This is a genomic window from Microcystis sp. M20BS1 (assembly GCF_020245305.1).
GTDB lineage: Bacteria > Cyanobacteriota > Cyanobacteriia > Cyanobacteriales > Microcystaceae > Microcystis > Microcystis ichthyoblabe_A.
The window spans coordinates 57,129-106,247 of sequence record NZ_JADBUZ010000061.1; the positions used below are offsets into that span (position 1 = coordinate 57,129).

The window sequence follows — 49,119 nt, forward strand, 5'->3', positions numbered from 1 at the left end:
CTGGGTTCTTTTGGGTAAGGCTTGCAAGTTCCTACTTAAATTGTATAATAATTTTAAGGAAGCTGATTTAAAGGGATGACTAGGAGACAAGGACTCTAATTCATCAATCGCTCTGCTTCTGGTTCCTCCTCTACCTAATAATCTTAACCAAAGGGTTTCAGGGGTTTCAGGTAATTGATGCAGGACAATAATGGCTGTGGTTAATGCTGGAGGTAAAAAATAAATTCCTTCTCCCCAATCTGGATGATTGAGAGCGGAAAAAGCAGTTATAATCCTCTGACTGGCCGTAGGAGTTATTATCCATAGTCTAGGGATATTTTCTGCTAATAAGGGTTGTTGATTGCGGTGAGCTTCTCTTTGTAATTGTTCCCGCACCGTCAACAGTTTAGATAAACAAGCGAGAATTCCCTCAATCGTGACCGGATTGCGATAGGGTTCCAATAGACAAGGGGTTTGAGCTAATCGGCCTAATAAACCTAATTCGGGCGGTATTTTGGGGGAAGTCGGTCGAAAATACACATCGATTTCTTGAGTTTCTGCCGTCACATCAAGGCTAGTTTTCACGTCACCGCAAGAAGCGAGAAAAGTTTCGAGGTAATCTTTACTAAATTTATCCCAAAGAAAGCGAGTCAAGGCTGAAGTGATTCAATCAATGATGATGGTTATTTTATCATCTTCAAAGCCTGATTAGGAAAATTGGCAGCATTGCAGCTTTAGTTACAGATTTTTCCTAGTTTTTGCGCTAGAAATGAAAAGTTAATCAGCAAAAAACGCGCTCGACGAATGAAACCGCAAATCATCGTCTGTGGATTAGGTCGCACGGGTTATAAAATCTTTTGTTTACTCAAACAACAATCTGCGGCAGTAGTAGCGATTAGCGATCGCCAAATGGTCTGCGAATACCAGTCTGATATTATTATCGGCGATCCCTGCTCTCCTAAAACTCTCCTGCAAGCTGGTCTCCCGGATGCAGAAACCCTAGTTTTGGCCATCGATAACGACGCACTCAATCTGGAAATTCTCACCCGCGCAAGGATAATTAACCCGAAAATTCGGATAGTTAACCGACTATTTAACGAAACTTTAGGAGAAAGACTCGATCAAACCCTCCCTGCTCACGTTAGCATGAGCGTTGCTTCCCTAGCAGCCCCGATCTTTTCCTTTGCTGCCCTTGGTAATAAAGCTATCGGTCAATTACAGCTATTCGATCGCCTTTGGCCAATTCAAGAGATAATTATCGAGGAAAATCATCCTTGGTGGGGATTACCCCTCTACGAACTTTGGGACGATCCGGCCCGGATGTTAATCTATTATCTCCCCGCTCACGACGAAATCGATCTGGTTTCAGCAGTTCTTTTAGGCAAAAAACTCGCAACTGGCGATCATCTCATTATCGGCAATAAACCGACAATTAAGGCAAAACAGCGTTTTAAACTGCAAAAGTGGCTGAGAAATCTACTCAATCTCCGTCCCTATCAGCACTATGTCCAACCGGTAATTCTTGTCACCCTTTCTCTCCTGGGGATGATTTCCCTTGCTACCATTACCTATCTCAGCGTTAATCAAAAAATTTCCCTCGTCGATTCCCTCTATTTTTCCGTCGGGATGATTACCGGTGCCGGAGGTAACGAAAAAGTGGCCGAATCTACCCCCGATAGTATCAAAATTTTTACCGTGGTCATGATGATTGTCGGTGCGGGGGTTATTGGTATCTGTTATGCTCTCCTCAACGATTTTATTCTCGGTAGTCGCTTTAAGCAGTTTTGGGATGCTACCCGCATTCCCGTCCGCAATCATCACATTATCTGTGGTTTAGGAGGTATCGGCACCCGCATTGTGCGACAATTGCACGACCAAGGCTGTGAAGTGGTGGTGATCGAATCGGACCCCAATAATCGATTTTTGCATTCCGTGCGCTCCTGGGGAATCCCCGTTATCATCGAGGATGCGCGTCTAGTGGCTACCCTAGAAACCGCTAATATTAACAACGCCGAATCTTTGATCGTGGTTACTTACGAGGATATGATTAATGTGGAGATTGCCCTCACTGCTAAAGCGATCGCTCCTAAAATTAATCTAGTTTTACGATGCTCTCAGGAACAATTCGGGCGATCGATTCAAGAGGTTTTTGATTTTGATACGGTATTATGTCCCCGGGATCTAGCTACCTATTCCTTCGCTGCGGCCGCTTTGGGCGGTAGAATTCTCGGTAATGGCATGACCGATGATCTCCTCTGGGTTGCTTTGGCTACATTAATCACACCTAATCATCCTTTTATGGGGCAAATTATCAAGGAAGCGGCGATGAATGCCGATTTTGTGCCACTTTACTTAGAAAAACAAGGTCAAACTATCCACGGTTGGCAATTACTAGAAATCACTCTCGATCAAGGTGATATTCTTTATCTAACTATGCCGGCTATGCGTTTACAACAGGTTTGGCAAAATACTTCCCTAACTATTCCCCAATCTTTCCCCGATTTAAAATGATTTCTGGTCTTAATTATCTGAGCAAAGCTAGTTATCGCTGTATCTTGAGTTTAGGCAGTGCCGGCAGTATTTTAAGTCTCGCTAGTGCCAGCAGCATTTTAAGTCTGGTTAGTATCGGCAGTATGCTCAGTATTGGCAGTGTCGGCAGTATTCTTAGTATTGGCAGTGTTGGCAGTATTCTCAGTGTCGGCAGTGTCGGCAGTATATTTGGCATTTTTCAATATCATTCTCTGCCTAACTATCCTGAGTAGTTTTAATGAACTAATTCTCACCGCTTCTTTGTCGATGGCGGTTTTTTGAGTTTAAACTGTGGGGCGATCGCTTTTTATCAAAATAGAATTAGAACGGCGATCGCAGTTTTTCTGAGGTGAGAAAAACTTTTTAAGAGCAAACTATCGTTAATTTGATTGTATGTACTATAATTGAGTCGTTAAATTTAAACAAAATACTATACTGTCCTCATCGAGGTTATTGTTGATGAAATCAGAGTATGATCTCGCTAATATGAAAAGTCGTCCTAATCCTTTTGCTCAACAACTCAAGCGGCAGGTCACTTTACCTTTAAGGATTGATGTCATTGATTTCTTTGAAAAAAAAGCAAAAGAAAAAGGAATTTCTTATCAGGAACTAATTGATTTATATCTTCAGGATTGTGTGACAAACGACCGAGAACTCACTTTTTAGCGATCGCTTTTTATGAAAACAAAATAGAAAAAGCGATCGCCTTGTGATCATCAGTTAATAAAACAATAAAGTTCGGGGTCAGGTATTCAGGTTTGCTAATTGTTCCTGAATATTAGCTTCAGTAGAGAGTTTTTCGGATTTTTCCCATAGATCCTTGAAGATACTTTTATCTGTCTCGACAACTCTTGTTTGATAGGAAATATAACCTGTTTCTGTTTGACCATTCATAATTCTTCTCGCTGTAAAAGAATTTCTTGGAACAGATAAGTTTTCGCTAATCAATAGGTTGGTATCATCCCAACAATAGCCTTCTTCAACATCTTTGGCTTTTTCCTGACAAATCCAAGCAACTTCTATGCCAGAGTTAAGTTGTTCCTGAATCACCTGTAAATGCTTTGGATTCCGAGCTTCAGGAAGAATAAAGACTCGTTGAATAGAAATCCCTCTTTTTATTAGTTCTTGGTTCACTTCCCAGAATTTTTGACCAAGGGGATTATCCCACCAGATGCAATCTGTCATGGAGTGAACAGCCAAGATTCGAGATTGACTTTTAGGATCAATGTGTTTGAGTAGTTGAGCAACCTTTTCTAAACGGGATTCGCCGCTAATTTCAATGTTAATTTCAGGCATAATTGTGTTAGTCAAAATTGTGCCATCAAGGAGGGTTAGATTATTTTCATCTAATTTAACATCGGTCAAGTTAGCTCCCGTTAGATTAGCTTTGCTCAAATTGGCATGACTCAAATCGGCTCCTGTTAAATCAGCATTAGTTAAATTACCCCCCGAAAGATTAGCCTGACTGAAGTTACATCCCATCAATTTTGCATCGGAAAGATTGGCCTCACCATCCATTAAATTGACTTGGCTGAAATTCAGTCCATGAAAATCTCGTCGGCCAATTTTGTACAAATATGTCAATTCTTTCGTGCTATGAATATCGGGGTGATATTCATCGGGTGCATAAACGGCAATCATCGCTTTGACGTAGGCGAAAAAATAAGCCTTGAGAATATTTTCATGGGTGTGGATGGTAATAACTTCTTTACCATCATACTCGACCGCCACCTTGACAGTTACGTCTCCTTGTTGACCTTTTTTTAAGTTGGCCAAATAGACAGATTTAAGGTCATGTTTAATTTCAACTAAATGAGCTATAGCCTCATTAAAAGCAGTAAAAAGTGCATCTACTGAACCTTTTTTAAAGGCTGATTCAGTGTAACGCTCTTGGGTTTTTGTATTACATAGAATAACTGTCGCAGCAGTTAAATTGTTATTAGCACAAAGAATTTCAAAGTTCTCAATTTTCCAGCCTTGAAAAAGCAAAAGATTATCTTCAAAGAATAAGTTTTGTTGAGGCTCGTTTTCTAAAAGCTGGTTGAGTTTTACTTTTTCATTTTCCATTGCCGCTTTACCGAGATTTTTGAGAGTTCTTTCGATAGAAGCTGGCGAGGTATCTTCCCCTAAAGACTGTAAGAATAGGGAAGGGGAACCCACAAAAGGATACCCACTGGCAATGAATTCTCGATCTCTGATGGTGATAATACCTGCTACGCTATACTTTCTGGCAATCTCAACTTGAATTGCCGTTTTTAAGTTAACGTTAGGATATTTTTCTAGGTCAATTTCTTTCAAGTCAACTTGACCGACGTTAATCTTACTCAGAAGTTCAATGATCGAACGATTGGCATATTCTTGAGATTTAAGATTTTTGATATTATGCCAAATTTTGATTAATCCTATTTCGCCAATGTAAGGATTAATTTTCCCCTCTAAAACAAGTCCCATAACCCTAGTAGCTTCCCTGTTAAGAGTCGTCTTATTTCGTAATAAAAACTCTTCAATCAGATCAGCATCAATTAAGACTTTCGGAGCTTGAGAATTGTTATCTTTTGATTGGAATACCTCTAAGTTATCCAGAAAAAAATCAATATTTATACTAGGATGATCAGTCACTTTACGCAAACTAAGCTTAATTTCGTACTGCACAAAATCATCAGATTCTTTTTCTAGATTATTTCTCAAATCCCAAAGTTTTTTAATCACTTGAGGCTCAGGATATTCTCCTAATTTTCTTATGATTTCAGCACGGATATCGCTATCCTGTTCCTTTTCTAGTTGAGCTAACAAACCATTAGTGACCGATGTTGGTATCTCGCACAATAACTCTGTGTTTTCCATTTTTAAATCAATCTCCTTGATTGGTGGTCTTCTCATCCGCACTAATTTTGTCTGACAGTAAAAGACTGCTCTGTTTGAGAATTTTCAGCGTAGCGTGTTGGCAAAACTCTCACTAATTCATCGTCATTAATGTCAAGAAGATAGCCCTTTTTAAAGAGAATCCTTCTTAGGGAAGTAATTCCCAGACGATCACTTTCATCTAAATCAAGATAAAGTTTAAGATGGGATCCTAGATTTTTGTTGAAATCTGCGTTTAGATTTTTGCCGCTGCTATGATTGAACATTTCAGCCAAATCATCGGCGGAATAAAGTCCTGTAGCCGCCAGATAGAAAAGAATTTCGTATTTTTCAGATAGGGGTTCGATTTCTGCCAATAAAGCTTCTAGTTTGGGTATATCCAAACCACAGTTTCTTGCCTGCTTTTGGGCATCACACAGTGATGGGGGCATTGACGAGAGCGTCTTCATGGCTGTATTACAGTTTCTTGCCTGCCTTTCGGCATCGGATAGGTTTTGGGGCATTTCGGATAGGTTTTGGGGCATTGACGAGAGCGTCTTCATGGCTGTATTTTCGAGCTAGTTAGCATATTTTGAAATGGAGTACCAACAATTATTGTTTAATGATAGCAACAATTATTGGTTTAAATGGGCAATATTTGTTGGTTTAAATGGGCAATATTTATTGGTTGATATCCTTACAGTAAGTGATTACTATTGTGGATACCATTGAAGAAAATAGAGCGATAGTAAAAAACAGTACAAAAAAGCTGGTCGAGTGTTGCCGCACTGCCCAGCCTGAATTAAATAAACGTTCTACCTATCGCTTCCCGTCTTTATTATCTCCACCCTGACGTTTTGCTAGTTCGTTGATGGTGTAGATAAAAACGTAGTCATAGGGATGAATCTTCCCGACAGCTACGCCGTAAGCAAGGGAGCTTAGGAGCATGACAGTGAGTAAGTTCTTCATATTGATTGACCTCCTGGCTTCTTGAGTCCACTTACTAAGGTTTTTAAGTCTCCTGGTGGGCTAATTGAGAGGGTTAATCCCGATGATGCGAAGCTAGGAGAGGGACAGTATCCTCGCGGGTGCTGGCCCTTTACTCATCATTATCATCCCCGCATAGTAGCCCATGAGGGTAGATTGAGTCAAACTAATAATGTTAGGGATTCCTGACACGAGGAGCAAAACACTACTAGGCAAAAACAAAGATCCTGATCAAATCAACTCCCACCTTAGCCATGAAAACACTTAGCCACAAAACAGAAGATTTGAGTATAGCCGATGTCTCATCCGATTACCCCGATCAATGGGTGGTCGTAGAGATCACTGGGTGCGACAAATATGGCTGGCCAGAGAAAGGTAAGGTTATTGGGTATTCAGACGACAAAAGTAAGCTGATACAAGAGACTAAACATTTGAAGGGAGACTTGTATTTGTTTTATACAGGTCTTGTTGACGGTGGTAGGGTTGCTTAAAAATGTTAGAATCCATACAAAAAACACAATCTCCTTTAGCTTTGGCCCCTGCGTTGGCAGCTGCCATTAAACGAGGCGAAGAAGCGAAGAAGCGGTTCCTATCTAAGCAAGGCGGAACCTTAACCAGCGCTGAGGTTTGTCGTGTTTTAGCCTGTAGTTCTTTGGAATTAGAAACTATGAGGCTCAATCATCGGGTCTTAGGTTTATCTGTCAACGAGGAATTAGTTTATCCCGCTTGGCAATTTGTTGATGGCAAAGTTTTGTCAGGTTTAGACCAAGTGTTAGCCGTTTTAAAAGAAGACGGTGCTTGGACACAAATGCTCTTTCTGCTCACGGGTGATATTCGTTTAGAGGGAGCAACCCCGCTAGAAAAACTCCAAAAGGGAGAAATCGATCCAGTGGTTTTGGCCGCTAAGTGCTACGGGAGTCATAGCGCAGCGTAATGGGTTTGCCTCCTTTTCCCCTCCCACCAGACGATTTTAGTCAGCGTCAATTGCCCGTCATTGAAACCCCAGGCCCCTGGCTAAGATTAAATAAAACCGGACACCTTTCTAGTCTTCATTTTGACCGCAGTGGTAGCGGTCGTTTCGATGGGCCAAATCAGGGCTATGGGCTTCTCTATGTGGGTGATGAGTACAGTACCTTTATTGAATGTTTTGGCCGAACATTTGACGGAGCCGTAACCGTTACAGCCCTAAGAAATAGAAATCTTTTTAGAATTAGAAGTGATCGCACTTTACTGTTGGCCGACTTAACGGGGCCGGCCCTTGTTCGCATAGGAATAGATGCCCGCATTTCTTCTGGTGATTATGAATATTGTCGGACTTGGGGGCAGGCAATTTGGGAACATCCCCAAGGAGTAGATGGGATTAGATACCGTTCTCGTCATGATGATAGTGTCTATTCCGTTGGGCTTTTTGATCGGGTTAGAAACCATTTGCAAGAAGACAACTTAGGTAATTTATACGATGATAATTCATCCTGTTTAAGTGAAATTTTGGAGCATTATGATTATGCTCTTCTTCAAGAATAAGTATATTTTTGCAATAGGTGCATCTCATTTTTGTCAATCTACCAATTGGGATTTTTACGGGGAAACTCTCTTTTAAAATCGGGCATTACTTCCGATTTTATCACTCAATCCAAGCCTTTGGGGGGTTCTACCCCCCAAACCCCCCGTTGGGGGCGTGGCGCCGCCCCCAAACCCCCCGCGCATTAGCTTTTCGGTGGGATGCTTACACGCGATTGTTCATATTTTTGTACCAATTTAAGAGTCACTGATAAGTGCTGATTGTCGGTATTTCTGCAAATGTGAGATGCACCCTTTGCAATCAGACGCAATCTCCCCTATTCAGAACGGCCAAGTGTTAGGGAATTTTCTGTTAAGTTAATAGCAGCCCACTCGTCGCAAAACTTCAGTGATCAGTAATCAGTGATCAGTAATCACTGATTACTGATCACTGATCCTCTTGCCCTATTTTGGTAAAATCAACTATAATGGGGAGAAGTTAATCTTTGCCAAGCTTGAGCAGAGTTAAACTAATCCCTCAGTGAGCAAGCAATTGAACCCTATGCTTAAAATTGCCCTTTTTGGAACCAGTGCCGATCCTCCTACTGCCGGTCATCAAGCCATACTAAAATGGTTATCGGAACAGTACGATATTGTTGCGGTTTGGGCTGCCGATAATCCCTTTAAAAATCATCAAACCAGTCTCGAACATCGTCTGAGGATGTTAAATTTGCTCATCCGGGATATTCAACCCCCAAGAGATAATATACAACTGCGACGAGAATTAAGCGATCGACGTAGCTTAATTAGTGTGGAAAAAGCGCAAGCAATTTGGGGAGAACAGGAGGAATATACCCTAGTCATCGGTTCCGATTTAGCTGGACAAATTAGGCACTGGTATCGTAGCCAAGAATTACTAGAAAAAGTCAAAATTCTTGTGATTCCCCGTCCAGGTTATCCTATTAACCAAGATGATATTGAACAACTGCAAACATTAGGGGGTGATTGTCTGATTGCCGATGTCTTTGCTCCGGCTGTATCCTCAACAGATTATCGAGAAAAAGGCGATAAACAGGCTGTTCCTGCACCGATTAAAGATTATATCGAAGGTCAAAAACTTTACGCATGAAACCGTCAAACACCCTAGCTAATAAATCTCTAGCTGATTTTAAAGTGGGAGTTGATAACGTGATCTTTTCCGTTGATACCCAATTAAATCGGCTGCTGGTGCTTCTGATTAAACGACGGGAAGAACCTTTTAGTAATTACTGGAGTTTACCCGGGACTTTAGTGAGAAATGGGGAATCACTGGAAACGGCAGCCTATCGAATTTTAGCCGAGAAAATTAGCGTCAATAATCTCTATCTGGAACAGTTATATACTTTTGGCAGTCCAGAGGGAGATTCCCCGGCAGCGGCCGAGAGTTTTGGGAAACGTTATCTATCGGTGAGTTACTTCGCTTTAGTGCGGTTTGAAGAAGCAAAGTTAATCACTGAACGGGATTATAATATCACTTGGTATATGATTGATAAAGTGCCAGATTTAGCCTTTAATCACGGTCAAATTTTGGAATATGGCTGGCAAAGATTACGCAATAAAGTAGAATATAGTCCCGTCGCTTTTGAGGTTTTACCAGAATTATTTACTTTAAATGATCTTTATCAATTTTATGAGACAATTTTAGGTAAAAATTTTAGTGATTATTCTAACTTTAGAAATCGGCTATTGAAATTAGGATTTCTCAAGGATATGGGTTTAAAAGTCTCTCGTGGTGCCGGTCGTCCTGCTAGTTTATATCGCTTTGATGAAAAAGCTTTTGCTCCCTTTAAAGAGCAACCGTTAGTTTTTGTTTAAATAGGAAAAAATATGAGAATTGCTATCGCTCAATTAAATCCCATTGTTGGAGATATCGAAGGAAATGCCCAAAGAATTTTAGAGGCCGCTCAAACGGCATTTAATCAGGGAGCAGAATTACTTTTAACCCCGGAATTATCCCTCTGTGGTTATCCTCCCAGAGACTTATTATTAAATCTGGGTTTTGTGGAGAAAATGTCTCGACAATTGCAATTATTGTCCCAACAATTACCAGAAAAGTTAGCCGTCTTAGTCGGTTTTGTCGAAAAAAATCCCTCGGCAACGGTCAGAGGAGAAAAGCCGTTATTTAATAGCATAGCTTTGCTAAAAAGTCAAGAAATTAAACAAATTTTTACTAAACGTTTATTGCCTACCTACGATGTTTTTGATGAGGATCGTTACTTTGCTTCTGGGAAAGAAAGTCAATATTTTCAACTAACAGAAAATAATGTAAAAATTGGGGTAACTATCTGTGAAGATGTTTGGAATGATGAACAATTTTGGGGTCAACGTCAATACGCGGTTAATCCCATCGCCGATTTAGCTAATTTGGGAGTGGATTTAATCGTTAATCTTTCCGCTTCTCCCTACAGTGTCGGTAAGCAAAAATTGCGAGAATCTTTATTATCCCATAGTGCCACTAGATATAATTTACCTATAGTTTATGTCAATCAAGTGGGAGGTAATGATGATTTAATTTTTGATGGTGACAGCGTGGCTTTTAACCGACAAGGAGAAGTGATTTATCGCGCCCAAGCATTTACTTCTAGCCTAGAGTTGATCGAGTTTAATCAGGATTTGTTACCCGCAGTTATTCATCCTTTACCTGTCGATGAAGATGAGGAAATTTATCGAGCTTTAGTCTTAGGAGTGCGAGATTATGTGCAGAAATGCGGTTTTAAACGGGTAATTTTCGGCTTGAGTGGTGGCATTGATTCCAGTTTGGTTGCCGCTATTGCCAGCGACGCATTAGGTAAAGAAAATGTTCTCGCTGTGATGATGCCTTCTCCCTATAGTTCCGACCATTCCATTAGCGATGCAGTGGCTTTAGTTAATAATTTAGGTATCAAAAGTGAGAAGTTAGCAATTAAAGAAATTATGACTGCTTATGATCAACTTTTAGAGCGGCTTTTCGCTGGGACTGATTTCGGTATTGCTGAAGAAAATCTTCAGTCACGCATTCGCGGTAATTTATTAATGGCCCTCTCTAATAAATTCGGTCATTTACTATTATCCACTGGCAATAAATCAGAAATGGCGGTGGGATATTGCACCCTTTACGGTGATATGAATGGTGGTTTAGCAGTGATTGCTGATGTGCCGAAAACCCGTGTTTATTCCCTCTGTCGCTGGTTAAATCGGCACGGGGAAATTCTTCCCCTCAATGTGATTAATAAAGCTCCTAGTGCTGAATTAAAACCCAATCAGAAGGATCAAGATTCTTTACCTCCCTACGAGATTTTAGATGCTATTTTAGCACTATTAATCGATCGCCATCAATCCGCCGAACAAATTATCGCCGCCGGCTTTGAGGCTGAAATTGTGCAGAAAGTGATTAAATTAGTTAAAAATGCCGAATTTAAGCGCAAACAAGCCCCTCCTGGTCTAAAAATTAGCGATCGCGCTTTTGGCACTGGTTGGCGAATGCCTATCGCTAGTCGTTGGGGTTAGGGGGGTTATCAGTTATCAGTTATCAGTTATCAGTTATCAGTTATCAGTTATCAGTTATTAGTTATTAGTTATTAGTTATTAGTTATTAGTTATTAGTTATTAGTTATTAGTTATTAGTTATTAGTTAAGTATCTAAGCAAAATTAATTAAACATTTCGATAAAGCTTTTGCCTTTTGCCTCCTGCCTTTTGCCTATCCTAACCAATAAATTAATTTTGCACAACTACTTATAAGATGTGAGTTATCAGTTATCATTGATTAGTGATTGGTCACTGATTACTGATTACTGATTACTGATCACTGTTTACTGATTACTGTTCACTGAAAGGGGTATTCGTGAGAGAGGAAGGGTAAGGGGATTAATTCTCCTGTTGCCTCGCCGATTTGTACTTTTAAACCCTCTCCTCCCGCTTTTGTTTTCACATAACCCAAGCCAAAATCCTCCAGCACACTGGTGAGTAAACCGACTTTTTGCGCTTCTAAAATAATCGGGGTATTGCTGGGGACGGGTTGGCTGAGTTTTATGCCCCAAAGTCTTTGTTTTACGCCTTTATAGGTGTTGAGACGGGCGATAGTTTCTTGACCAATATAACAGCCCTTATCAAAGACAATCGCTCGCCATAAACCGGCCTCTAAAGGGTTATAGTCTTCGGTTAATTCTCGATCGACTGCCGGTCGGCCCTGATGGATTCTCAGGTATTCCCACACCTGCTCATCTGCGGGAGTAACGCCATTTTTTATTAAATTTTCCCAGAGGAGACCGGCTTCGGCGGCGGCAACGATTAAAGTATATCCGGGCAGATCTAAGCCGGTACCGACGGCCACTCTCAGGGGGGGGTCAGAAAGGAGATAATGACTATGCTGCACCCCCGTTAAAATCTGCTCTGGAATGGCGATTTTTTGCAGGTATTGCCCGCTTTTAGCACCGATTAGGGTGACAATGGCAAAATTATCGGTTAAGTCGCTAATTTCCACTTTATCGAAGGGGAAAATATAGCGATCGATCAATTCCAGTAAAAATTGACGACGTTGGGGAGAAACGAGGATGAGGAGGGAGTCATCGCCAGAGTAAACTGTGACAAAATCGAGAGTACGACCGGTAGAGTTAAGGAAAATTGTCTCACAACCCTGACCCGGTTTCAGGCGATCGATAGCGTTACTGGTTTGATTGTGGAGAAAACGCAGTCGGTCCTGGCCTTTTAATTCTAATAAACCCCAATCGGAGCGATCGATTAAAATTGTTTGGGATGCTAAATTTTGGGGATCATTGTGGTAATCTTTCAGAAAATTAGCGGCATACTCTGCCTTGATCGTTTCTAAATCTGCTTTCATTGGGGTAAATTAGCGAATAATTGCTTAATAATGCGCTCGGTTTTTGTTTCCAAACTCTGCCAATCTAGTTCACCGGTGGGGTCGAGGAGACTGGTATCGATGGTGACGCTCTCTCCCTCATCGGTGGGATAATCGAGAAAACAGACTTGAAAACAAAGTTCCCAAATATTTACAGTAACGGAGCGATCGAGATAAGTCAAACAGAGCAGATAACTGGGATAGGGATCTTGAATTTCTGTATAAGTTCCTTTCCAGAGGGAATTTTCTAACTGTTTACGCAGATTATCCAGCACCCGAATAAATGCCGGCTGCATTAATAATTGTGCCTGTTCCCAAGCGGTAATATCTTTAAATTTTGGATTCATCTTATCAGTTATCAGTTATCAGTTATCAGTTTACTGTTTACTGATAACTGATAACTGATTTAGGCTGTTACTAGGGTTGCTTCCTTAGCTGCCATCATTTTCATCAGGTCTAACATCCGGCAGGAGTAACCCCATTCGTTATCGTACCAAGAGACGACCTTAAAGAAATTGGCATTAAGTTGAATGCCAGCTTTAGCATCAAAGATACTGGAATGGGGGTCGGTGATAAAGTCACTCGATACCACTTCCTCATCGGTATAACCGAGGATACCTTTCATCGGTCCTTCGCTGGCGGCTTTCATAGCGGCGCAGATTTCCTCGTAACTGGTGGCTTTTTCGGTTTTAAAGGTTAAATCCACCGCCGAAACGTTGGGAGTTGGCACACGGAAGGCCATACCGGTTAATTTGCCTTTTAGGGAAGGAATAACTAGGGTTACTGCTTTGGCTGCTCCCGTGGAGGAGGGGATAATATTTTGACCAGCGCCGCGACCACCGCGCCAATCTTTTTTCGATGGACCATCCACGGTGGGTTGAGTGGCGGTCATCGAGTGTACCGTGGTCATTAATCCTTCCGCTAGTCCGAAGTTATCGTTAATAACTTTGGTGATCGGGGCTAAACAATTGGTGGTACAACTAGCGTTAGAGACGATCAGATCCTTAGCGGGATCGTACTCATTATCGTTAACTCCTAGTACAATAGTACGAATCTTGTCGGGGTCTTTGGTGGGTGCGGAGATAACCACCCGTTTGGCCCCAGCTTCCAGGTGTTTTCCGGCCCCTTCGGCGGTGGTAAATAAACCGGTGGACTCGACCACATAATCGGCCCCGGTTGCACCCCAAGGCAGTTGAGCGGGGTCTTTAATCGAGTAACAGGGGATAAACTTACCATCGACGACGATGCCATCTTCTTTTGCTTCCACCGTACCCTGAAAACGTCCGTGGGTGGAGTCGTATTTGAGCAGATAGGCAATATTATCGGGGGGGACGAGATCATTGATACCAACAAACTCGAAATCAGGATTTTGGATACCCGCCCTAAAAACGAGGCGACCGATACGACCGAATCCGTTGATGGCGACTCTTACTTTTGTCATGAAAAAAACTCCTTTGCAGCTGCGATAAGCTTAGGCACGATCAAGAAACAATAATTTGAGAATTGATTGGCCTCTAGAGAATCACTATATATGCTAATCAGCTTTTGTTGCTCGCTAGATGAAGTATAGAAAGATTTTAAGTTTCAGTGCTTCAAAAGCTATCCTAGTAGTCCTCACCACTGGCATCGAGAAGGCCTAATTAGGCTCTTCCCGACAAACTAGGGTGTAACCCTATAGTATTTTGGGAAAAGCTGACATTAAAAAATAATTAAAATTTTTCTGAGAATTATTGATACCTAAGTTAAGAAGATATTAATATGCCTTTAAAAGCCATTTAAAAACCCCGCCCGACTGACATAAATTCCCCTAGCCGGATTGGCAAAATATAGCTTATTTTAATAGTTTTTTACGCTCCGAAAGGTTAGACTCTTGATTACAGTTTGAAAACTGACCGAGGGTTAACCCTCTCGATAATCTGGAGAAATTGTCTATCAACTCTCTTAATCTCATCCTTCATAGATATCGGAGAAATATTCATGGTATCCGCACCAGAAAGACCCTTAACAGAGCAAAATCCCCTTTCTCAAGACGAACTCTATAAAACCCATGCCTATTGGCGCGCTTGTAACTATTTAGCTGTAGGTATGATTTATCTGCGCGATAATCCCCTGCTCAAAGAACATCTTAAACCCGAACACGTTAAGTATCGCTTACTTGGTCACTGGGGAGCGAGTCCGGCCTTAAGTTTTACCTACGTTCACCTCAACCGTTTAATCAAAAAATACGACCTCGATATGATTTTTATGGCAGGTCCCGGCCATGGGGCGCCGGGGGTACTCGGTCCGGTTTATCTAGAAGGAACCTATTCGGAAATTTACCCCGATAAAAGTGAAGACGAGGAAGGATTACAAAAATTCTTTAAACAATTTTCTTTTCCCGGTCACATCGGTAGTCACGTCACCCCCGAAACCCCCGGTTCTATCCATGAGGGCGGTGAACTGGGTTATAGTGTTTCCCATGCCTACGGTTCTGTTTTTGACAATCCCGACCTAATTACGGCCGTGGTGGTGGGTGATGGGGAAGCAGAAACCGGCCCCCTTGCCACCGCATGGCACTCGAATAAATTCCTTAACCCGATTCGCGATGGTGCGGTACTGCCAATTTTAAACTTAAACGGTTATAAAATCGCTAATCCCACCATTCTCTCCCGTATTTCGACCCACGAGTTAGAAAGTCTCTTTGTTGGTTACGGTTACACTCCCTACATCGTCGAATGTAAGGAGGATGAAGACCTCATGCACTGCCATCAAAAAATGGCCGCTACCCTAGAACACTGTATCAATCAGATTCGCTCCTATCAACAGGAAGCTCGCAGCACGGGAGTGGCTAAACGTTACCCCTGGCCGATGATTATCCTGCGGTCCCCCAAGGGTTGGACGGGTCCGAAAAACGTTGATGGTCATAAAGTAGAAGGATTCTGGCGCGCTCACCAAGTCCCCATGGGTGCCATGCACGAAAACCCCGACCACTTGAGAAAATTAGAGGAGTGGATGAAAAGCTATAACCCGGAGGAATTATTTGACTATGCCACGGGTCAATTTAAGCCGGAATTTAAAGAACTCGCTCCTATTGGTCATCGTCGCATGAGTGCTAATCCGCACGCTAATGGCGGATTGCTGCGTAAAGACCTAAAAATGCCCGATTTTCGTCAATATGCCGTAGATGTCACCCACCCGGGCCAAGTGGAAGCGGAAAACACGGGAGTGATGGGGGTATTTTTGCGGGATGTAATGCGAAATAATATGACTAATTTTCGCGTTTTTGGTCCCGATGAAACTGCTTCTAATCGTTTAGCGGCTCTCTATGAAGTGACTAAAAAAGCTTGGTTAGCTGATACCTATCCGGAGGATTTAGATGGTAGCCAATTATCTGCCGATGGTCGGGTGATGGAGATGCTGAGTGAACATACTTTAGTCGGTTGGTTAGAGGGTTATTTATTATCCGGTCGTCACGGTTTATTTCACTCCTACGAGGCTTTTGCCCACGTTATCGATTCCATGTTCAACCAACACGCTAAATGGCTCGATATCTGCAAAAATCATGTACCTTGGCGTGCTTCTGTTTCCTCTTGGAATCTGTTATTATCCTCGGTGGTTTGGCGGCAGGATCACAATGGTTTTAGTCACCAAGACCCCGGTTTTATCGATTTAGTAACCAATAAAAGTGCCGACGTGGTGCGGGTTTATCTTCCCCCCGATGGTAACTGTTTATTAAGTGTGGCTAATCACTGTCTCAAGAGCAAGGATTACACTAATATTATCGTTGCTGATAAACAGAAACACCTGCAATACTTGACCATTGAAGAAGCAATTAAACACTGCACCAAAGGTATCGGTATTTGGGATTGGGCAAGTAACGATGATGATGGAGTAAATCCCGATGAACCGGATGTAATTATGGCTTGCTGTGGGGATATTATTACTAAAGAATCCCTAGCGGCAACGGCAATTCTGCGGGAGGAATTCCCTTACTTAAAAGTTCGCTTTATCAACGTGGTTGATCTGTTTAAATTACAGTCGGAAAGTGAACACCCTCACGGTTTATCAGAACGGGATTTTGATAGTTTATTTACCACTGATAAGCCAATTATCTTTAATTTCCACGGTTATCCTTGGCTGATTCATAAACTTACCTACCGTCGCAGTAATCAAGAACGTATTCATGTGCGCGGTTACAAAGAAGAAGGGAATATTAATACTCCCCTAGAATTAGCGATTCGTAACCAAGTTGATCGTTTTCATCTAGTAATTGATGTGATTGATCGCGTGCCAAAATTAGGTTCTGCTGCCGGTCATGTGAAAGAACGAATGAAAAATGCCATTATCGATAATCTCGATTATGCTTTTACCAATGGCATCGATAAGGACGAGATTACTAACTGGAAATGGCCCTATTAATTAGGCTAGAAAGTGGTTTAGGTGATGATAATTTATTAGTTTATCGATAAATTTCATCTTCCTATTCCACCTAAATAAAATATTATTTGAGTTTAATTATGGTGCAATTAATAGAGTTTGTATATAGCGGTTTTCACAGAAGTGAGTCCCGATTGAAACACTGAAATGCCTATCTATCAAGGGATTTACCATAGCAATTCAGTTTGAGATGTCAATACGGAGAATGAGTAAGTCTAACTCATACCAATTCTCCAAAATCTGACTAAAAAAATTTTCATCCCCCCAGCATCTCCATCCCTGTTAAAAAAAGGGAAAAAGGGGGACTTAAATTCGATGATTTGATCTGTAATTTCTCTGGGCAAAAATTGCTATTAACTACCCGGAGGGGGAATTACAGGAATTTCGATACCGTCCGGCGCTAAGGGGGGAGGTGTGGGGGTTAGTTCTGGCTGATAAACAGGTTCAGGCGTACTAACTAAGGGGAGATTGTCCACCACGGGAAGACGGGGAGTAATGGGTTGCGAAAACATTGCTTGAATTGCCGCTTTTCTGGTTTCTGGAGGTTCCAAAGCTTGCTGCCAGAGACTTTCATAAAAGAAGAAAATCACCCCTAAACCCCGTTGACGAGCAGCCAATACCTTTTCTTCAATCAAGGGTAGGGCAATCGGTCGATTGCGTAAACCGGTTAAAACCCCCACACCGGTGGGGATAGTTTGCTGGGTTTCTTGAATTTCGGGACGCTCTAATTGTTTGAGAAAACTGGGCAGATCGGGACGATAAACCTGTACGATTAACTCATCGACTAATCCTTGCCGCACCCAACCGAGCCAATCCTGTAAATGACCATTATAGGCGAATTCGTAGGGATTAGGGGCGATCGAAAGCAGTATATTCGGTTTAATTGCCTGAATTGATTCTTTGAGATTAGCCAGAAAAGCGGTGATTTTATCGGCCCGCCATTTTGTCCATTCGGGATCCCGGGGGTTAGCCGGAGGTGTTTTTTCGGTTTCCTGTTGATAAAGAGCGATAGTATAGGGATCATAGCCGAATTCATTCGGTAAACTCAGATGATCGTCGAATTGGATGCCGTTAATATCGTATTGTCCCACCACTTCCAAGACTAACTCCCGCAGAAAATTCTGCACCTCGGGACGGAAAGGATTCAACCACACCACCTCACCGGCTGCCCCCACCCAAGTGGTCCCCCCGTCGCGTTTTTGGGTTAACCAGTTCTGATGTTTTAAGGCTAATTCTGAGGTGGGAGGGGCCATAAATCCGAATTCAAACCAAGGAATGACCAATAATCCCCTGCCACGGGTTTGTTCCACCAATTCTGCCAAGATATCTTGTCCCTGCGCTCCCGTAGGCACAAAAGGCTGTATTCCTTCCCGTTTCGCGATCGCGCTAGGATAGAGAGCATAACCGGAATTCCAGACCACGGGATAGATAGCATTAAAATTAAGATTAACTAATTGCTCGATCGCCTGTTGTCGTTTATCCCTGTCCATCAGCATCGCAGTATCGTTGGTGGTAATCCAAACACCGCGAATATCAGGATCTCGACTTTGAGAGAAAGCGGTAGAAAAATAGCCTAAGAATACGACTATCAGAAAAGATGCTAAGAATAGTAGTATAGGGAACTTTTTAAGAATTTGCCGCCAAACGCTAGTCGGAATTAGAAAAGTCATTTCTTTAGGGTGAGAATTAACGGTTTTAACTGGTTATAATAACAGCTTTGCTCAACTCTTTGAGGCTAGATTGACCCGAAATATATATTTACCTATTTCTTCACTCGCGACAATTGGCCTTGAGGATAGAAATAATCAAGACGAATATCGAATTGATCTATGGCCACTAATAACCGATTGGAAGGACGAAAAAGAAATAAGTTGGCCTGGGGAATTTCTAGAACTTCTTTTAACTTATCGGTATCGGGGTTAGTGGTAGTCAGGAAGTATTGTACATCAGCATTAAGACGATAATTAAGGGAAAGCAAATCACCTAAGTTAGTCCAGTCATTACCTTCGTCGCTGATAATAATGGCATTGGGTACAGCATTAATTTTTCTGGCAACTTCGCCATTCCAATAACTAGGAACTTTTGCCCAACTGGTTTCGGAAAGAGCATTATTAAAGTTCGATACTATACTAGCAGTTAACAAAAAAGTCAAGATAATTTTACCTGAAAATTTACCTTGATTAAGCAATTGTGACAAGAAAAAAGCTACAGTTATATAGATAGTGGGAAAGGAGGCAATTAGATAACGGGTGACAGTTGATCTAGTGGTGGTCAAAATTAGATCGGGAATGACTAAAGCTAGGAAAGGTACTAGGGTTGAGGTAATCAGAAAAGTAAAAACTATCGGGTTATTGTAGCGATAAACTCGCTCAAAAGCATAGATAATTAAGATTAAAAAAATCATTCTATATATATAGGTGAAGATGTTATTAAAACCAAAATCGCTATCGCTAAATAGAGAAGTAAAAGTTAAGAGCCATAATTTACCGAACAATCCCCAATCGAGATAGTTAACGGCAGCCCAACTGGTGGAGTTAAATGCCCTTTGAGAGTTAGTTAAAAAAACCTGTAACCAGGGTATATATAAAATCATCATCGTTAACCCAGATAACAGGAAAAATATCAAGTTATTTTTTCGCTCTGGTTTCATAACAAGATACCAAATTATCAAGGCTGCTTGAGCAAATAAGTTGAGAATAAAAAAGAGATGGGTGTAGAGTCCGAGAGTATTAGATAAGGTGTATAAAGACCAATTAACAAGAGTTCTTTTTTTGAGGCATTTTAACAGCATTAATTGACTGATTATCGTTAACAAAACTAAAAGACTATACTGGCGAGACATTTGAGCAAATATTATATCAACTGGAGAGAGTGCCAAGAAAATTACTGCTAAAATTGCCGTTAACTTTGATGTAAATAATTCTAGGGATAGATAGTAAATAAATGGCAGAGAGAGAAGACTAAAAACAATCGCTAAACTGCGGGAAGAAACGGGAGAAAAACCGAATATTTTTTCCCAATAGCGAGAGATCATAAAGTATAAAGGTGGGTGTTGAGGGTCTTCTTTAGCGAGAGATTGAATCGTATCAAAAACATTGCTTTCGGGTTTCAGTTGTTGAAATTTTCCTAATTCTGTGGTAGATAAAAGACGGTTTTGAAAGATAGTATCAGCGATTTCCTTTGCTTGATAACCAGTGGTTCTAATGGTGGTGTAGGATTCATCATGCCAATAGATTTTTTTATCGATATTTGCCCAACGAAAAACGACACCGAGAGTTAGGATAATTACCAAAAGTATTAAGAGCCAATTGGTCTTTGTATAATTAATATTTGCTTTCATTTTAATAATTAGAGCGACTTTGTTTAAGATTGAGAAACTTGGTAAATTCTGGTTGAAAAAGTAGCTTAATTGTGCCAGTGGGACCGTTACGGTGTTTAGTAATAATTACTTCGGCCACACCTCGATCGGGACTATCGGGGTTATAATATTCATCTCGGTATAACATCATAATTAAATCCGCATCCTGTTCGATCGATCCCGACTCGCGTAAATCGGACATCATCGGTCTTTTATTATTGCGAGATTCCACAGCACGACTTAACTGAGAAAGAGCAATTACTGGAGCATGAATTTCTCTGGCTAAACCCTTAAGACTGCGGGTAATTTTAGAAATTTCCTGAACGCGATTATCACCTCCCCCTTCCATTAATTGCAGATAATCGATTAAAACTAATCCCATTTGTCCTTTTTTTTCTGCCTGTAAACGCCGCACTTGGGAACGCATTTGAATCACACTTAAATTGGCACTGTCATCGATATATATGGGCAAATTTAATAACTTTTCTAGTCCCCCAAGAACCTTCTCTAAATCATTTTGTCCCAAACGGCCCGATCGAATCCGATTACTTTCGATTTTAGCCTCATTCGATAACAAACGTTGGGCTAATTGTTCCTTAGACATCTCCAAACTAAAGACAGCCACAGGTAAATTCTGTTGAGCGATATTATAAGCAATATTAAGAGCAAAAGAAGTTTTTCCCATGGAAGGCCTCCCCGCGATAATAATTAAATCCGAGGGTTGTAAACCACTGGTCATCGCATCGAGATCATAAAATTGAGTTTCGATACCGGGTAGAGTGGTGGTCTCCTGCATCTTCTCAATTTCGTTAAAAGTTTCAATTAAAGTATCCCCCAGAAAAATTAAACCCTCCTGGGGTCGTTTTTGGGTGAGACGAAAAATCTTTTGTTCCGATTCATCGAAAACATTTTCTAATTCTAGCGTCGTATCCCTGGCTAACTCAATAATTTCTCCCCCCGTGGAAATTAACTGACGACGCATATATTTATCCATCACTAATTCAGCATAGCGATCGATGTTGGCAGCCGAGACAGTGCGCTCAATTAATTGTAACAATCGCGGCATTCCCCCGATTTCTTCCAGCAGATGATTATCCTGTAACCAACTGCTAACCGTCATTAAATCCGTCGGTTTTCCCTTCCCTTGTAAAGCAAGCGCCGCACGATAAATATCTTGATGGGTTTTTACATAGAAAGCTTCTGGAATTAAAAAATCACTGATTCTACCTAACGCTTTTGGATCTAGTAAAATACCACCTAAGATAGATTCTTCCGCTTCAATATTTTGGGGGGGGAGGGATTGATCGCTAATCATTGTCAATGCTGACTGTGCTTTATCATTAATTATAGTCATTCACCCTAATTAAATACAAATGTTCAGGTTAATGATAGGATTCAGTATTCAGGAGTTAGGAGATTGTTTTTATTTATTCTCCCCACATCCCCACATCCCCACACCCCACACCCCACACCCCACACCCCTTTTAAACAGGATTTAGTATGACTTTAATTGACTCCTCGGCGCTCTCCCCGGCCGTCTATTTTATTGGTGCGGGCCCCGGAGATCCGGAATTATTGACGGTAAAAGCCTATAAAATTCTCCAAAAAGCCGATGTTATCGTCTTTGCTGATTCCCTCGTCCCCAAACAGATTCTTGAGGACACTCCTAAAGATGCCGAGTTAATTCCCACCAGTAGCATCACCCTAGAAGAAATTATCCCTTTAATGATCGATCGCGTGCGTCGGGGTTTAGCGGTGGTGCGACTGCAATCGGGGGATTTAAGTCTCTATAGTGCCATCCAAGAACAAATTGAGCTTTTGACAGCAGCAGATATACCCTTTCAGCTAATCCCCGGAATTAGTGCCTTTCAAGGATTAGCGGCTAAATTGGCCCTAGAATTAACGATTCCGGAATTAGTCCAGACAATTATTCTAACCCGGGTGGAAGGAAAAGCCTCTCCCATGCCAGAAAGTGAAGAATTAGCCTCTTTAGCCGCTCATAAAGCCAGTTTATGCCTATATTTAGCCGCCCGTCATGTTGACAAAGCCCAGGAAAAACTCCTAAGATACTATCCGGCAGAGCAACGGGTGGCCGTTTGTTTCCGTCTCGGTTGGCCCGACGAAAAAATCTGGGTTGTCCCCCTGTCAGAGATGGCCCAACTAACCCATCGGGAAAATTTAACTAGAACTACCCTTTATCTAATTAGTCCCGCTTTAAACCAGATTACAGGAACTCGATCGCAACTTTATCACCCGCAACATTCCCATCTTTTCCGTCCTCATCCTTAGGTATTTTCTGGGAAGTCTATCGAAAGAAACACTGGGTTTCTACCTAAAGATAGATTTAAAGAGCGGCGATTTTGTTTAAAATCGCAGTGGGAGGTAGGGCAATTTTAAAAACGTTTAAAATTCCTCTAACAATCCATGCACAGCTGCCCGATTTGTTCGGGAATTACCCTTCGTCACCTTGTAGCTAGTCGTGCCTACTGGTATTGTCCTCACTGTCGTCAGGAGGTTCCTAACTTCCTTGATTGCTCCATTCCGGCTCTCTTGGGTTTGGTGGGTAAAATGTATTCTAAGATACATTCTTCCTAGCGAGGGGGTGGAACGAACCACAAAGACACAAAGGACACAAAGACTGATCAATCCTATGTAAGTTAAACTTATCACACAGAACCTAGAAGAGCCCCATTCCTCGCAGGGTAGATCGAGTTAGAGCGGAAAAAACAGTCTAGATTTTTAAGTTGGTAGATGGCAATAATATCTGTGGGATGGGTTAATTTTTAACCCACCCCACTTTACCTGTCTAGGGTTCTCTGAATAAATCTAAAAACCTTGTTGGATAATATCTTTAGACTTTTTTGAAATCAAAAAGTACCTGCGATGGGAGTGATCGGGGGGAAAATTCCGGGACTTTTTCCCTGAAAATTAGGTAATTGACCCCCTCAAAATCGGTAAAACCCTACACCCTACACCCTACACCCTACACCCCACACCCTACACCCTACCCCCACGAGAAACTTTTTGCCGCAAACCCTGTCTAGACATCCCGAGGATTGAGATGACTCATTTCCCAAGTCACATAGGTACCGATCGGACTCCAAATCAGGTAGGGTAGGAGTAGGATGCCCGCCCAAGAAGAAACAGGGAAAACCAAGAGCGCCAGAAGACAACCCAAGAAAAAACCCGTACCTCCGATAATCGTTCCCGCTTTGAGACTGCGTAGTTTACAGGTGACGGGAGTATAGGCACTAATAGTCAATTCCACCAACAGATAAAAAGCCATCAAAAACCAGCGATTAGCCGGTTGAGCTTCCCAGACTAAATAAGCAGAAATTGCGCCACAAATATAGATAATTGTCCAGATAAGAGGGATTAATCTTTCAAAGCTTAACCAATCGGGACGACGCAAACGCGCAAACCAACGCACATCGCGAGAATTGAGTAATCCCCCAGCTAAAGCTACCAAAAATCCCACGACACCGATAAGCAACCAAGAGGGAATCATGATTTTAAGCTATCCTCCGCTAATTTTGGCTTTGTAACCCGATTCAATGAGAATTTGTAGAATCTTTTGGCGATGATCTCCTTGGATCTCAATGGCATTTTCTTTAACTGTACCACCCGTCCCGCAAGCAGTTTTTAACTGTTTTAATAATTTCGTCAGAGTTTCGGTTTGGCATTGAAAACCTGTAACCATGGTAACGGTTTTTCCCGCACGACCAGAGCGGGAGGTTTGTACTCGCAAATTCTGCTGATTTGGGGGTAATTCAGGGATGGAACGCTCAAAAGCTTGAGAATTGCTTTGATCTCCAAATTCCTGATAGGCAATCCGGTTTTTTTCCTTAGATTTACTCATATAGCAATTATCATACTGGGTTTGGGGGTTTTTCAGTGACCAGTAAACAGTAAACAGTAATCAGTGAACTGAAAACTGGCATCTGATAACTGATAACTGATAACTGATAACTGATTCAAAGCTGACTGCTGATAGCTCTTAATTGGTTGGACTGGCAGCGCATTTGATTAAGTTCAGCTGCCGACATTCGATCGAGATGACCTAAAATCATATTAACTCGACCTTGGGATTTTAATTTTTCTCGATGTCGTGCCAAAAAATCCCAGTAAAGAAAATTAAAAGGACAGGCAAACTCCCCGACTCGTTCATTTTTTTTATACAGACAACCCCGACAATAATCACTCATTTTATCAATATAGTTGGCCGAGGAAGCGTAGGGTTTAGAAGCGAGAATTCCCCCATCGGCAAATTGTCCCATTCCCAGTACATTAGTCTGCATTACCCAATCGTAGGCATCGATAAAAACACTATGAAACCAGTTTTCAATCTCTTGGGGAGAGCAACCAAAAATTAAGGCAAAATTGCTCAAAATCATTAATCTTTGAATATGATGGGCATAACCGGTATTTTCCACCTGTGATAATACTTGTTTGAGGCAATTCATCTCGGTTTGGTTACTATCCCAAAAGAAAGCCGGTAAGGGTTGTTGATGCTCAAACCAATTATGATTAGCGTAATCTTCTCCCAAATAATGATAAATCCCCTGCATATATTCCCGCCATCCCAACACCTGACGGATAAATCCTTCGATGCTATTTAGGGCTAAATTATCTTTTTTATAGGCAATTTCTGCCCCTTGAATCACTTCCAACGGCGTTAGTAATCCTAGATTAAGATAGGGAGATAATAGGGAATGCCAGAGGGTTTCTTCTCCCGTTACCATCGCATCTTGGTATGGTCCAAAGTTGGGCAGACAATTAGTAATAAAATGCTCCAAAACCTGTAAAGCTTGTCTGCGGTTTACTGCCCAGGGAAAAGGTTTGATTTTTCCATATTTAGGAATATCTAAAGCTTCCACATCAGCGATAACCTGAAGGGTAATTTCATCGGGTTCAAACCAAAGAGGATCAGTTGTTTTTAATCCATCCTTGGGCGGTTTGCGGTTTTGTTTATCAAAGTTCCATTGTCCTCCTATGGGTTGATTATCCTCGATTAAAATCTGCCATTTTTTGCGACTTTCTCGATAGAAATCCTCTAGTAATAGTCTTTTACGAGATTTAGCCCAATTATTAAAATCTGTCCTAGTCCAGAGAAAGTGATTATTATCAATTAGGGTTATAGCACAGTCTAAATTGAGATTTTTGATTAATCTAAGAAAAGGTAAATCATTAGGCATCATGATCTGTAATTCTTTAATGCCTAATCGTTTAATCCAAGCAGATAAAATCGGCTCAAAATCTTCAGTAACTTCGTAGGTTACAGACCATCCTAAAGTTTTTAATTCTTCGGCAAAATGACGCATCGCCGACCAGATTAAAACTAATTTTTGCTGATGATAGGGTCTTTGTCGAATATGATTGTGGGATTCAATTAAAATAACTGGTGTTTCCTGTGAATAGGCTTGACAATTAGCTAAGGCCGCTTGTCCTGTCCATAATTGATCCCCTAAAATCCAAATACCAATGGTCATAATTATCTCATGGCCTCTACTATTCCGCCGTATTTTTTAGCCATAATATCCGCCATTTCCCGAGCAGAAAATTTACTGGCTTTGTCGATGCTGGGGGTAAATGTACCCGTAGGGGTTAAATAATGGGTAAATACCCCGACTTTTTTGCTAATAATCCACATATTTCTTGAAGTCAAAAATCAAAAAGGGGATGGGAAGTGGGGTGTGGGGTGTGGGGTGTGGGGAGTTTTCTCAGTGAACTGATAACTGATAACTGATAACTGATAACTGATTAGGTTTTTGTCCTAAGACTTTGGGCGCTTAGATAAAGTTGCGTCCATTCTTTGACCACTTGCGTGCGTTTACAGTTTAATTCGCCAGCGATTTCCTCAAGGGTTTTACCCGCTTTTAAGCCATCGATAACGCTTTTACCCGTGGGAGACAGGCCAGCATAGTAACTTTGCCATTGACTGAGAGTTAAGCCAAAATTATGCTCTTTCGGGCTGATTTCTAACCATTCAGCGATTAATTCTGTCCCTTCCTTGAGGGCAAAAACCTTAATCGCATGATAGCCAACTTTTTCCCGGAGACGATAAATCCGTTGGACGGGAATATTCATCGCCAAGGCGATCTCATCTTGGCTTTCGCCTCCTAGATAGAGATTAAACCAAGTCACCGCCTCCGGACTAACATTTTCCTCTAGATACTTGGCAAAACTCTCTTGAACTTTTGCCCGTTGAATTTGCGCTTCTTGACAAGTGCGTTGATCTTCGTAGGTAGCGATCGCATTTTGATCCAGTAAACTTAAGCTAGTTTCCCCCTCATCGCCACTAATTTCATCGGAGAGAATCCGGATCATTTCTTCCTGAGGCACATTAGTAATACCGCTTCTCGATTGACGACGGAGATAATTAACAAAACGATAGGCTAACAGGGGTTGATTGCGGATCGGACGCAGAGCGTATTCCTCTAGGGTGGCTAACAGCAGCTGATCACGAGTAGCTTGATCGTTGGTACAACGAGCGATCCATGCTAACTGGGATTGCAGATAGCGATCGCTATTTAACATTTCTTGAATAATTTCTTGCAAGACATCGGCCACCGCTTGCCGACGATCGCGACTTAAGGAAACCCAAGTGCGAATTTTTTGCCGGAGAGTGACACAAGCACCGAGACGATCAATCAGGTTACGATAGGCGCGGGTGGGATTAACTTTCAGATAGCGTTGCCGTAAAATTTGCCAAAGATAGACTAATCCCCGTTTAGCGATTTCTAAATCTCTCTCGTCTAAATTTTCCCAACGTTGGCTATCTTCACCGAGTAACCAATTGATAATGGTATCCCGTTGGCGATCGGTTAAGGAATCCTCTGTTTGAGAGAGGCGATCTTGCCATTGTTGCCTTAACTCGTCGATTATTGTCGTCATCGAAAAATTGAGTTCCAAACCCCGTCTTTTTAGGACGGCTTTAGTTTGAATATTAGCGCATTTACACGATATATGCTAAAACCTGAGCCATGGAGAAAGCCGATCGCTGCTAATTTTATCCAACACCCGACTAGAACGAACTAATCAATTAAGTCTTTGGCCAGATCAGGATTTAGTCGATTTATGCCCCCCGATCAAACCATACCAAGTAACGAAGAGCCACCCTAAAGCAAGCCCTGCAAACCTCGAACTCGGCAATCTAACATCCGAAATGGGATTTCCTCCTTTGGCAACGTTTGGAACTGGATGTGAAGAATAGAATCCTCGGATTAGAGTACAATCATCGCATCGGCTCAAATCGGATCGAGGGAAAGTTCCGATGGTTTGAGTTTCGCCATCATGACAGTCTCTTTCAGCAGCCAACTGGCGAAGTTGCCTGAGAAATGTTCGGCGAGGAATCGGCAAGTGTTATATAAGAAGCGAATTATAGTCATTTCAGATAAGTCTGATACACTCTAGACCAGTTAAACCCTTATGAACTCTGGCATTAATATTCTCAATCTTAATTGAAATGACTATAGAACACAATCTTCGGTGTAAGGACTTGATCGCTTAGGGGGTGATGGAATATTATAAGGATAGGTTTTTTCAGTGAGCCATTCATGCGGATGCGGAGGTTAAGTCCTTAAGTTTGATTACGGTTCGACCGAACGCTCAGTAACGTTCTTCTCGGCGATTTGTGACAAAGGGTATTGTGAACAGTTTCTTGGGTAACTAAGCCATGAAAGCCTTGTCCAGACTCCATTTGAAAAGCTATAGATCACAAGAAACCCAAGAAAGCTAAATTGATTCGCATCTGGCTTAAATATGAAAAAAACACTAAGATTACTGACTATTTTATTCATCTTCATACTGTCGCTAGTTATAACTGCGTACCCTGCTTTTGGACAACTAAAGGAAGGTAATTTAATTTGGACGACGAAAAAAGAAGACATATTTTATATTTTAAGAAGTAATAACACTGAACCATCTATATTTCTTGATATTCCAAAAACATTTAATATTGAGGAGAAATATGAGACAGGAATCAATCTGGTTAGTAGTGGGAAATCTATTTTTTGGCTGGATTATGATTATGAGTTTAAAGAAGGTAATGACAATAACATTTCCATGTATGTTTATAAGATGGACATTGATAGTTCTAAACCATCTGTTGTTGTTGATCTTTCTCAAAAAGCCGGGTCTCAAATAGTACGATGGCTTCCTAGTTCTTTAACGACAGACGGGAAGTTTCTTTTTTGGTTAGGACAAAATTTAGAGGGAAAGCCTTTTATTTATAGATCAGATATCAACGGGGATAATTTTTCCATGCTTTTTGAATTTCCCTATGAATCTACAACATTTAAACCTCAGATAAAACATTTAACAACAGATGGAAAATTTATTTATACACATATTGACGGCAATCTTCGTAATCAATCTGGCGGCTTCGGGAAGCCAACCGAACTTCTATTAAAAATAGAAATAAGCAATCCCGTTTTATTAGCCATTGATGCACTGTCGATTTTACGAAACTGGACAGGTGAAGGAGTTTTGTCCATTAATAATTATGAGGATACTTTATTAACAGATGGTAAGTTTTTATACTTTACTATTGGTTTACTTAATCCTAATTATGGCGACGGAATTGTTCGTTCTGATTTTGATGGACAAAATCCATCAATGATTGCTGAGCCTAAATATGGGACTGGTGTAACCAGTATGACTAATAATAAGAATTCACTTTTTTGGGTATTGCGATATTCTAAATTTTTCCAAATTAATCAATCAGCTTTTGATGGCTCATCAAAGTCTGTTTTAATTGAGGTTCCTGTTGAGGATAGTCTCTCTCATCATAGAAGTTATAACATACCATCAAGTATTGCTTTTGTATCGAATAATTATCTAAGCTCACAACTAATAATGGGAGTCGTCATTTTCTTGATAAGTTTGGCAATAATCTTAGGTTTATTATGGATTTTCTCAAAAAACCTATCAAACTCTGACATAAAACAGGAGGCTGAATCAGAAGCTTAAAGCAATCTAATTCGTTATCTGTTAACAATTTTTTTTCTAATTGAATAATCCAGAATCATTTGTAAAAGAGACTATGAAAGACGTATTTATTTGTCATACCAGTGAAGACAAACTCCTGATTGTGGAACCTTTAGTTTCAGGCTTAGAAAAAGCTGACATTACTTTTTGGTATGATCGGGCTGAAATTAAATGGGGAGATAGTATTACAGCCAAAGTAAATGAGGGTTTAAGAATCTCTCGTTTTGTGATCGTTGTCTTGAGCGAAGCTTTTCTAAACAAAAATTTTCCTAAGCGAGAGCTTTTTGCCGTCCTCAATCAGGAAATTTATTCCGACCAAACTAAGGTACTTCCCTTATTTTCAGATAATAAACAAAAACAAAAGGTATTAGAAAGTTTACCGTTACTCAATGATAAACTATACCAAACTTGGAACGGCAATGCAGATACAATTATTGAAGCTGTTTTACCTCACTTGTCAGAAAAAACAACGCTTAAATTTAAAGATCAAAAAAGCGTAAATGATTTTTTAAACAGAGATAAGTTGATTTCTGATAAAGGGGTTAGCTATAGCAAACTTCGCCAACTCCTAGAAGCACAAAGTTGGCTAGAAGCTGATCAGGAAACGATCAGGCTTCTTTATAAAGCTACCGATAAACCAGAATTTACATCAACCTCTCATTTTTCTGTTGTAAAAATTCCCAATGAGGCCTTATCATCAACTGAACTTAAAAGAATATCTGATAATGACTTAATTATTCTTGATAATCTTTGGAAAAAGTATAGCCACAACAAATTTGGTTTGTCCACTCAAGCTCGTATCTATGAACAAGAAGGGGAAGATTACTATGCTTTTGCGAATCGTGTCGGATGGCGAAAAAATGGACGGTGGTTAGGTTACAATGATCTGACTTGGCATTTGGACGCTCCAATCGGTCATTTACCTTGGCTACAGGGGAAAAAAGCATATCCCACAGAAAAGCAAATGAGAGACTTCCATTTTAGTGCTTGGACATTGAATTTAGGTGACAAACATTTTGCCGAAGATACTTTTATTTCAGTTCTCCAGCAAAAAGTAATCAGTATTCCTTTATTACAATTTTAAATTATGTCTCAAAAAATACCTAATTACCTTCGAGCGATCGCCAAATCTCTTGCTTCCGTAGTAGGCCCATTTGGAGTTCCTGTTGAGTTTGTCTTGAGTCTTTATGATGATCAAATAGAGAACTCCCGTGAGGCCAAACTAGATGCAATGATTGCCGAAGGTCAAAGCCTTACTCGTAAGTCTCTTGATGCTATCTTTGAGACAAAAACTGAAATAAAAGAATTACGAGAACAATTTATTTTAGGAATACAATTTTGTTTTACTATTCTTATGCAAAATCAAGAATTATTGCAAAATTCTGAAAATTTTGAAGATAAGTTTTCACTTTTACTTGATCGACAAAAGGAAAAACTTGAGGAAGCTGGTTTTTTGACCAAAGATGTTTTGGTAAAGGAATTGTCAGAACTTTACGGAGCAGATAGCGAACTATTTAAAGCAACTGTTGGGTCAGCAGGGTTTCCTTTAGCAACAATTCCTCAAAATCAAGCACCCAAAGTTATTGTCTTTCAATTTATTAATCGTTGTTATACTTTGAAACTTAACGATCAGTTTAAAATATTTAAAGCACTACATAAAGAAAATCCAAATAGTAAAGTTTTGCAATTGGTGAGTGCTTTGCTACAAGAAAAATCCTCAAACCAAATATAGCAGTTAAACATTTAATTTATGAATACTCCTTTTGAATCTTATTTAGGCTCTCTCAAAAATCAAATTATTAGAGATTTAATTTCTCTCTATGAATCTAACCCTTCTCTTTTTATTGCTATCATTTGGGAAGGGGGATTTTCTACAGCAAATTTGAGGAATGAACAAACTTTACGGATTATCATTCAAGACTTTATTTGTCAATGTAATTCTCTTAATATTCTGCAATTACGACAAGTATTCACCAAATTATGTGAAGAAAATCCAGGCTGTGAATCACTAAGAAAAGCGAGGAATTCACTTTATCAAAACTTTGATTACGTCAATAGCAACGAAGATTGCATCACTAAATACTTAGTAAAAGTCAAACCAAAACTTATCAGTCAAGGTTGCTCATCCATTTACAATGATATTATCTATGATGGCAAAGTTTTTAAACAAGTAGCTAAGGCAGCTAGTTTTAAAACATCAATTGGTGGTCTGCCAATGAGAGGAGAAGCTTTTTTTATCTTTTCCTATTTTTCTTCTGTTAATGATAACTCATTAAGAGAGTTTGCAACGAATTGTTTCAATTACGCCAAAAAAAACTCTAACTTTTCTAGTATTTTACAAACTGTTTTTAACTTGAAGATACCTACAAATATTTGTTTTTCTATCTCTATGACAAACTTCATAGATGAGAAAACAAAACAACAAATTACAGAGACAAATCCCTTTGAAGAAACGGTAGATCTTCTATGGTATATTGTACCAATTGTTTACACTCTTAATGAAAAGCAAGTTTATTTTTACGAAGAAGTGTTAGAGTCTAAACCTTGGGAGTTTTTCAGAGGTGAAATAGTATGGAAAGAACTCAGGAAAATTATCAAACAAACTTTAAGTGACTGAGATAAACAGTTAAACCATAATCAGGTAGAGAACTGGAGTTTCACTGGCACGATGGCCTCCAGTAAACTTATTGAGAACTTGATAACGTTTTATTATAAAATTCGGCCTTAACATTATCATTAAATTCAGGACTTTCTAGATAAGAACTAACTTCAATTACCCCAACTTTATTAATACTTTGTGGAACGTTTTCAAAAGTAATAATAACCTCAATAGGAGTATCTTTAATCAAAATATTGTCGGCTTGATAAGTGCCAGAATTACTGCCAAAATCCACTTTGGTTGCAATTAGTTCTTTGCCATCCTCAATGATTCGACTTCTATTGTTAGAATTATAATTTCCGTGTATATAGAGCTTGTTTTTATCTTGTGTACTTGTCACCAAAAGAGAACACTTAATATTTTGAAGTGTTGAAGAAATTGCTGATCTTTGGCATTCTTTGAACTGAAAAATTAAAGATTGGACTTTAACAATCTTATCCGTATTAAAAGAAGACGGCTCTGACACAGTTTCATTATCAGGTGCGAATGAAGCCGAGGGACTGGGTACATTTGAACCTTTTAAAGATTGATTTTCATCTTCAAGCTCTTTTATTTTTCTTTGCAAATCTTTGTTTTCCGACTCAAGTGTATTTAATTTTTCTGATAACTGAACTAAATCGGAATTGCTAGATTGCTGAAAAAAACTGGAAATCCATTCCTTAAATTTATAGCCGCCAAAAGCAGATAAGGGAATAGTTAAAACTAATAAAACAGAAGCAAATATTAGGTAATTTTTTCTTTGTTGTTTTTTAAATTCTTTATTCACTTGTCTGCGAACCTCCTCAATGTCATTATCCATTAACAAGTCAGATAATCCTAGTTCTTGAAGACTCTCTTTAACAGCATCAAGAGTGATAACCTCTTGATTATACTGTTTTCTATAGGAAAGTCGTTCAATCAATTTTTTAAACTCATCATCACTTAAACCATCCTTCAAAACCATAAGTTTTACCCTAAATTGTAATAAAAATAAATGTCTGTCATTATTCTGTATAACACTTTCTACGGTAACGATATGGGTCAACTTTCTGTATATCCATCTATTTTAGTGCAATCGCAAGAAAAATTTCCCCATATCATACCCAAAAGCGTGTTAGCCATAGCACATTGCCAAAAACCTTGTTTAACTAAATTCCTGACAATAGGCTGAAATAACACGAGTTTTCTGGTGTTATAACAACTATTCGTCAATCTGACCGCACCTCTTGACAAAAATTTACAATTATTCGACCCTTAGCGATCGCTATCGGGAGATAGAATGTGCGTGGTGCGTTACCCAAAATCGATCGGTGGAGCAGTAGGACTTGCATTAGACCTCGACCTAATATTATCTCAAGACCAAAAGTCTTTCTAGTTAAGGAATCTACCCGAATAAAAATTATTTTAATTGCCTCATATTTTTTCAGTGAAATTGAATTAGCAACGATAGATATACATTTCAGCTATCGAACTACTTAATTAGTATATAGGCTAAAAGCAAGCTGTGACTGGGTTATAATTTTTGAAGATGTCTATTAGGGAACGCACCCTACGGCGATGGCAATCTATAGTTTACATGTTTTCAAGGAGTGGAAGATAGCAGCCCTCGTTAGCTCCGGTAGCGGGCCTATCCATCTTTCCCTCACCGAGCGCGAGCGCTCCGGATTGCCGCTTGTCCACAGACGTTCTATGGTATTGAGGTCAGTACAGGGTATGTTCAGTAATTTATCTCGCGGGCAAAGGGCAGACCACGTCGGATCTTTTCTGGCTCGATTCGATTCGTAGCAGCTCGATTCTAATCCCACGGACTGGGCAATTACCTTTTGAGTTTCGTCAAGAGCTGGATAATGATAATCGTTTAAGATTTTTTCACTCCTCTCTCTCGTCAGAGATCCCGTCTCGATGTTAGTTACAGTTACAACGTACGCTTCCTTCAGCAGGTCGCGCAGGCGGGTGTAGTCCACCCCTCGTTCGGATTGCAAATCGTTGGATTGCAAATCGTTCGTCACTCGATTTTTCGCTGTATCCAGCAACCTCAACCCGCTGGTCTGATTTTGGAGTCCACAGGAAGCAAGAATTGCACTGCTAAAACCGACTGCGATCCATCTTAGAAATGCCTGCCGCAAAACCTTGAGCGCGTGGGGCAGTTGTTTTGGTTTATATGGAATCACGAGAGTCTCCTTAATGCGTAAATGTTCAGGGGTTTACGAGAGAATATCTGTACAACACTCTCCAGAGTAACGATATAGCACTTTTCACGTTACTGAGGTATCGACAAGTTTTGCCAACAAAGGGTTTAAGACCCTTGCCCATACCTTATTCTGATGAAAACTGCTATATGTAGAAACTTTCGGTATATCACCCCATTAACTAAATTTATGACAGTAAGCTGAAATAACGGAACTCTTCTAAAAGACTAGCTAAGATTTCTAGTTCTGACCGCACTTCTCCACAAAAATTTACAATTATTCGACGCAATTAATGGACTGTCTATAGAGCTATCGACTCGTTAGAAGTTTCTCCGGCGGGTTGGGGAGTGGAAAACCCCGTCAGGGATAGAAGCTGTCGTTTAGCGGTTTCCCGTTCGAGACGGTAACGGTTCAACTGAATCTCTAACTGTTCTCGTTGGGCGATTCTTGTTAGATAGGTTTCGGTGGATGAACCGCCCAGACGGTAATCTATCTCGGTAATCCTGGTCAAGAGGTCATGATTGGACAGTTGGGCTGATATCGCCCGTTCTCGATCGCCGGCGGTTTCGTAGGCGATCAGGAGGGTAAGATATTTTCTCACAGGGCGATCGCATTCTTTCCTAGGGTGTGTTCCCTGAAAACATGACAATTTCAAGGTTAACCAATATTTGGGAATGCACCACCCCTACCATTTATAATTGGGGAACATTTTCCTGTTCATAATTTTCTATTAATATTCCCAAAATTTCCATTAAAGAAGCAAGAGGATGATTTTCATTTTCTCCTATTTCATCTATCAAATTATCTAACATAATTACTAATTGTTCATATTCTGATTCATTGCGAGGGATAAAGAGTATTTGCTTTAAGTTTGTCCAAGCTTGCCGTGTTTTCTCTATATCTATCGTCGGCATTTTTTTACTCCTTCCATTTGTTTTTGTCGTATTCAGAATGAGTTAAAACTTCTCGAATATAAATTTTTTGTCGATTGTAATGAATCGCTGCTATTAGTCTAATCTTATTTCCACCTTGGAACCCCCTAAGCTACATCTACATACTCACAGATCGACAATGATTCAGGAACAGTTAATCCATCTTCTTTTAAGCCTTCCAAATGAAAAATTATTGCCTCAGCAATTAATTGTTTAACTTCTTCTAATGTTTCTGCAACCGCAACACAACCGGGAAGATCGGGAACATAAGCACCGTAGCTATTTTCTCCTTTTTCAATAACAACTGCATATCGCATTATATTTTGTCCTCCTCAATTTGAGCTTGTCGCCATATATTTTTAAGAGTCCCAATAGGAACATCAACGCTGGATTTCCCCGATACCGTTACCGTACCAGATTTTGAAGGATGTTTATACTGCCTATGACTTCCTCGTGTTCTAGCAAGATACCAGCCATCCGCTTCTAACACTTTAATCACTTGTTTGACTTTCATGATTCTGGATTTTAACACAATCACATCGCCTCGCAGTGCCGTGTCCTCGTAGTTTGGGTTGAGCGAAAACGTATCAATTCGATTGTCTAAGCGAAACCCAACACCCCGAAGGGTCACTCCGGGTTAGGTTTCCTTACGTCAACCCAACCTGTAATTGAGGGAGGTACTTTATTCTTGGCTACAATGACCAACAAAGCAAAGATTTGAGCTATCACCACTACAATCAAATCACTACTCACCCGCAACAGACAAAGCCATAAATCCCGAAAATATTCCCGTTAATTAGCTTTAACTTTCTGCACCATTGTATCGGCAGTGGTAGTAGAAACCATGGCCGCCATAACTTGTTCTGGGGAAACCGTAAAAGGTAAACGATGAATGTCCGAATTAGGCTGACAGGCAATTGCGGCCGCGTGGCGCAATTGGGCAAGGGAAACATCTTTTAATCCTAAATCCTCTAGGGATTTCGGTAAACCAATTTGTTCATAAAACTGGATTAGTTGCCCCCGGGCCGATACTGCCAATTGATTGCCCAAAACTATTTCCTCTAGACGCAATTGGGCGAGAATGCCGTAGGCGACTTTTTCCCCGTGCAGGGCATGATGGCAAGCGGGAATATGGGTTAAACCATTATGAATTGCATGGGCGGCCACGGTACGACAATTAGCGCCCCCTAAACCACCAATTACTCCGGCTAATAAAACGGTGGCATCCACTACCTGTTTCCAGTCCTCCCCGCCGATATTTTCCAGGGCTGCCGGGGATTTTTGGAAAAGAATATCCCGCAAAACCCGGGCCTGTTGGACGGCAGCAATGATCAGGGTTTCTGTGGAATGACCGCTACTGACGGAAGCTTCGTACCATTTAGCGATCGCATCGCCAATACCGGCGATTAAGGTTCTTTTCGGGGCAGTTTGGATAATACCGTAATCGAGAATTAATAAATCCGGACAACGGGCTAGGGACAGATCGTAAAGAAACGCCCCCGCGTCGGAATAGACGTTAGATAGGGCTGTCCAAGCGGCACAGGTAGCGGCGGAGGTGGGAATCGTGGCGATCGGCAAATGGCACTGATGGGCGAGTAATTTGGCCGTATCGAGGGCCTTGCCGCCACCTACACCGATGATAAAATCTGCCTCATGACTCTTGACAGATGCCTTTAAATATGCTAGGGAATTTTCCGAACAATCGGGGGCGTAACTGTGATAGCTAGGAGTGAGATTTTTCAGGGGAGATGACAAAAAAGCTAAATTGCGATCGCCGCCCACCACCAGGGGACGTTTGCCCAAATCCGCTAACTTGCCGGTGGATTCTTCTAGGGCATTGTCACCCCGAATCACTTGTGCGGGGGCGATTAACAGGGGCAAAACAGCGACAGCATTGGACATTTTTTGACAACCTCAAGGATTATTGGCTAATTTTAGCGAAACTTTCGGGAAAAAGCTGTAGTTCAGGAGTATTATCCCCCGGGGCGGAGAAGGATTTTTTAATCTGTCCCAGGTACAAAGGAGCGGATAAACCGGGCTGAGGATGAACCAGAGTGCGAGCGCTAATGATAAATTGATTATTACCGCCAGCACCGGCGCGACCGGAGGAAAACAAGTCACTAGCGGCTTGTTTTAGGGTTGCTTCCACTTGCTCGGGAGTAACAGTATTGGGCAGGGAGATAACAGCTTGATTAGCTCCGTTATCATAGACAAGGGAGAATCTCACCGCCCCCGGAATTTCTGTACGGGTAAATAATCCTAACCCAAGACCGAAAATCCCCACCGTCAACACAGCCATAAAGCTAGTGACACCGACGAGACGAAAGCGGATTCCCCAACCGACGAGAAAAGCGATAATCGTGAGTACCAAAAAAACCAGCGTGGCAATACCAGACCATTGGATGTATTTGGCGAAGTTCAGGGGAATGTCCATATTTTCTATAATACTAATTCTATGAAAACGGTTAGCATAAACCATTGTACCTATCCTGTTGTCGAAACTTTCCATTCTGTGCAGGGCGAAGGCTTTTGGACGGGAAGCAATGCTTTTTTCCTCCGTTTGGGAGGTTGCGATGTCTATTGTCCTTGGTGCGACCAAAAAGAGTCTTGGAATGCCCACCGTTATCCCCAACAATCCCTGCGGGAATTGGTAGAGATGGCAAAAGGGGCTAACCCCGCTATGGTGGTGATTACCGGGGGTGAACCTTTGATGCACAATCTTGATCCTTTGACCAGGGAATTAAAAAATCAGGGTTTACGGGTACATTTAGAAACTTCTGGCGCTCATCCTTTTACTGGGGTTTTCGATTGGGTGACTTTTTCTCCTAAAACTTATAAAATGCCCGATCCTAGTATTTATGCACGGGTAAATGAGTTAAAAATTGTCGTGGCTCATCCAGAGGATTTAGACTGGGCAGCTATGCAGGAAAGTAAGTTATCGGAAGGGGTGATTAAATATCTACAACCCGAATGGAATACAGCAGAAAGCAAAGAGTTAGTCTTTAATTATGTTCTTCGGCATCCCCAATGGCGTCTCAGTCTCCAAACCCATAAGTTTTTAGGAGTCCGCTAACTGATAACTGATAACTGATAACTCAGGTTAACTAACTATTTTTCGCCTCTAATTTGGTTAAACGACTTTTAAGTTCCTGATTTTCCTGTTTCATTTTTTCTAATTCCTCGCGAATTTCCTGAATTGCTTTGTCGGAACCTAATTTTTTCTGGACTTTTTGTACTGCTTCCTCCGCTACACGACGGACGCGACCATCGGGAGTTCGATCGCTCAAAGCTTGTAAAATAGCGATAGCTTTGGCATTTTCTATCTGTCCTAAAGCGTTACACACTGCCACCTGCGTCAAGAAAAAAGTTTCCTTAGCAATGGTTTCTAAACGTTCCAAAATTACGGTTAATTTATCCGTGGTTTGTCCCGAAGAAATCGCTCCCAGGGCGCGGATAGCTGCTAATCTCAGGGGTTGAGGCGTGCCTAAAGCCGTGTAGGTCAAAATTGACTCTAAAGCCGCCAGCGAGGTTTTTAACTGGCTTAAACCGCCAATTGCGCCCGCTCTTACTACCTCATTCCACCCCTTTCTTAACTGTAAAATATGATTCAGCAGGTCAATAATTTCCCCTTCTTTATTTTGCAATTGTCCCACGGCCATGGAGCCTAATCCTCGCGCCGCGGCCGCTTCCACATAATAACTAGCATCTCCAGCTTCTAGTAGGGATTTAAGCGCATCATAACTATCTAAGGTTTTAATTTCACTTAATCCCTCGACAATTGCCCGACGTACTTGTGCTTTTTCATCTTTTAACCTTTTAATTAAAGCAGTAACTGCCTGATCTAAACCAAGAGTTGCTAACTGTTTGGCCACCTCCACACGCACACCCCAAAAAGGCTCATTTTCTAGGGATGTCCCTAAAGCTTCGATCGCTTCTAAACCGCCTTTTTTAGCAATGGCTATGGCTGCATAGATACGGGAAATCGGATCGGGATCCTGTTGTAATTGCGCTTTTAATTCGCCGATGGGATACTCAAGAGTGACGGTTTTGAGGAAATTATTACCCCGATCGAACTTGACAAAATCGGGCTTTTGTGCTAGGGGAAAATAGAAACTTTGTTCTTTTTGGTGAATCCGCAGATTGTAGGTAAGGTCTTCAGAGTTGAGATAGGCAAAAGCGACGGGAATTTTCAAGTCGAATAGTTCCTTTTCATCCTGAGTTTGGGTGACAGTTAATTGGGCTAAATTATTCTCATTGTCCCAACTGTAAGCGACCTTATAATCGGGATGACCACCGCGATAAACGTACTGATCAAAGAGGAATAATAAATTGTAGCCAGTCGCTTTTTCGATCGCCCGTAATAAGTCCACGGTTTCTACGGTTTTATGGGCATTATCCCGCACAAAAGTATGAATCGCTTTTGCAAATAAATCTTCCCCTAAAATAGAGCGGATCATGTGATAAACACAAGCAGCTTTTTCGTAGAGATGACAATCATAAAGTTCGATCGCTTCTCGATAAACATGAGTAACAATCGGACGACGATAGCGGGAAGCATCTTCTTCTAAATAACTTCTTACTTCCCCTAATAAATAATAACTAGCATCAGCTTTTCCGTATTCCGATTCTGTCCATAAAACCTCAGAATAGGAAGCCATTCCCTCTTTAATCCAAGCGTGAGACCAGTGTTTAATCACCAGTAAATCACCGAACCATTGATGAGCTAATTCATGGGCAACTAAGCTTTCTGTCCAAGTATAATCGATGCTGGCTCTTTGATCAATTAAACAACGATCAGTTAAAATTGTGGTGGAAGTATTTTCCATCCCACCAAAAATAAAATCATCTACGCAAACTTGTGCGTATTTAGGATAGGGATAGGGATAACCAAACTTTTGGCTAAAAAACTCGATCATGCGGGGAGTTTTACCCATACTTCTTTGGCCCTCTTCTTCCCGTCCTTTTTCCACATAATAAGTGACAGGAACACCATTCCATGAGTCCCGTAATTCGGCAAAATTTCCCACCGCAAGAGTCATTAAATAGGTGGGATGAATTTGCTTTTGTGACCAGTGATAAATTCTGTCCTCACCAACGGTTGCCACCGAGATTAATTCCCCGTTAGAAATAGCGATATAGGGTTGGGTAATTTTAACCCGAATTTCGGAAGTGACTAATTGGCCAGGGTAATCAAAACAGGGAAACCAAAAGCGAGAATCTTCCTCTTCTCCCTGGGTCCAAACTTGCATTGGTTTGTCGGGATAATATTCGTCGGGGGCGATAAAATATAATCCCCGTTGTGGTTGCTTAACCTGATAGTTAATCGTCAGGATAATCGGTTTATCGGTGGTGGGTTGTAGCAGATGAATAGTCAGGAGAGAACGATCATAGTCAAAGGGTTGACTGATACCTTCAATGAACACAGAATTAATATTTAAATCCACCGCATCCAGGATTAAACTGCTAATTCCCTGACGAATGGGGGTGAGGGTAATCTGACAGCTACCCTCAAAACTTTGTCCAGGAATATCAATAATTAAATCGAGAAAAATATGATTAACTTGTCCGGGTCGATCAGGGTTATAATGGGGTTTAGCCCCCGGTAATTCAAAGGGTTGACGCTGATTATTTTCCGTGTCGATGGTGAGATGAGACATATTAGCCCTAACTTGCTGATTTTTGTCCAGTAAACTTAAATTAACACGATCGGTCGTCCCTTTCCTTGCTAACAATAATCCCACCCCTATGAATCTCCCCTCCTTTCTCTGGTTATGGAAAATTGCCGCTTGGTCGATGGGATTTACCCTCTTTGCCTATTTTTTACTGGCAGTTTCGGGGGTAAACATGGGTTATCGACGACTTGCGGGCCAATCTCGACCGAAATGGTTAAGACCCTTTCATCTCCTCAGCGGCCTGATCATGGTTGCTTTGGTCTTAATTCTGCTGGGAATCGGATTAGTGGGAACAATCGGTCATTATGGCAGTTTAGGCCACTCTTCCCACCTGATAGCGGGTTTATCGGTGGTTTTTCTGGTTTTTGTTTCGGCAATTACCGGACTGAACATTACAACTCGTCCACCTCTAGCGCGGTCTCTCCACATCGGCACTAATCTTTTATTGTTTCTGGGTTTTCTTTTTGTTACCCTAACAGGATGGGATGTGGTCCAAAAATATCTACAATAAAAATAGTCGGCGATCGAGTGGAGACTGTTCGATCAAGAAAAACTAGCCATCTCATCCCGAAAAATCGCTTTTTAGTGACAGAATACTCACCCCCAAATCATTATGCAAACCGTCGAATCACAAGCTATTAACACGATGTCAGTGCCAAAAAAAGGGCTACCGGTAACAATTATTACTGGGTTTCTTGGTAGTGGTAAGACTACTCTTCTCAATCATATTCTCAGCAATCAACAGGGATTAAAAACTGCTGTTCTTGTCAATGAATTCGGTGAAATCGGTATCGATAACGAACTGATTATCAGCAGTGATGACAGCATGGTAGAATTAAATAATGGCTGTATTTGCTGCACGATTAACGAGGATTTAATTCAAGCAGTTTATAAAGTTCTCGAACGTCCCGAAAAAATCGATTATTTAGTCGTAGAAACCACGGGATTAGCCGATCCTTTACCGGTAGCTTTAACCTTTTTAGGGACGGAATTACGCGAAATGACCCGTTTAGATTCCATTGTCACCATGGTGGATTGTGCCAATTTTAGTCTCGATTTATTCAACTCGCAAGCGGCCTTAAGTCAAATCACCTACGGTGATATTATTGTTCTCAATAAAACCGATCTAGTGGATGAAGCAGATGTGGATTCTTTAGAAATAAGAATCCGGGACATGAAGGAAGGAGCAAGAATTCTTCGCACTAGCAAAAGTCAAGTCCCTTTACCCTTAATTCTCAGCGTCGGACTATTTGAATCGGATAAATATTTCGACACAGAAGAAGAACACCACGACCATGATCACCACGACCACGATCACGACCATTGCGATCATGATCACGACCATGATCACCACCACGATCACGATCATGATCATCACGACCATTCCAATCATTTAGAGGTGGATGGATTTACTTCTATTTCCTTTGCTAGTGACCAACCTTTTTCGATTCGGAAGTTCCAATATTTCCTCGATAATCAGTTACCAGAAAGCGTTTTCCGCGCTAAGGGTATTATCTGGTTTGATGAAAGTCCTAAACGTCATATTTTCCACCTTAGTGGTAAGCGTTTCACTCTCGAAGATGACGAATGGAAAGGTACTCCCAAAAATCAGCTAGTTCTTATCGGTCAAAATCTCGATCATGAAACCCTAAAAGAACAGATTAACAATTGTCTCAGTTTACCTGCTGTCAATCGCGGTAAAGGATTTGGCAAATAAACCCCGCTTTGTAAATCTACTAAGTTGGGATTTTTAAGGGGAAACTCTCTGCTAAAGTCGGGCGTTACTTTCGATTTTTTCCCTCAATCCAAGCTTTTGGGGGGTTCTACCCCCCAAACCCCCCGTTGGGGGCGTGGCGCCGCCCCCAAACCCCCCGCGCATTAGCTTTTCGGTGGGATGCTTACAGGCAGCTGCTGATCTATTTGTCATCATCTAAAAGTCACCGATAATTGCTGATTGTCGGTATTTCTGCCTTCCTAACTCCTGACTCTAAGGACAATTTTTTGATTTTTACAAGAGGTCTATTGACCTTCTTGAGGTACTTTTCCTCCTAAAGATTCCACGATCGAGCGAGTATTTTCCCTGAGCATTTTTACATAACTATCCCCTCTAGTACCCACCGCACCGATCGAATCAGAATATAATTGTTGTGGTGCTAATTTCACCCCCGCTTCTTCGGCTACAGTGGTAATTAAAGCGGGATTAATAGTCGTCTCGGCAAAGATAGCAGCAACCTTGAGATTTTTAATAGCATCGGCTAAATTTTTCACCGTTTGGGCGCTTGGTTGTTCTTCGGTACTAATACCAATTAAAGTTCCCGATACTTTTAAACCATAGGCATGAGCATAATACTGAAAAGCGTCATGAGTGGTGACTAATTGTCTTTGGGAAGGGGGGATAGTTTCAATAGCCACAGTAATCCAGCGATCAAGATTTTCTAATTCTGCGATTAATTGGGCGGCATTTTGGGTAAAAATCTCTTTATCTTCGGGACTTAATTCAATCAATTGATCTCGGATTTTTTCCACCATGATTATACCATTTTTTGCTGAACCCCAAACGTGGGGATCGGGGACTTTCTGCCCCTCTTTTTCCAATTGTAAAGGCTTGATTGCTTCTCCCACAGCCACTTTTTTAGCTTTAATTCCCGTAGAATTGATCATTTTAATTAACCCCGGTTCGAGATTATAACCGTTATAGAGAATTAAATCGGCTTTTTCTAAAGCCACACTATCGGCGGGAACTGGTTCATAAACGTGGGGATCATCCCCGGGTTTTAAAATGTCTTGATGGTCAATTTCTTCACCGCCCACTCGTGCGGTTAAATCGGCGATAATTGTGCTAGTGGAGATTACCTTGGGTTTTTGGTTATCAGTAGTATTAACCGAGGCATGACAAGCAACCAATACCAAAAATAAACAGGATAAAATTAGTTTTTTCATCGAGAAATAGAGATGAGGGTTTAGGGGTTAGAGATGAGGGTAAATGGCATTGATATCTATCTTGATTTTTTTCCTGACTAAAGACTCCTTTTACCATTAAAATAGAGAATAGAGAAGGTGTAAATTGAAGAGATATGGATAACCAAGCCCCGATTAAACTACCGAAAACCAGCGAATCCGACCACCTCAAGCGCATTCGTCACACCACCTCCCATGTGATGGCCATGGCGGTGCAGAAATTATTCCCGAAAGCCCAAGTTACTATCGGGCCTTGGACTGAAACCGGATTTTACTACGATTTTGATGTGCCGGAACCTTTTACCGATAAGGATCTCAAGGACATCAAAAAAGAGATGGTCAAAATTATCAATAAAAAACTGCCGGTGATTCGCGAGCAAGTTTCTCGGGAAGAGGCGGAAAAGCGCATTAAAGCGATTAATGAACCCTATAAGCTGGAAATTCTGGCGGGAATTCAAGAACCCATCACCCTTTATCATCTTGGTGACGCTTGGTGGGATTTGTGCGCCGGTCCGCACCTAAGTAATACAAGTGAACTAGACCCGAAAGCGATCGAATTAGAGACGGTAGCGGGTGCTTATTGGCGCGGGGATGAGAATAAAGCCCAATTACAGCGCATTTACGGCACGGCATGGGAAAATCCCCACCAATTAGCCGAATACAAGCGCCGTAAGGAAGAAGCACTCAAACGGGACCATCGCAAATTAGGCAAAGAATTAGGTTTATTTATTTTCTCTGATTCTGTCGGGCCGGGGTTGCCTTTATGGACACCGAAAGGCACTTTAATTCGTTCTTTGTTAGAAGATTTTCTGAAAAAAGAACAGTTAAAACGCGGTTATTTACCCGTAGTTACTCCCCATATTGCTCGCGTCGATTTGTTTAAAATTTCCGGTCACTGGCAAAAGTACAAAGAAGATATGTTTCCCATGATGGCAGACGATGAGGAATCTGCTAGTAAAGAAATAGGATTTGTCCTCAAACCGATGAACTGTCCTTTTCATATTCAAATCTATAAAAGTGATTTGAGATCCTATCGGGAATTGCCGATGCGTTTGGCAGAATTCGGGACAGTTTATCGTTACGAACAATCGGGAGAATTGGGAGGATTAACTAGAGTTCGCGGTTTTACCGTCGATGATTCCCATTTGTTTGTCACTCCCGAACAATTAGACAAGGAATTTTTAAGCGTTGTTGATTTAATTTTGACGGTGTTTAAGAGTTTACAATTAAAGAATTTTAAGGCGCGATTGAGTTTTCGTGACCCCGAATCGGATAAGTATATCGGTTCCGATGAAGCTTGGGAAAAGGCACAATCGGCGATTAGAAAAGCGGTGCAAACTTTGGGGATGGATTATTTTGAAGCCCCCGGAGAAGCGGCTTTTTATGGTCCAAAATTAGACTTTATTTTCCAAGATGCCCTCGAAAGAGAATGGCAGTTAGGAACGGTACAGGTAGATTATAATTTACCCGAACGTTTTGAATTAGAATACGTTGCCGAAGATGGTAATCGTAAACGTCCGGTGATGATTCATCGCGCACCTTTTGGTTCTTTGGAACGTTTAATCGGTATTTTAATCGAAGAATACGCGGGGGATTTTCCTCTTTGGTTAGCCCCTGTCCAGATACGATTATTACCGGTTAGTGATAGTCAATTGGATTACGCTAAAGAGGTGACAGCGAAAATGCAGTTGTTAGGAATTCGGGCCGAAACCGATACCAGTGGCGAACGTTTGGGTAAAATGATTCGCAATGCTGAAACCGCAAAAATTCCCGTGATGGCAGTGGTGGGGGCAAAAGAAATGGAAGGTAATAGTTTAAGTATTCGCACCCGTGCCACGGGCGATTTAGGAGTAATTAGCGTCGAGGAAGTGGTGGCAAAATTAGAAAGTGCCATCCAAAATCACGGTAATTTTTAAGCGTTTGCTTATCTAATTCTATGGGGACAGAAAATATTTCTGTCCCAGTATTTTTGATCAACCCGGGAGATTTTTCGGGTGCATCTGATATTTGTGACTTTCTCTCACTTATGGTGAGCAGCAGCAGTTATTCAAAGAGGGCGAATGCAATTCGCCCCTACAATAATATTATTGCGCCAATAGTAGGGGCGCACCGCGTGCGCCCTGTAATATAGATATTTCTACAAAATTGAGATGCACCCGATTTTTCCTGATTATCCTTTAGGTATCATCATCTTTTTGAAAGGGATTTTCCCCAATCCCCAGTCCTTTTTTGCTCTGTTTTAAGTCTTTCCAGAGGGCTTTAATTTTTTGGTAGGCTTCTAGAGAACTGATTTTGCCCCCGGTTTCCAGATTACAAATAAAACTGACTTTTTGGGCAAATTCCTGTAAATTGGCGTTAAATAGCAAGTTTTCTGGCTTAAATTCCCCATAGTAGGGCGCGCGAGGATAGAGAAAATCCTCCTTGCGGCGATCGGGGAGATTCGGGTTATCATCGTTAGGAGGATTCTGGTTCATAGGGCGATGGCGGGTAATTTTGCGGAATTTCTTTAGATTTTTCGGTAATGGTAATGGGAGATAATATCAGTTGTTGGCTATGATTGAGGATTTAAGTAAAAACTTGGCTGATTCGCCAAAAATTGACACTTAAATCGTGACACTTTTTGGTTATAGGTTAAGATTCGGTCGCAAAATGTTGACAGTTATCTTTAAGCAGCAATTATACATTATTTTTTCTCAACAATCATCTCCCTGATGATCTAAATTTTTTATCTAGGTTGATCGCCAAAATTTGCTGCTGCCGCTATCTGATTAACCATCGATTTTCGTTTATCAATTGCCGAGGATGATAACTATGGAAAAACTCTATGAAGGCAAGGCCAAAATTCTCTATCAAACCGATGATCCCGATATTCTCCTTACTTATTACAAAGACGATGCCACCGCTTTTAATGCCCAAAAACGCGGGCAAATTGTCGGTAAAGGGGAAATTAACTGTACTGTCTCCACTGCCCTATTTCAATGGTTAGAATCCCTAGGAATACCTACCCATTATATTGATCGCCCTAGTTCTAGGGAAATGCGCGTCAAGGCGATTAAAATCATTCCCTTGGAGGTAGTAGTCAGAAATATCGCCGCCGGGAGTTTGTGCAAGCAAACGGGATTAAAGGAGGGGAAAATTTTACCTTTTCCTCTTGTAGAATTTTACCTCAAGAATGATGCTTTAGGCGATCCTTTGTTAACGCCCGATCGCATAAAAGTGATCGATATTGCCAGGGAGGAGCAAGTCAATCAGTTACGAGATTTAGCCCTGAAAATCAATCAATATCTACAAGAATTTTTTGATAAGTGCCAGATTATTCTCGTCGATTTTAAGTTAGAATTTGGAGTTGATAAAACGGGCAAAATTTATCTAGGTGATGAAATTAGCCCCGATACCTGTCGTCTCTGGGATAAAACCCAAGAGGATGCCCAAGCGCGTATTCTCGATAAGGATCGTTTTCGTCGCGATTTAGGAGATGTGGAAACTGCCTATCAACAAGTACAAGCAAGAGTTTTACAACAGATAGAGAGTTTATAACTGTGGGGTGTGTTAGCGAGCGCGTAACGCACCTTAATTGAGATTAGCAATTTAATAATTTATGTCAAGAAGAATTATCGGGTTAACAGGGGGAATAGCCTGTGGTAAATCCACGGTTTCCAATTATTTAGAAAATATCTACAAAATTCCTGTCCTTGATGCGGATATTTATGCCCGGGAAGCAGTGGAAAAAGGTTCGGCAATTTTAGAGAGAATTTTTGTGCGTTATGGCAGAAAAGTTAAAACTGAGGATAATTCCCTTAATCGCCAACAGTTAGGAGAGATTATTTTTAATAATCCCCAGGAAAAAATCTGGTTAGAAAGTCAGATTCATCCCTACGTTAGAGAATGTTTTAATCGGCATTTAGAGCAGTTAGAAGCCCCGATAGTTGTTTTTTCTATCCCTTTATTGTTTGAAGCCAAATTAACCCATTTAGTCACAGAGATTTGGGTGATTTCTTGCAGTTTCGAGCAACAAATTCAACGCTTAATGACTAGAAATAACTTAACTAGGGAACAAGCGATCGCTCGGATTAATAATCAAATGCCTTTAGCCGAAAAAATTGCCTTAGCTGATATTGTTTTGGACAATTCCGGGGATTTAGAAGCTTTATATACCCAGATCGATCGAGCTATACAATAGGGATTAATTTTAAAACAACCAGGCAAATTTTCCCACCCCGAATTTTACATAGAGAATAATTGCCAAAACCAATAAAAATAGAAAGCCAATAATTAATAAATAGTCTTTATTGGTTAAGATTGATTCCTGTAAAAATGTGCGATCGGGATCACCAGAGAAAGCTTTAGCTTGTAGAACTACCTCTAATTTTTGCGATTTAGCCATAGCGTTTAGAATTAAAGGTACAGCGATAGAAGCGTAAATTTTTCCTTTTTGCAGCCAACCCATTTTTTCTATTGCTAATCCTCGTAATCTTTGAGCAGAAATAATCGATCGAGATTCTTCTACTAGGAGAGGAAATAAACGCAGGGTAGAGGAAAAAATAAAGACTATTTTGTAGGGAATTCTGGCTTTAGTTAAACTCACCATCATCTGATTTATATCAGTGGTAAAAATAGCGAGGGGAATAATTAAAACCATGGTGAGAGTTTTAAAGATCACATTTAAACCGTAGAGGGTTCCCTCCACAGTCATTTGAGCAGAACCGACAGTTAATAAGGGAGTTAATTCAGTTTTTCCTGTTAAAGCTTTTACCTGTTCCACATTAAAAAATCCCATGGTAATTAATAAGAATAGATAAAAAGGAGCCATGAATTTTAAAATGGTGAGGAGATAAGACCATTTTACCCCAGCCCAGAGACAAGCTAAAGCGACAATAAGAGTTAGCAAACCGCCAGCGAGGGGACTTTCCCAAGTAAAAGCGATAAGAGTAACCACGATCATCATGGTTAATTTTGTCCGAAAATCTAGGCGAGTAAAAGGAGAATCTCGATCGACGGTTTGCCAGTTAAATGATTGCATAATTAGGAAAAAAGTTAGTAAGTAGCTAGGTGTTAAAAACTGTCAGATGCCCCCCTTATAGGGATCCCCCCGCCTATCGGCACCCCCCTTATTAAGGGGGCTGTCCTTTAGTCACATCTTTCTTAACATTTCAAACCTTTGTAGCACAAGGCTTTCAAGACTCGGTTAACAATTTGTAATATTCCTTGTTGACACCCTTACTGACAAAGAAAAAACTGAAATCAAGTCAGGATAAGG

Annotated in this window: 52 protein-coding genes (1 of these 52 cut by a window edge); 23 read left to right on the forward strand and 29 right to left on the reverse strand. The window is 41.0% G+C overall.

Translation table 11 applies throughout. The annotated features are described in order from the left end of the window. A protein-coding gene (locus IM507_RS06315) for a DUF4351 domain-containing protein (RefSeq protein WP_123231016.1) crosses the window boundary here: on the reverse strand, positions 1-633 show its 5' portion. Its footprint begins 306 nt before the window's first position; 633 of the gene's 939 nt are visible here — the first part of the coding sequence; it begins with the start codon at positions 631-633; its stop codon lies off the left edge, out of view. A 150-nt stretch (positions 634-783) separates the two neighbouring features. On the opposite strand from IM507_RS06315, the gene IM507_RS06320 reads away from it, so the two are divergent. The 3 genes from IM507_RS06320 to IM507_RS06330 all read left to right on the forward strand — a co-directional run bounded on the left by IM507_RS06320 (position 784) and on the right by IM507_RS06330 (position 3,174). Then, positions 784-2,490, forward strand: coding sequence for a potassium channel family protein (locus IM507_RS06320; RefSeq protein WP_103111507.1), 1,707 nt, complete (start codon positions 784-786; stop codon positions 2,488-2,490). Next, positions 2,487-2,741 (forward strand): hypothetical protein, encoded by a 255-nt coding sequence (locus IM507_RS06325; protein WP_002750132.1) that lies wholly within the window; start codon positions 2,487-2,489, stop codon positions 2,739-2,741. The genes IM507_RS06320 and IM507_RS06325 overlap by 4 nt, the downstream gene beginning before the upstream one ends. 226 nt (positions 2,742-2,967) lie before the next feature. Continuing rightward, on the forward strand, positions 2,968-3,174 hold the full coding sequence (locus IM507_RS06330; RefSeq protein WP_002750139.1) for a UPF0223 family protein: 207 nt from the start codon (positions 2,968-2,970) through the stop codon (positions 3,172-3,174). Positions 3,175-3,252: 78 nt separating this feature from the next. Here IM507_RS06330 and IM507_RS06335 read toward each other — a convergent pair whose 3' ends face one another. From IM507_RS06335 to IM507_RS06345, 3 genes are all read right to left on the reverse strand, one after another. After that, the gene (locus IM507_RS06335; RefSeq protein ID WP_287636780.1) at positions 3,253-5,352 is read right to left on the reverse strand and encodes a pentapeptide repeat-containing protein; all 2,100 of its coding nucleotides are present in this window, start codon (positions 5,350-5,352) and stop codon (positions 3,253-3,255) included. A 41-nt stretch (positions 5,353-5,393) separates the two neighbouring features. Continuing rightward, complete coding sequence (locus IM507_RS06340; protein WP_465246290.1) at positions 5,394-5,819, reverse strand: hypothetical protein; 426 nt, start codon at positions 5,817-5,819, stop codon at positions 5,394-5,396. A gap of 349 nt (positions 5,820-6,168) precedes the next feature. Then, positions 6,169-6,297, reverse strand: coding sequence for a hypothetical protein (locus IM507_RS06345; protein WP_256378106.1), 129 nt, complete (start codon positions 6,295-6,297; stop codon positions 6,169-6,171). Between the two features lie 293 nt (positions 6,298-6,590). On the opposite strand from IM507_RS06345, the gene IM507_RS06350 reads away from it, so the two are divergent. The 6 genes from IM507_RS06350 (at position 6,591) to IM507_RS06375 (ending at position 11,361) form a co-directional block, all read left to right on the forward strand. Further along, positions 6,591-6,827, forward strand: coding sequence for a hypothetical protein (locus IM507_RS06350; protein WP_106909911.1), 237 nt, complete (start codon positions 6,591-6,593; stop codon positions 6,825-6,827). Positions 6,828-6,829: 2 nt separating this feature from the next. Next, positions 6,830-7,270 (forward strand): hypothetical protein, encoded by a 441-nt coding sequence (locus IM507_RS06355; protein ID WP_123231018.1) that lies wholly within the window; start codon positions 6,830-6,832, stop codon positions 7,268-7,270. Next, positions 7,270-7,860, forward strand: coding sequence for an RES family NAD+ phosphorylase (locus tag IM507_RS06360; RefSeq protein ID WP_123231019.1), 591 nt, complete (start codon positions 7,270-7,272; stop codon positions 7,858-7,860). Before IM507_RS06355 ends, IM507_RS06360 begins: the two co-directional genes overlap by 1 nt. 538 nt (positions 7,861-8,398) lie before the next feature. After that, positions 8,399-8,965: a nicotinate-nucleotide adenylyltransferase gene (locus IM507_RS06365; protein WP_002743664.1), complete on the forward strand. Its 567-nt coding sequence runs from the start codon at positions 8,399-8,401 to the stop codon at positions 8,963-8,965. Next, on the forward strand, positions 8,962-9,690 hold the full coding sequence (locus tag IM507_RS06370) for an NUDIX hydrolase (RefSeq protein ID WP_123231020.1): 729 nt from the start codon (positions 8,962-8,964) through the stop codon (positions 9,688-9,690). The genes IM507_RS06365 and IM507_RS06370 overlap by 4 nt, the downstream gene beginning before the upstream one ends. 12 nt (positions 9,691-9,702) lie before the next feature. Then, entirely contained in the window at positions 9,703-11,361 is a 1,659-nt protein-coding gene (locus tag IM507_RS06375; protein ID WP_123231021.1) for an NAD+ synthase, read from the forward strand. 318 nt (positions 11,362-11,679) lie between these two features. Here the strand turns inward: IM507_RS06375 and ygfZ are convergent, their stop codons facing one another. The 3 genes from ygfZ to gap are packed head-to-tail and all read right to left on the reverse strand — an operon-like array spanning position 11,680 to position 14,152. Beyond that, positions 11,680-12,693 carry a CAF17-like 4Fe-4S cluster assembly/insertion protein YgfZ gene (gene ygfZ, locus IM507_RS06380; RefSeq protein ID WP_287636781.1) on the reverse strand — a complete coding sequence of 338 codons (1,014 nt, stop codon included), beginning with the start codon at positions 12,691-12,693 and terminating at the stop codon, positions 11,680-11,682. Continuing rightward, positions 12,690-13,058, reverse strand: a complete 369-nt coding sequence (locus IM507_RS06385) for a hypothetical protein (RefSeq protein WP_002743680.1) — start codon at positions 13,056-13,058, stop codon at positions 12,690-12,692. Before IM507_RS06385 ends, ygfZ begins: the two co-directional genes overlap by 4 nt. 59 nt (positions 13,059-13,117) lie before the next feature. Continuing rightward, complete coding sequence (gene gap, locus IM507_RS06390) at positions 13,118-14,152, reverse strand: type I glyceraldehyde-3-phosphate dehydrogenase (protein WP_052277988.1); 1,035 nt, start codon at positions 14,150-14,152, stop codon at positions 13,118-13,120. A 536-nt stretch (positions 14,153-14,688) separates the two neighbouring features. On the opposite strand from gap, the gene IM507_RS06395 reads away from it, so the two are divergent. After that, positions 14,689-17,109, forward strand: a complete 2,421-nt coding sequence (locus IM507_RS06395) for a phosphoketolase family protein (RefSeq protein WP_287636783.1) — start codon at positions 14,689-14,691, stop codon at positions 17,107-17,109. 371 nt (positions 17,110-17,480) lie between these two features. On the opposite strand, the gene IM507_RS06400 is transcribed toward IM507_RS06395, so the two are convergent. The 3 genes from IM507_RS06400 to dnaB form a co-directional block, all read right to left on the reverse strand. Then, complete coding sequence (locus IM507_RS06400) at positions 17,481-18,797, reverse strand: family 10 glycosylhydrolase (protein ID WP_069474786.1); 1,317 nt, start codon at positions 18,795-18,797, stop codon at positions 17,481-17,483. A 92-nt stretch (positions 18,798-18,889) separates the two neighbouring features. Continuing rightward, a complete protein-coding gene (locus IM507_RS06405) occupies positions 18,890-20,467 on the reverse strand; it encodes a glycosyltransferase family 39 protein (protein WP_069474785.1) in 1,578 nt (525 codons plus the stop codon). Between the two features lies 1 nt (position 20,468). After that, a complete protein-coding gene (dnaB, locus tag IM507_RS06410; protein ID WP_069474784.1) occupies positions 20,469-21,800 on the reverse strand; it encodes a replicative DNA helicase in 1,332 nt (443 codons plus the stop codon). Positions 21,801-21,985: 185 nt separating this feature from the next. Between dnaB and cobM the strand changes: the two genes are divergently transcribed. Beyond that, a complete protein-coding gene (cobM, locus tag IM507_RS06415; protein ID WP_002740171.1) occupies positions 21,986-22,774 on the forward strand; it encodes a precorrin-4 C(11)-methyltransferase in 789 nt (262 codons plus the stop codon). Positions 22,775-23,525: 751 nt separating this feature from the next. Here cobM and IM507_RS06420 read toward each other — a convergent pair. From IM507_RS06420 to IM507_RS06440, 5 genes are all read right to left on the reverse strand, one after another. Continuing rightward, positions 23,526-23,993, reverse strand: coding sequence for a TspO/MBR family protein (locus IM507_RS06420; protein ID WP_002739978.1), 468 nt, complete (start codon positions 23,991-23,993; stop codon positions 23,526-23,528). A gap of 9 nt (positions 23,994-24,002) precedes the next feature. Continuing rightward, complete coding sequence (locus IM507_RS06425; protein WP_002740237.1) at positions 24,003-24,344, reverse strand: translation initiation factor; 342 nt, start codon at positions 24,342-24,344, stop codon at positions 24,003-24,005. A gap of 115 nt (positions 24,345-24,459) precedes the next feature. After that, complete coding sequence (locus IM507_RS06430; protein ID WP_002739562.1) at positions 24,460-25,974, reverse strand: cryptochrome/photolyase family protein; 1,515 nt, start codon at positions 25,972-25,974, stop codon at positions 24,460-24,462. Positions 25,975-25,976: 2 nt separating this feature from the next. Next, on the reverse strand, positions 25,977-26,135 hold the full coding sequence (locus tag IM507_RS06435) for a hypothetical protein (RefSeq protein ID WP_002739601.1): 159 nt from the start codon (positions 26,133-26,135) through the stop codon (positions 25,977-25,979). 110 nt (positions 26,136-26,245) lie between these two features. Next, on the reverse strand, positions 26,246-27,379 hold the full coding sequence (locus IM507_RS06440; protein ID WP_069474782.1) for a HetZ-related protein 2: 1,134 nt from the start codon (positions 27,377-27,379) through the stop codon (positions 26,246-26,248). An 82-nt stretch (positions 27,380-27,461) separates the two neighbouring features. Here IM507_RS06440 and IM507_RS06445 point away from each other — a divergent pair, with 82 nt between their 5' ends. After that, complete coding sequence (locus IM507_RS06445; protein WP_238560625.1) at positions 27,462-27,698, forward strand: hypothetical protein; 237 nt, start codon at positions 27,462-27,464, stop codon at positions 27,696-27,698. Positions 27,699-27,732: 34 nt separating this feature from the next. On the opposite strand, the gene IM507_RS06450 is transcribed toward IM507_RS06445, so the two are convergent. Continuing rightward, positions 27,733-27,873, reverse strand: coding sequence for a hypothetical protein (locus IM507_RS06450; RefSeq protein WP_002740097.1), 141 nt, complete (start codon positions 27,871-27,873; stop codon positions 27,733-27,735). 373 nt (positions 27,874-28,246) lie between these two features. Here IM507_RS06450 and IM507_RS06455 point away from each other — a divergent pair, with 373 nt between their 5' ends. From IM507_RS06455 to IM507_RS06470, 4 genes are all read left to right on the forward strand, one after another. Next, positions 28,247-29,455 carry a hypothetical protein gene (locus tag IM507_RS06455; protein WP_002739520.1) on the forward strand — a complete coding sequence of 403 codons (1,209 nt, stop codon included), beginning with the start codon at positions 28,247-28,249 and terminating at the stop codon, positions 29,453-29,455. Positions 29,456-29,528: 73 nt separating this feature from the next. After that, complete coding sequence (locus tag IM507_RS06460) at positions 29,529-30,557, forward strand: GUN4 domain-containing protein (RefSeq protein ID WP_002739598.1); 1,029 nt, start codon at positions 29,529-29,531, stop codon at positions 30,555-30,557. 3 nt (positions 30,558-30,560) lie between these two features. Continuing rightward, the gene (locus IM507_RS06465; protein ID WP_002739853.1) at positions 30,561-31,205 is read left to right on the forward strand and encodes a hypothetical protein; all 645 of its coding nucleotides are present in this window, start codon (positions 30,561-30,563) and stop codon (positions 31,203-31,205) included. 18 nt (positions 31,206-31,223) lie between these two features. Next, complete coding sequence (locus IM507_RS06470) at positions 31,224-32,090, forward strand: hypothetical protein (RefSeq protein WP_002739646.1); 867 nt, start codon at positions 31,224-31,226, stop codon at positions 32,088-32,090. Positions 32,091-32,157: 67 nt separating this feature from the next. Here the strand turns inward: IM507_RS06470 and IM507_RS06475 are convergent, their stop codons facing one another. Further along, on the reverse strand, positions 32,158-33,075 hold the full coding sequence (locus IM507_RS06475; protein WP_002740064.1) for a hypothetical protein: 918 nt from the start codon (positions 33,073-33,075) through the stop codon (positions 32,158-32,160). Between the two features lie 30 nt (positions 33,076-33,105). On the opposite strand from IM507_RS06475, the gene IM507_RS06480 reads away from it, so the two are divergent. Beyond that, a complete protein-coding gene (locus IM507_RS06480; protein WP_016516151.1) occupies positions 33,106-33,282 on the forward strand; it encodes a hypothetical protein in 177 nt (58 codons plus the stop codon). Between the two features lie 394 nt (positions 33,283-33,676). On the opposite strand, the gene IM507_RS06485 is transcribed toward IM507_RS06480, so the two are convergent. From IM507_RS06485 to IM507_RS06520, 8 genes are all read right to left on the reverse strand, one after another. Further along, the gene (locus IM507_RS06485; protein ID WP_002739496.1) at positions 33,677-34,282 is read right to left on the reverse strand and encodes a hypothetical protein; all 606 of its coding nucleotides are present in this window, start codon (positions 34,280-34,282) and stop codon (positions 33,677-33,679) included. A gap of 319 nt (positions 34,283-34,601) precedes the next feature. Then, entirely contained in the window at positions 34,602-34,901 is a 300-nt protein-coding gene (locus tag IM507_RS06490; protein WP_002740048.1) for a hypothetical protein, read from the reverse strand. Positions 34,902-34,992: 91 nt separating this feature from the next. After that, positions 34,993-35,214, reverse strand: coding sequence for a hypothetical protein (locus IM507_RS06495; protein WP_002739743.1), 222 nt, complete (start codon positions 35,212-35,214; stop codon positions 34,993-34,995). Positions 35,215-35,218: 4 nt separating this feature from the next. Beyond that, a complete protein-coding gene (locus IM507_RS06500; RefSeq protein ID WP_396682506.1) occupies positions 35,219-35,317 on the reverse strand; it encodes a type II toxin-antitoxin system HigB family toxin in 99 nt (32 codons plus the stop codon). Between the two features lie 22 nt (positions 35,318-35,339). Next, positions 35,340-35,549 carry a type II toxin-antitoxin system HicB family antitoxin gene (locus tag IM507_RS06505; protein WP_002739801.1) on the reverse strand — a complete coding sequence of 70 codons (210 nt, stop codon included), beginning with the start codon at positions 35,547-35,549 and terminating at the stop codon, positions 35,340-35,342. Beyond that, a complete protein-coding gene (locus IM507_RS06510; RefSeq protein WP_024968900.1) occupies positions 35,549-35,746 on the reverse strand; it encodes a type II toxin-antitoxin system HicA family toxin in 198 nt (65 codons plus the stop codon). Before IM507_RS06510 ends, IM507_RS06505 begins: the two co-directional genes overlap by 1 nt. A gap of 278 nt (positions 35,747-36,024) precedes the next feature. Continuing rightward, on the reverse strand, positions 36,025-37,134 hold the full coding sequence (locus tag IM507_RS06515; protein WP_130756723.1) for an iron-containing alcohol dehydrogenase family protein: 1,110 nt from the start codon (positions 37,132-37,134) through the stop codon (positions 36,025-36,027). Positions 37,135-37,153: 19 nt separating this feature from the next. After that, entirely contained in the window at positions 37,154-37,711 is a 558-nt protein-coding gene (locus tag IM507_RS06520) for a Ycf51 family protein (protein ID WP_002789277.1), read from the reverse strand. Here IM507_RS06520 and IM507_RS06525 point away from each other — a divergent pair. Continuing rightward, on the forward strand, positions 37,688-38,305 hold the full coding sequence (locus IM507_RS06525) for a 7-carboxy-7-deazaguanine synthase QueE (protein ID WP_287636784.1): 618 nt from the start codon (positions 37,688-37,690) through the stop codon (positions 38,303-38,305). The genes IM507_RS06520 and IM507_RS06525 overlap by 24 nt on opposite strands. A gap of 31 nt (positions 38,306-38,336) precedes the next feature. Here the strand turns inward: IM507_RS06525 and IM507_RS06530 are convergent, their stop codons facing one another. Next, a complete protein-coding gene (locus IM507_RS06530) occupies positions 38,337-40,973 on the reverse strand; it encodes a M1 family metallopeptidase (RefSeq protein WP_287636785.1) in 2,637 nt (878 codons plus the stop codon). Positions 40,974-40,977: 4 nt separating this feature from the next. Between IM507_RS06530 and IM507_RS06535 the strand changes: the two genes are divergently transcribed. Both IM507_RS06535 and IM507_RS06540 read left to right on the forward strand, forming a co-directional pair. Continuing rightward, the gene (locus IM507_RS06535) at positions 40,978-41,415 is read left to right on the forward strand and encodes a DUF4079 domain-containing protein (protein ID WP_016514615.1); all 438 of its coding nucleotides are present in this window, start codon (positions 40,978-40,980) and stop codon (positions 41,413-41,415) included. Between the two features lie 102 nt (positions 41,416-41,517). Next, positions 41,518-42,621, forward strand: a complete 1,104-nt coding sequence (locus tag IM507_RS06540) for a CobW family GTP-binding protein (RefSeq protein ID WP_287636786.1) — start codon at positions 41,518-41,520, stop codon at positions 42,619-42,621. A 302-nt stretch (positions 42,622-42,923) separates the two neighbouring features. Here IM507_RS06540 and IM507_RS06545 read toward each other — a convergent pair whose 3' ends face one another. Continuing rightward, positions 42,924-43,844 carry a metal ABC transporter solute-binding protein, Zn/Mn family gene (locus IM507_RS06545; protein ID WP_042791092.1) on the reverse strand — a complete coding sequence of 307 codons (921 nt, stop codon included), beginning with the start codon at positions 43,842-43,844 and terminating at the stop codon, positions 42,924-42,926. Between the two features lie 134 nt (positions 43,845-43,978). Between IM507_RS06545 and thrS the strand changes: the two genes are divergently transcribed. Beyond that, a complete protein-coding gene (thrS, locus tag IM507_RS06550; protein ID WP_123231032.1) occupies positions 43,979-45,778 on the forward strand; it encodes a threonine--tRNA ligase in 1,800 nt (599 codons plus the stop codon). A gap of 261 nt (positions 45,779-46,039) precedes the next feature. Here thrS and IM507_RS06555 read toward each other — a convergent pair whose 3' ends face one another. Beyond that, positions 46,040-46,336 (reverse strand): DUF7219 family protein, encoded by a 297-nt coding sequence (locus IM507_RS06555; RefSeq protein WP_002743720.1) that lies wholly within the window; start codon positions 46,334-46,336, stop codon positions 46,040-46,042. Positions 46,337-46,673: 337 nt separating this feature from the next. Here IM507_RS06555 and purC point away from each other — a divergent pair, with 337 nt between their 5' ends. Together purC and coaE are read left to right on the forward strand one after the other, a co-directional pair. Then, positions 46,674-47,399, forward strand: a complete 726-nt coding sequence (gene purC, locus IM507_RS06560) for a phosphoribosylaminoimidazolesuccinocarboxamide synthase (protein ID WP_002740159.1) — start codon at positions 46,674-46,676, stop codon at positions 47,397-47,399. Between the two features lie 61 nt (positions 47,400-47,460). After that, positions 47,461-48,042 (forward strand): dephospho-CoA kinase, encoded by a 582-nt coding sequence (coaE, locus tag IM507_RS06565; protein ID WP_002739784.1) that lies wholly within the window; start codon positions 47,461-47,463, stop codon positions 48,040-48,042. Positions 48,043-48,051: 9 nt separating this feature from the next. Here the strand turns inward: coaE and IM507_RS06570 are convergent, their stop codons facing one another. After that, complete coding sequence (locus IM507_RS06570; protein ID WP_016514550.1) at positions 48,052-48,882, reverse strand: energy-coupling factor transporter transmembrane component T family protein; 831 nt, start codon at positions 48,880-48,882, stop codon at positions 48,052-48,054. Positions 48,883-49,119 lie beyond the last annotated feature (237 nt).

Excerpts from the sequence above, each read along its gene's own strand:
- IM507_RS06320 (WP_103111507.1), top strand. The coding sequence starts at position 784 with ATGAAACCGCAAATCATCGTCTGTGGATTAGGTCGCACGGGTTATAAA.
- IM507_RS06325 (WP_002750132.1), top strand. The coding sequence starts at position 2,487 with ATGATTTCTGGTCTTAATTATCTGAGCAAAGCTAGTTATCGCTGTATC.
- IM507_RS06330 (WP_002750139.1), top strand. The coding sequence starts at position 2,968 with ATGAAATCAGAGTATGATCTCGCTAATATGAAAAGTCGTCCTAATCCT.
- IM507_RS06335 (WP_287636780.1), bottom strand. The coding sequence starts at position 5,352 with ATGGAAAACACAGAGTTATTGTGCGAGATACCAACATCGGTCACTAAT.
- IM507_RS06340 (WP_465246290.1), bottom strand. The coding sequence starts at position 5,819 with ATGAAGACGCTCTCGTCAATGCCCCCATCACTGTGTGATGCCCAAAAG.
- IM507_RS06345 (WP_256378106.1), bottom strand. The coding sequence starts at position 6,297 with ATGCTCCTAAGCTCCCTTGCTTACGGCGTAGCTGTCGGGAAGATTCAT.
- IM507_RS06350 (WP_106909911.1), top strand. The coding sequence starts at position 6,591 with ATGAAAACACTTAGCCACAAAACAGAAGATTTGAGTATAGCCGATGTC.
- IM507_RS06355 (WP_123231018.1), top strand. The coding sequence starts at position 6,830 with ATGTTAGAATCCATACAAAAAACACAATCTCCTTTAGCTTTGGCCCCT.
- IM507_RS06360 (WP_123231019.1), top strand. The coding sequence starts at position 7,270 with ATGGGTTTGCCTCCTTTTCCCCTCCCACCAGACGATTTTAGTCAGCGT.
- IM507_RS06365 (WP_002743664.1), top strand. The coding sequence starts at position 8,399 with ATGCTTAAAATTGCCCTTTTTGGAACCAGTGCCGATCCTCCTACTGCC.
- IM507_RS06370 (WP_123231020.1), top strand. The coding sequence starts at position 8,962 with ATGAAACCGTCAAACACCCTAGCTAATAAATCTCTAGCTGATTTTAAA.
- IM507_RS06375 (WP_123231021.1), top strand. The coding sequence starts at position 9,703 with ATGAGAATTGCTATCGCTCAATTAAATCCCATTGTTGGAGATATCGAA.
- ygfZ (WP_287636781.1), bottom strand. The coding sequence starts at position 12,693 with ATGAAAGCAGATTTAGAAACGATCAAGGCAGAGTATGCCGCTAATTTT.
- IM507_RS06385 (WP_002743680.1), bottom strand. The coding sequence starts at position 13,058 with ATGAATCCAAAATTTAAAGATATTACCGCTTGGGAACAGGCACAATTA.
- gap (WP_052277988.1), bottom strand. The coding sequence starts at position 14,152 with ATGACAAAAGTAAGAGTCGCCATCAACGGATTCGGTCGTATCGGTCGC.
- IM507_RS06395 (WP_287636783.1), top strand. The coding sequence starts at position 14,689 with ATGGTATCCGCACCAGAAAGACCCTTAACAGAGCAAAATCCCCTTTCT.
- IM507_RS06400 (WP_069474786.1), bottom strand. The coding sequence starts at position 18,797 with ATGACTTTTCTAATTCCGACTAGCGTTTGGCGGCAAATTCTTAAAAAG.
- IM507_RS06405 (WP_069474785.1), bottom strand. The coding sequence starts at position 20,467 with ATGAAAGCAAATATTAATTATACAAAGACCAATTGGCTCTTAATACTT.
- dnaB (WP_069474784.1), bottom strand. The coding sequence starts at position 21,800 with ATGATTAGCGATCAATCCCTCCCCCCCCAAAATATTGAAGCGGAAGAA.
- cobM (WP_002740171.1), top strand. The coding sequence starts at position 21,986 with ATGACTTTAATTGACTCCTCGGCGCTCTCCCCGGCCGTCTATTTTATT.
- IM507_RS06420 (WP_002739978.1), bottom strand. The coding sequence starts at position 23,993 with ATGATTCCCTCTTGGTTGCTTATCGGTGTCGTGGGATTTTTGGTAGCT.
- IM507_RS06425 (WP_002740237.1), bottom strand. The coding sequence starts at position 24,344 with ATGAGTAAATCTAAGGAAAAAAACCGGATTGCCTATCAGGAATTTGGA.
- IM507_RS06430 (WP_002739562.1), bottom strand. The coding sequence starts at position 25,974 with ATGACCATTGGTATTTGGATTTTAGGGGATCAATTATGGACAGGACAA.
- IM507_RS06435 (WP_002739601.1), bottom strand. The coding sequence starts at position 26,135 with ATGTGGATTATTAGCAAAAAAGTCGGGGTATTTACCCATTATTTAACC.
- IM507_RS06440 (WP_069474782.1), bottom strand. The coding sequence starts at position 27,379 with ATGACGACAATAATCGACGAGTTAAGGCAACAATGGCAAGATCGCCTC.
- IM507_RS06450 (WP_002740097.1), bottom strand. The coding sequence starts at position 27,873 with ATGACTATAATTCGCTTCTTATATAACACTTGCCGATTCCTCGCCGAA.
- IM507_RS06455 (WP_002739520.1), top strand. The coding sequence starts at position 28,247 with ATGAAAAAAACACTAAGATTACTGACTATTTTATTCATCTTCATACTG.
- IM507_RS06460 (WP_002739598.1), top strand. The coding sequence starts at position 29,529 with ATGAAAGACGTATTTATTTGTCATACCAGTGAAGACAAACTCCTGATT.
- IM507_RS06465 (WP_002739853.1), top strand. The coding sequence starts at position 30,561 with ATGTCTCAAAAAATACCTAATTACCTTCGAGCGATCGCCAAATCTCTT.
- IM507_RS06470 (WP_002739646.1), top strand. The coding sequence starts at position 31,224 with ATGAATACTCCTTTTGAATCTTATTTAGGCTCTCTCAAAAATCAAATT.
- IM507_RS06475 (WP_002740064.1), bottom strand. The coding sequence starts at position 33,075 with ATGGTTTTGAAGGATGGTTTAAGTGATGATGAGTTTAAAAAATTGATT.
- IM507_RS06480 (WP_016516151.1), top strand. The coding sequence starts at position 33,106 with ATGTCTGTCATTATTCTGTATAACACTTTCTACGGTAACGATATGGGT.
- IM507_RS06495 (WP_002739743.1), bottom strand. The coding sequence starts at position 35,214 with ATGCCGACGATAGATATAGAGAAAACACGGCAAGCTTGGACAAACTTA.
- IM507_RS06505 (WP_002739801.1), bottom strand. The coding sequence starts at position 35,549 with ATGCGATATGCAGTTGTTATTGAAAAAGGAGAAAATAGCTACGGTGCT.
- IM507_RS06510 (WP_024968900.1), bottom strand. The coding sequence starts at position 35,746 with ATGAAAGTCAAACAAGTGATTAAAGTGTTAGAAGCGGATGGCTGGTAT.
- IM507_RS06515 (WP_130756723.1), bottom strand. The coding sequence starts at position 37,134 with ATGTCCAATGCTGTCGCTGTTTTGCCCCTGTTAATCGCCCCCGCACAA.
- IM507_RS06525 (WP_287636784.1), top strand. The coding sequence starts at position 37,688 with ATGAAAACGGTTAGCATAAACCATTGTACCTATCCTGTTGTCGAAACT.
- IM507_RS06520 (WP_002789277.1), bottom strand. The coding sequence starts at position 37,711 with ATGGTTTATGCTAACCGTTTTCATAGAATTAGTATTATAGAAAATATG.
- IM507_RS06535 (WP_016514615.1), top strand. The coding sequence starts at position 40,978 with ATGAATCTCCCCTCCTTTCTCTGGTTATGGAAAATTGCCGCTTGGTCG.
- IM507_RS06540 (WP_287636786.1), top strand. The coding sequence starts at position 41,518 with ATGCAAACCGTCGAATCACAAGCTATTAACACGATGTCAGTGCCAAAA.
- IM507_RS06545 (WP_042791092.1), bottom strand. The coding sequence starts at position 43,844 with ATGAAAAAACTAATTTTATCCTGTTTATTTTTGGTATTGGTTGCTTGT.
- thrS (WP_123231032.1), top strand. The coding sequence starts at position 43,979 with ATGGATAACCAAGCCCCGATTAAACTACCGAAAACCAGCGAATCCGAC.
- IM507_RS06555 (WP_002743720.1), bottom strand. The coding sequence starts at position 46,336 with ATGAACCAGAATCCTCCTAACGATGATAACCCGAATCTCCCCGATCGC.
- purC (WP_002740159.1), top strand. The coding sequence starts at position 46,674 with ATGGAAAAACTCTATGAAGGCAAGGCCAAAATTCTCTATCAAACCGAT.
- coaE (WP_002739784.1), top strand. The coding sequence starts at position 47,461 with ATGTCAAGAAGAATTATCGGGTTAACAGGGGGAATAGCCTGTGGTAAA.
- IM507_RS06570 (WP_016514550.1), bottom strand. The coding sequence starts at position 48,882 with ATGCAATCATTTAACTGGCAAACCGTCGATCGAGATTCTCCTTTTACT.